We start from the raw sequence: 57,671 nt of genomic DNA on the forward strand, positions 1-57,671 counted from the left end.
ACGAAGTTTTACAGTGAGGACGGAAGCTTTGAAATTGTAAAAGACAACACGACAGGAAAAGAAAAACACATTTTATATATTGGTGGAAATCCTTATGAAAGTAATATTGTATATTTAAAGAACTTTACAGAGAGCAGCGGTTCTTATAAATTTTTGCATAAAGATTACATCGGGAGTATCTTAGCAATTAGTGATGAAGCCGGAAATAAATTAGAACAAAGGCATTTCGATACATGGGGTAATTTCACTCACTTACAGATAGGAAACGGAGCTATCATTACGGATAAGGATGTCATCCTGAATATGTCAAAAGATCTTGTTTTAGACAGAGGGTACACCAGCCATGAACATTTCTTGGAAATAGGTATCATCCACATGAACGGAAGATTGTATGATCCTTTACTAAGAAGATTTTTAAATGCAGATGAAAACATACAGGATCCTACCAATACTCAAAATTATAATAAGTATGGCTATGTGTTCAATAATCCTTTAATGTTTAATGATCCTAATGGCGAATATGTGATTGAAGCAATGATGTTAACAGCAGTAATTGTTGCGGTAGCAGTCTCTGTCGGTAATGACTACTATATGAATAGGCCTGTTAATGTAGGCAGTTTATTTCAGTCGGTTACCCTTTCTGCCATGACTTCTTTCCTGACATTTGGGGTGGGAGAAATCTTTAGAGCTGGTGGACAGGTCGCAGCCTCATTAGGAAAAACGGGTACTCTTTTTGCGAGAGCCGGTGCTCATGCCATTACTCAGGGAACACTTTCGTACATGCAGGGCGGAAATTTTTGGAGTGGTGCATTAAGTGGCGCATTTGCTAGTGCATCTAATGATCTGTTAGATTTAGCAACCTCCAATCTTGGCGAAAATAATATTTTAAGAAGCGATGGGTTTGCTTTGTTTAACGGAGCTGTTACCGGTGGTGTCGGTTCAGTATTAGGTGGTGGAAACTTCTGGATGGGCGCAGGACAGGGATTGATGGTTACGGCATTTAATTTCTTAGCACATCAAATTGAAAAATGGAATACTATAAGTGATGTTCTTAAAAACGAAGATTATGTACCTTACAAAAAAAACTGCTTTGAAGCTGCCTGTATGCAAGCTAGTGAAGGCGGGGCAGTAGCTTCTAGTCCACAAGAGGCGCATCAAATGCTAGTTGATAATCAATTGCAAAAGAAAATGGGAGGAGTCGCTTTAAAGACTGACGTTGATGGAGGTATTAATACACTTAAAACAAATTTAAAAAATGGTAAGCCAATAGTTATTGGTGTAACCTATGCAGCTATTCATGATGATAATAATTATAATCAATTAACAGATCATTTTATCACTGTAGTCGGTATGGGATATGATAATAAAGTTGGTGCCAATTATTTTTCTTTTTATGATAATGTTGGAAATGGCAGGAATACCGTAGTCAATCGTTTGTATTATTATAAAAACGCCTCAAACCGTTATTTTAAAGGGCAAGGATATAATAACAATACATATTTTATGACAGAAGTTAGACCTAATACAGGCACATGGAAAATGAATCTAAAGAGATGGTTGAATTATTAAAATTTATAGAATGAAATATTTATCAGTAATAGCTTTATTAATTATTTTTAATTGTATTAAAGTAGAAAGTAATTCAGATAAAATGAATCGGGAAAAACAGCTAAATAAACTTTCAGATAAAAGAATGTCAGAAGTAGATAGAAACAATTTTGAAAAAAATTTTGTAACTGTTGATATTCATAATTTATTACAGGGGACCAATAGTTTTGAAGATATAAAACATCCCAAGATTATTCCTTATCCTTTAGTGAAGCAATTTTTAGAGGCACCAGTGGATAAAAAACTAACTTCAATAATATATGAATTCAGGAATAAATCATATATAAATGATAGTATATGTTTAATGGTTTATAAAATGACTTATCAAAAGTTTGATGAAGTTGAAATATTGATAACTTATGATATTAAAAAACAAAAATCTATTGATACTTTAACTATTTCAAAGTACGATTATCATAATAATATTTTTGTAAGCTCAGTTCTTGATGCTAAAACTCTCAGAATAAAAAAAACAATAAAAGACGAGAGTAGAAAATTAAATACCTCAAACTCTAGTAAAGGTTCTTATGAAGAAGAAATTAAAATAAATAATACATTCAGATTTGAAAAATGATGTTATTATTATCAAAACCACTGCATTTTTTGCAGTGGTTTTTCAATTCCCATGAAAACAATTCTTCAAATTGAAATAAAAGATTAAATATTTTATATAATTCTGGAAATCAAATCGTTAATTTTCGTTTTCCGCAAAATAATAAAATAAAAATATATATTTGTACTGTAACGAAGAACATAAATATGAAAAACACGAAAAGCTCTGTAAGCGAAACAGGACACTCTAAAAACATCGCTAACCTTCAGGATCTCATCTCTTTTTGTACAGCCTATGGCGACAAATACAATCCCGTAAAAGAAGAACTGAAAATCTCCAGTCTTGAAGTATTATATGAAGATGCCCTCTTAAAATTGAACGACGCACAAACCAAAAAAACGCTGTTTGATAATGCCACCAATCAGCGGGTTGAAGTTTTTAAAGAATTGAATCCGCTGGCGACAAAAGTAATTAACGCATTGGCTGTTTCAGAAACAAATCCTCTAATGCTCAGCAATGCCAAATCCTACAACAAAAAGCTGCAGGGGAGAACAAAAGCAAAACCGGAAACAGAAAAGTCAGGTGAAGAAACCGAGAATCCAACAAGAACCATCTCGACTTCCCAACAGAGCTACGACAGCAAGATCAATCACTTCTCCAATTTAATTCAGGTACTCGAACAAAGCGCTGCTTACAATCCCAATGAAGAAGAATTAAAGACGAGTGCCTTACAGGATAAGCTGGCAGATATGAAAAACAAGAACACTGCCCTTATTCATGCTAATACCGAATATTCCAATGCAAGGTTATCCAGAGATCAGGTGTTGTATAATGACCTCACCGGATTGTGTCAGATTGCAAAAGAAGTGAAACAATATGTAAAATCAGTTTTCGGAGCTATAAGTCCTCAATATAAACAGATCTCCAGCATCTTATTCACTAAGGTAAAATCATAAATCTAAAATTTAAAAATCCTCGAACGAATTCCTGTCATGAAAGATAATTTTTAGACAGGAATTATTGTTTATGGCAACTTCAAAGTATATATGATCAACTTCGGATTATATTTTTTAAACTTTGTGATTAAAACGAGCAACTTTAAGTATAATATGAGCAACTGCGATGAATATTCTTGCAACTGTGAGTGTGATGTGAGCAACTTTGGTTATACTTTTCTTAACTTTAATTTAGATGTGAGCAACTTTGTTTATGATTTTACTAACTGCGGTTAGTATTTTAGCAACTTCAGGTAAAATGTTTTGAACTTTGTTTTAGGTATAGTCAACTTGAATAATACCTTTTAGAATATTGTTCAGTAATTTAATAACTTAGAAGCTGAAAACAAAAGCTTGATAAGCTTTATCCAAAACTATTAAACTGCACAACAGAAAAGGTATTATACAATTAAAATAACCAAATCCGGAACTCCCATGAAAAAACTCATCTTCATCATAGTTGGCATTATTATTCTCCTCATCATTATTGTTTTAATCAAAACATTTACCTATCCCTTTAAAAAAGTTAATGCCAATACTTCCGATGGATGGAAAATGATGAAAGATGATTCCGCTATTCAGAGACTATCAGGCGGACTGAAGATCCCGTCGGTTTCATCTGGTGAACTGGGCGAATTTAATTACTCCCCATTCGATACTATTAAACAATATTTAAAAGCTTCTTATCCCCTCGTTTATCAGAATACAGAATTTGTTGAAGTAAATACTTACGGTTTGGTATTCCGACTGAAAGGCAGCAATCCTTCCCTTAACCCCATCTTGTTCCTTTCCCACACCGATGTTGTTCCTCCCGGTGAGGCCGAGGTGAAAAATAAAAGTGAAAATATTTTCAGACCTGATGATAAGCCTTTGCCTGCCGTATCGGAAGTTTCTGAAGAATGGGATTTCGGACCGTTCTCCGGAGCAGTGGCCAACGGAAGAATCTACGGAAGAGGTTCCATAGATATGAAAGGAATGCTTTTCTCTCTTCTGGAATCCATGAATAATCTAATCAAAACAAAACATATATCTCAAAGAGATATTTACCTCGCTTTCGGATTTGATGAGGAAGTCGGCGGACAACAAGGCGCTGCGAAAATAGCTGAGCACTTTAAAAATAAAAATATTGAGTTTGATGCAGTATATGACGAAGGTGGTTTAATTCTTGAAAAGGGGAGTGTCAATGGAATCAACTCAGATGTCGCCGTGATCGGGTGTGCAGAAAAAGGTTTCCTTTCTGTTAAAATCAAAGTCAAAGGTCTCGGTGGACATTCCTCAATGCCTCCCACAGAAAGTGCTATCGGAAAAGCGGCGATCATCATGCAGCGTCTTGAAAAAGACCAGATGAAGCCGACCGTGACACCACTTATTAATCAGTTCTTCACTAATGTTGGCGGATCAATGTCTTTCGTCAACAGGATGGCCATCGCCAACCAATGGCTATTGAAGCCCATCCTTCTTTCCCAACTCACCAAAAATAATTCGACCAACGCGTTGGTACGTACCACGACCGCCCTCACCATGATGAAAGGGAGTGATGCTCCCAACGTCCTTTCCCCTGAAGTGGAATTTGTAGTTAATTTCAGGCTACTCCCCGGAAATACCGTAAAAGACGTTAAACAGCATATTGCCGAAGCCACCAAAGGATTTGATGTCGAAATAGAAGAAATTGATACCGTTAAAGAAGCTTCAGCCGTTTCCCCAACCAATACAAAAGCTTTTAAATTAATAGAATCTGCCATTAAAGAAATTCATCCTTCAGCAATTGCTACCCCTTACCTCACCGTTGGCGCAACAGATGCGTACAAATACCAGATTGTCGGCAAAAACATCTACAGATTCATGCCTATTAAAATAAACAATGCCGAAAAACAATCCATCCACAGCACTAACGAATATCTCAGCATAGAAAACTACATGAAAATGATCCACTACTTTGAATATATCATGAGAAATTATGATAAACAATAGATGATGGGTAATAAGCAATGAGCAATAAGCAAGTAATGAATGATAAAGGTAGATGATAAATAACACAGATAGTATTAGCAATGAACGCGAAGAAGTCGAAGGATCTCAAACAATAAACACCCTAAAAGCCGACATAGGAAGCCGAAGCGCTAAGAAAAATAGTTTGTGAACGTTAAAAAAATTCCACTGTCTGAGTGCGGCAAAAGTATTTTCACGGCCTTTGCTGAGTGGAGCGCCTTTGCAAACGAAAATATCCTCAATCATTTAAAAGAAAAACTTAGGGCTCCTTTGCGTTCAAAACAAACCACTTAAAAAAAGTTTTTCAATAAAAAATAATACGTCAAGTTTTGACGCATTACCCAATTAGCTTTGTCATATCAAAACAACGAAGCTATGGAACTGCCATTATATTTAAGTTTTAATGAATTTCACAACCACTATTACAACAACCTTGAAAAATGGTTTGAAAAATATCATAATACATCCGAGACCGATTACCTGAAAGCACTTTCAGAATTATACAGTCCTTATTTGTATTATAATTTTGCGAACGGCAGGCTTCAGGCAGACGCTTCCATTCAGATCAAGGATTGCTTCTTTCCTTCTTACGATAAGATTGGACTTTCTTTCTGTACAGGTTGTGATAATGGTAAAAAACCTAAAACCTCCAGAAATATGAATCATATGTTTGAGTGGAAAACCATTACCATGATGGAATATGCACAGCATATTTTAGACAAGATCAACAGACATATTTCCGAAAACAAGGACAAAGATGTAATGAGTTTGATTAACGATTATGATGTCATTACTTCCAGAGAGGGTGCCGGATATTGCGTGAATTACAGTCAACATCAGTCGACGCTGCCATTCCTGAAAGCTTATTTTCCTGTTTACGGACAAACGGTAAATATGGCTGTTTACAGAGATTTTATATTCTCAATCGTTCAGATCGCAGAATATATCGACCATAAATTAAAAGAATTAGAACTTTTTGAAAGTACGATTTACGTAAAGCTGAAATCCGAGGCTAAATTCAAAGTACAAATAAACCACCAGTTCCTTACCTTATGCAACTAAACTAATACACCAACATCATATAGCTAAATTATAGTTTGGAAAGGGGTTGAGACTTTTCAAATGAATATCCCGGTCATTGCAGGCTGGGATTTTTTATGTAAAAATTTTATGAAGAATTAAAAATGAGCTTTAATAGCTTAACCTTGGTAAAAACAAAAAAGCATTGAAAATAATCAACGCTTTTCTTTGCAGAGAGGAAGGGATTCGAACCCTCGATACAGTTACCCGTATACTACCTTTCCAGGGTAGCTCCTTCAACCACTCGGACACCTCTCTATTTGAGACTGCAAAAATAATGGAATTTATTGGATTTCCAAATTATTAATGCAATTAGTGTGAAATTTCTCCGCAAAGACTTTTGGAAAAGTTTTCTGCGAAACTTCCCTGATAATTCGGATTCTCGATAAGGTGCATGGCTTTAGTAATAGCACTTTCTGCCGTCATATCCTTTCCGCTGATGGCTCCGATTCTGGAAAATATATTGCTGTTTTCATACTTTCCGAACGATATCCCTCCTGAAATACACTGACTTACTACGACGATTTCCGTTCCGTTATTCCTGATCTGCTGAAGGGTTTCCACTGTTTTTTCACTGCTGAAAATCGTTCCCGAGCCAAATACCTGAAGAATCAGCACTTTCATTGTAGGGATTTCTCTAAAATGATTCAAGTTCATGCCCGGAAAAATTCTCCAGAAAATAATATCTTCAGAAATATGATCGTCAACATGGAAATCTACGGTAGAACCAGAACGATGAAGATTATCTTTTATAATATTTAAATGTACTCCGGATTGTCCCAAAATAGGGTAATTCGGACTGGCATATGCATCAAAATACTCCGCAGAATATTTCAGCGTACGGTTTCCTCTTAATAATTTATATTCAAAATAAATCGCAACTTCCTGAATTACCGCTTCATCATTTTCATACAAGCTGGCATAATAAAGACTTGTTAACAGATTTTCTTTGGCATCTGTACGAAGATCTCCGATCGGGAGCTGGGAACCGGTAAGAATCACTGGTTTTTTTAGTCCTTTCAACATAAAACTCAGTGCTGAAGCCGTATAAGACATAGTATCTGTTCCATGGAGTATCAGAAAACCATCATAATTATTGTAGTTTTTATGAATATAATGAGCGATAATTTTCCATTCTTCCGGACCCATATCGGATGAATCAAGAGGCTTTGCAAAAGGATGAACGAAAACCTCACATTCCATCAGCGTCATTTCAGGCATTTTTTCAAAGATGTTCCCAAAATCAAATGCGCGCAGGCTTCCGGTTTCATAATCTTTCTCCATCCCGATGGTTCCGCCGGTATAGATCAAAAGGACTTTTCGTTTCATACATGAATTTTATTAGATTTCCATACCTCTTTCAGGAGGATTCCTCAAAATTACGTTAATTTGCAAAGATTTGAAAATGGATGGAAGATTTAGCAAAAACTTTTGAATATTTAAAACAGTTTTTAACGCAAGAAAGATTGGCAAAAATTGAACATTTCTCTCAGGAAAGCTCAGATTTTGTACTTCCTGTCGTGGAAGATATTTACCAGTTCCGAAATGCAGCCGCAATCGTACGTTCTGTGGAAGCGTGTGGTTTTCATAAAGTGGTAGCTTTACAGGAGGAATATAGTTTTGAACCGAATCTTCGTGTTACAAAAGGTGCCGATACCTGGGTTGAGGTCGAAAAGCTTCCCAGAAATATGGAATCTTTCCAAAAAATCCGTGATAGAGGCTATAAAATATTGGCTGTTTCACTAGAGAATAATGCCACTATGCTTCCAGACTACAAAATCACTGAACCTGTCGCCTTGGTTTTCGGGACAGAAATGGAAGGGGTTTCCCAGGAAATTCTTGATTTTGCAGATGAAACTCTGGCTATTCCGATGTATGGTTTTACCAGAAGTTTTAATGTTTCGGTTGCTGCGTCCATCTGTATGTATGAGTTGAAACAAAAGCTTATAAGATCTGATTTAAATTATAAACTTAATGAAGAAAAACTTCTGAAAATGAAAATTCGATGGGCCGTTAATTCTATACGAAGCGGGCAGGAGATTTTTGATAAATATCTAAAGGATAATAATCTCGAAAAGGTTTTTTCTTAATTCATTGAGAAACCTTTACCATTCCATATTATTATAATTCCACGCTGCAACAAAAATTCCCGCTGTTTCCGTTCTCAATCTTTGATTTCCCAAAGAAACGGCTTTTACATGGTGTTCCGCCAACGTCATAATTTCCTTTTCGGAAAAATCGCCTTCAGGGCCAATCAAAAAAGTGATGTGATCGAGTGTTGGGATTTCCTTTAATGCGATCCTGTGAAGATTTTCATGACAGTGTGCTACAAATGTATTTTCAGGATGAATCTTTTTTAAGAAATCCTGAATTTTAATGCTGTCATTAATGACCGGAAAATGAAATCTTAAACTTTGCTTGGAAGCAGCTACTGCCTGTTTTCGCAGTTTATCGATATTCAGGTTTTTGCGTTCGGTTTTTTCAGTCTGTAATAATGTAATTTCTGAAATACCCATTTCCACTGCTTTTTCAATAAAAAACTCAATACGGTCGATATTCTTGGTAGGGGCAATCGCAATATGTAATGCTGGATTAAAGTTTGGCATATCAGTTTTGATCTCATCAACGATAATATTCGCTTTTTTACCTTCAATCATCAGCTTTCCGGAAGCAAGATTTCCTTTTCCGTCGGTTACATGAATTGCTTCACCTTCCTTCATCCGAAGAACTTTTACAATATGCTGTTGTTCTTCGTTATTGATCGTTACTTTATTTCCTTCAATTTCTCCGTAGAATAATTTCATTACAAATCGTATTTTGCCGTAGCACTCGTTCTTAAATCTGTAAATTCTCCCCGTTCAAATTTCAGTTGAGCTACCATGGCAATCATTGCGGCATTATCGGTGGTATATTCAAATTTTGGGATGTAAATATTCCAGCCGAGTCTTTCATGATTATCTTCCATCGCTTTCCTTAATGCTGAATTGGCAGAAACGCCACCTGCAATGGCAACTTCTTTAATATCTAAATCTTTTGCTGCCTTTTCCAGTTTGTTCATCAGGATTTCAATGATGGATTTCTGAACGGAAGCGCACAGATCATTCAGATTATTTTTGATAAAGTCAGGATCTTTTCTTACTTCTTTCTGGATAAAATACAATACGGAGGTTTTGATTCCGCTGAAAGAATAATCGTAATTTTCAAGCTTCGGTTTATTGAATTTAAATGTATCTGGATTGCCTTCTTTTGCCAGCCTGTCTATAATCGGACCTGCAGGATAATCAAGGTCAAATATTTTTCCGATTTTATCGAAAGCTTCTCCGGCTGCGTCGTCGGTCGTTTTTCCGATGATTTCCATCTCAAAATAATCTTTCACCAGCACAATCATCGTGTGTCCTCCGCTTACCGTAAGGCATAAAAATGGGAATTTGGGCGGCATAGGATTTGCATCCTCAATGAAATGCGCTAAAATATGCGCCTGGAGGTGGTTTACTTCAATTAACGGAACATCTAAACTCATTGCCAAAGACTTAGCAAAGGAAGTTCCTACCAGAAGAGATCCTAAAAGTCCGGGTCCGCGGGTAAAGCCTATCGCGGAAATTGCATTTTGTTGTATATTTGCTTTAGTTAGAGATTTTTCAACAACCGGAATAATATTTTGCTGATGAGCACGTGATGCAAGCTCAGGAACAACACCGCCATATTCTTTATGGATCGCCTGATTTGCAGCAATGTTCGACAGAATAGAATTTCCCTTGATAATAGCTGCTGATGTGTCGTCGCAAGACGATTCAATACCTAAAATTATAGAGTCGCTCATAATAATGGCAAAGTTAGAGAATAATAACGAGAATGAGAACAAAAAATCAGTAGCTGAAAACCTAGGTAATCAGGTACAAAAAGCGGTTGGAAATGCCGGAGACAAAGTAAAGGAGACCGTGAAAGAAGCTTCTGAGCTGGCTTCGGATGCCATTAAGCATCCTGTAGAAACTGCTGAAGAATTCGGAAAACAGGCGGTAAAAGACGTGACCAGCTATTCCTGGTGGGCTCGTCTTCTGTTGATCCTTTTCTGGCTCGGTCTTGGTCTTGTCGTTTCCATTTTCATTGCGATTAATCTTCCCGTTACCAAACAATGGGCGGCCGATCAGGCTTTACAGATTGTGAACAGAGATTTTAAGGCGCAGATGTCAACAGAAAGTGTTGAGGTGAATTTTTTCGGAAATGTAAAGATCAAAGGATTAAAAATAAAAGATTATAAAGGATACGATTTTATTCAGTCAAAGGAATTTATTGCCAATTCCAACTGGCTTTCTCTTGTTAAAAATATCACTAAAAATAATTCTTTAAGTTTTAACTCTTTAACCTTAAAAAATGCAGATGTAAAAGTCATTACATATAAAGGCGACAGCATTTCAAACTTTATCCGTTTTACACAGTTATTCGATAACGGTAAAAAAAGAGATCCCAGCAAGCCTGCTTTTCAGCTGGATTCAAGACTACAGATTTTAGATTCTAAAGTTTCTATTGTGAATTTGAACTCACCGGGAGAAAAAGGAAAGTGGCTCACCGCAACCAATTTTAATCTGAAAGCCCCAAATGTAAAAGTAAACGGAAGAAATATTTCAGCACTCATCAACAATATGTCTTTTACGACGACACGATGGGACAAATCTCATTTCGTGGACACTTTTTCAACGGAACTGTCGATGACACCTGATTATCTTTCTTTAAAGGATCTTACTCTAAACACGGATCATTCACTTTTACAGGGAGATATTAAATTTAACCTTCATGATGACGGCTCCTGGGCAGATTTTGCCGATAAAGTGAAATGGGAGATGAATCTCATACAAGGAAGTCAGCTGAGTGGCTATGATATCAGTTATTTCGTGACCAACTGGGACAATTTCAAGCCGTTTAACATTTCCGGAAAAATGGCGGGTCCGCTAAATAATTTTAAGCTTGATAATTTCCTGATCAGAAATCCTGACGTGAATATCGCGACAAGATCAATGAAAGTCAATAATCTGTTGAAAGGTAATTTTTTAATTGAAACGAATGATCTTTCTGCAGATTTTACCTATAAAGATCTGAAAGCGATGATGCCTTCGTTTATCTCAACGAAGATGAAGAATTTTGCTGATGATTTCGGTAAGCTGAAATATAACGGAACAGCAAGTGTAAATCCTAATCGGGTGTATGTGGCCAACGGAAATTTGATGACAGGAATAGGGCAGGCAAAAATCACTCAGTTTTCTTTAACCGATTATAGTTCTTCAATGCCTAAATACGTGGGAATTGCTGAGGTTAAAGATTTAAATACTTCTGTTATTACAAAAAATAAATCAGTCGGGTTGATTTCCGGAAGATTTGATGTCAATGGTCAGAGCTTCGATGTGAATACGATGAAAATCACTACCAAATCGAGAATTGCCAGTATTGATATCATGAATAAAGAGATCAATAATGTGTACCTGGAAGGTCTGCTGGATCATAAAAAATATAACGGATTAATCACAGTCAATGACGAACAGGCAAAAGCAAATATTAAAGGATTAATCGATTTCAGCACTTCAAGAATTTTAATGAATGTAAATGCTGATGTTAATTATCTCAATATAAATTATTTCACCAACAAACCCGGAACTCAGATTTTAAGCGGGAAAGTAATGGGTAAAATGGCTATGTCTTCGATCAATGATCTTACTTTAGATGTAGACGCAAATGGAATTAATTTTACGACAGCAACTCAGAAATATTCTATTCCTACTGCCAAGCTGAAAACTTTCATAGAAAACGGAGGAAGGGTTATAGATGTTGATGCTCCTGGTGCTGTAAACGGTAAAATTTCAGGGAGATACAACCTTGGCGATCTTTCAGGAATGGTGGAGAACGGATTAAATAAAATCCTTGTAGGTCCCGACCCTAGAAAAATATACAGAGGTCAGAGTTTTGCCATGAATTTTGATGTGCAGCAAGGGTTGGTAAGCTATTTCCTGCCTGATCTTAAATTGCCACAGGGCGCAAAAGTTGAGGGTCAGTATGATGGAAATTCTAATAATCTTATATTAAATCTCGATGCTGCGTCCTTAAAATATATCATGACAAAAAAACAGGAAATAACCGAGGCTGATAAAGCTTTGGCTGCGGCAAATCCTGAGTACACGATTAATGAAAGAGATAACATCACCAGAGATAGCGCAATGGTAGACAGTGTGATGGTAAGAATTAATACGGCCAATCTTGATGAGCAGATTTTTGCGAAGATCAATCGACTACAATACAATAAAAATATTATTAAAGATCTCACATTAAGCGGAAGAAATGAAAACAATACGGTTCTTCATCTTGCAACAAAATTCAAGTATGGAAGCCCTGAAGATGAACTTGATGATAACCTGAAAGAATATGCAATCAACATCAATCAGTCTACCAATGCCGGAGGTGATTTTGTATTCCGGTTTGAACCGACCGAGGTTAAATTTAATGATGTAACATGGGCTGTTGATACAAGCCCGGAGCTTAATCATTCCATTACATACCGTAAAAAAGAAAAAGATTTCGACATTAGAAATCTTAGAATTTATTCGGATAAAAGTGCATTATTTGTAAAAGAGGCTCAGTTTAAATCTGCGAAAGATTTTTATATTGACGCTGAAGTTGATGATTTTGCCATAGAAAAACTGATGGAAATGCAGCCGGGAGGAAATTCAATGAATATAAAAGGTCTTGCCAATGGAAGTGTGAAAATCAGAATGGATAAAAGTACGCTACAGCCCTTAGTAGATATGACGATCGACGATATCATGATGAATGGAAATGATATGGGAGATATTACGATTTCTGCCACCAACGGATTTTCTTTAAATGTATATGATGTAGATGTTAAAGTAAACTCTGCCGGAGTTATCGGCAACAACAGTCTTCATGTTACCGGAACTGTAAATAATAATGCTTCATCACCAATTATTGATCTTACTGCGGAAATGAGAGATTTTGATATATCTTTCGCTCAGCAGTTTGTTACCAGTGTTTTTGGTAATTTAAGAGGAAAAGCTACCGGAGATCTTAAGATCAGCGGAAAATTCAATGATCTGGATTATAGTGGTGATATTGCCTTAAAAGGCTTCGGTCTGAAACTTCTGTTTACCGGTGTCGATTACTCCTTTGATGATACGGTAATTCCACTTACAAAAGGTTTAGCGATTCTCAATAATGTTGAAGTGCATGATGGCCGTACAAATTCAAAAGGGAATATTTCCGGTGCGGTTCAGTTTGAAACCCTTTCTTCAATGGGAGTCAACCTCGTAATGAGAGCAGATAATTTATTGGTTTTAAATACCACGCAGAAAGATTACGATCTTTTCTGGGGAAGAGTTTACGGACAGGGAGATCTGTATGTTGACGGTCCTGTATCTGGTTTAAGCCTTTCTACTCCAAATATGAAAGCGCTTAGCGGAAGTACATTTACATTCAATTCAGGATCAACATCCAATGTTGAAGAATTTAAAATGCTGAGGTTCCTTAAGGAAGGAAAAGACGGTCTCGTAACTCTCGAAGAAAAGAAAAAATCCGGTGCCAATATGAATATTGATTTTGCTTTGGATGTAGATAAAGGAACTACAGTGAATGTTCTTATCGGTGATGATGTAGGAAATATCACAGTAAAAGGTGCTGCAGAAAAACTGCGTTTCCAGATGAGCAGACAGGGGAATATTGCCATGAACGGGATGTACAGGGTAGAAAATGGTACTTTTGTTTCCAAAGCTATTTTAAATAAAACTTTCCAGATAGAGAAAGGTAGCAGTATCAGATGGGATGGTGATGCGATGAAGCCTGCGCTTGATATTAAAGCAAATTATGTAAGGATGGTATCCAATGCAGGAGAATACCTTAATATGGGAAGTTTGCAGCCTATCAGTATTTTGCTTCAGGCAAATATTACGCAATCTCTCGTAGATCCAAAAGTTGATCTTAATGTCACGGCACTAGATGTTTCCAGTCAGGTAAAAGAAACCCTGGCTGCGAAAATGAGCCAGGAAGGAGAAAAAGTACTCCAATTCGGATCTGTATTGCTTCTAAACAGCTTTAATGTCTCCAAGACCGGAGGTGTAGACGTTGACGTGGCAGGTGTTGCAGAATCTTCAGGATACAATATGCTTTTAAAACAATTAGGTTCTGTTTTGAATACCATGAGTAATGAATTTCAGATTGATCTTAATTATGTAAAAGGAGACCAGTACTCAAACAGAGGAGACCGTGCAAATGCCGGGGTAAGTTTTGCTTTTTCACCTAGAGTTAAAGTAAAGACCGGATTAGGAATTCCTCTTACCAAAACTGAGAATACAGAGGCTAACTATCTCTCCGGAGAGGGAACTATTGAATATGATATCTCTAAGAAAAATGACGGAAGTCTTATTTTAAGAGGATATTCTAAACCATCAAATATTGGAGTTATTAATGGGGCAGGATCAAATGGAACTGCTAATCAGGCCTATGGAGGGGGTATTGTGTGGAGCAAGAGCTTTAATTCTTTGTTTAAAAAGAAGAAAAAAGATAAAAAAGCATCTAAAGATAAACCTGAGACAAAAACAGATTCTATAAAATCAAATACAAAATAGTCTCAAATTTATAATGATTTTTATCATATGTGTTAATTATTGTTAATGTTTGGTATAAATTTTTTAGTTAAATTATTTTTCATAAATTTGCAAAAAATACATTGTTTTTTTAAGAAAATTGTAATTAACTAATATGAACTATCAACTGGACGAAATAGACAAGAAGATTCTTGATTTCTTAGTAGAAAACACAAGAATGCCTTTTACAGAAATTGCTAAGCAGATGGATGTTTCCGCTGGTACAATTCACGTAAGAGTGAAAAAGATGGAGGATGCAGGTATTATTTTGGGATCATCTCTTAACATCGATTATGGAAAGCTGGACTATCACTTTACAGCTTTTATCGGAATTCTTTTAACAAAATCAAACAGAACTCAGGAAGTTCTGAAAGAATTGTCAACCATTCCAAACGTAATCGAAGCAAGCGTAATTTCAGGAAAGTACAATATCTTCTGTAAGGTAAGAGCTAAAAATACTGATGATGCTAAGAGAATTATCTATCAAATTGATGATATTCAGGATGTAATGAGAACCGAAAGTATGATTTCTATGGAAGAATACTTAAGCGACAAAAACAGACTAATTAATGCAATCTACGTATAATCGTATTTAAAAAGAATTATATTGAAGAACTTATGAAATTTCTCATAAGTTCTTTATTTTTGTACCTATGGAAGAATATAGCTATTTTGACGAAGATCCGAAAAAAGGATGGGGATTTATTCTGGCATTTGCAGCATTGCTGTTGTTTACAGTTATGGGATTTGGGATTGATCTTGATGAGTATTTGCAGCACGAAACTCTGAATATTCCGGCTTGGTATGCTTACACTGTTTTTGTGATTGATGCATTAATGGTTGTAAGTCTTGTACTTATGTTTTTCTATAGAAAAATAGGCATCTTCGCCTTTCCTGCGTTGTTGGTTTTGCATTTCTTTATGCACAATTATTATCTGTCGACGTTTTTGTACACAGATGTAACCAATCTCTTTCTTTTTACAGGTTTCGGAATGCTGGCCATTATTCCGAAGTGGAAATTTTTCAGATGATTTTGTAAAAAGATAAAAGATAGTTTTTAATATTAATAGGAGCGGGCTTTAGCTCGCTTTCTCATTTTCAATATAAGAGGCTTTGGCTGGAACTTACAACTAACAAAAAAAGTCCCCAAAATGGAGACTTAAATATATTTATTCTTAGTTGATTACGCTAAAATTCTCTTTACCGCTTCTTTCACCGCAGTTGAATCAATTTTATATTTCTTCATTAGTTCCGCAGGCGTTGCAGATTCTCCGAATGTATCGTTTACAGCAACAAATTCTTGTCTTGTCGGTCTTTTTCTTGCAAGCATTCCTGCAATGGATTCTCCAAGGCCGCCAAGATAATTGTGTTCTTCAGCCGTTACAATCTTTCCTGTTTTTTCAATCGATTTTAAGATGATTTCTTCATCTAAAGGTTTAATCGTATGTATATTGATTACCTCGCAAGAAATACCTTCTTTTTCAAGCTCATCAGCAGCAATTAAGGATTCCCAAACCAAGTGGCCTGTTGCAACGATTGTAACATCAGTTCCTTCTTGTAGCATAATTCCTTTTCCGATCTCAAATGGCATATCTTCAGGGATGAAAACTGGAACTACCGGTCTACCAAATCTTAAATAAACAGGGCCTTCAAAATCAGCGATTGCCAAAGTTGCAGCTTTTGTCTGGTTGTAGTCACAAGGGTTGATTACTGTCATTCCCGGAAGCATTTTCATCATTCCGATATCTTCCAAAACCTGGTGAGTCGCTCCGTCTTCTCCTAACGTAAGACCTGCGTGAGAAGCACATATTTTTACATTTTTATTGGAATAAGCAATAGACTGACGAATCTGATCATACACTCTCGATGTAGAAAAGTTGGCAAAAGTTCCTGTAAAAGGAATTTTCCCTGTGATGCTTAATCCTGCAGCAAGACCCATCATATTCGCTTCTGCGATACCTGTCTGAAAGAATCTTTCAGGAGCTTTTTCAATGAATTTCTCCATCTTTAGTGATCCGATAAGGTCTGCGCAAAGTGCAACTACATTTGGATGAGTATCTGCAAGTTCAGCAAGTCCGGCTCCGAATCCTGAACGTGTATCTTTTTTTTCTGTATATGTAAATTTCATGAGGATTTTAAATTTTTATAATTGATTAATGATGAGTGATAATTGATGAATAATTTTCTAAAATCAATTATCACTCATCATTTATTATTAATAGTCAGCAGGAGCTTCTAAATACAATTGTTTGAATGCTGTTTCCAGTTGCTCATCATTAGGAGCTTTACCATGCCAAGCGTGAGATCCCATCATGAAATCAACTCCATTACCCATCTGAGTGTGCAGAATAATAGCTACAGGTTTTTCTTTTCCGGTTTCAGTTTTTGCTTTCTCAAGGATTGCAATTACCGCTTCAAGATCGTTACCATTTTTCTCTTCAAGAACTGTCCATCCGAAAGCCTCAAGTTTTGCATGGAGATTCCCTAACGAAAGAACGTTGTCTGTGCTTCCATCAATTTGCTGTCCGTTGTAATCGATTGTTGAAATGATATTATCAACTTTTTTAGAAGCGGCATACATGAAAGCCTCCCAGTTTTGCCCTTCCTGCAATTCACCGTCTCCCTGTAAAGTATATACCAAAGAAGTATCTCCGTCTAATTTCTTGCCCTGAGCTGCACCTAAAGCAACCGAAAGACCTTGTCCCAAAGATCCTGAAGCCACTCTGATCCCCGGAAGTCCTTCGTGAGTAGTCGGGTGTCCCTGAAGTCTGGAATCCAGTTTTCTGAATGTTCCCAATTCATTCACCGGGAAAAATCCGAATCTGGCTAAAGTAGAATAGAATACCGGAGAAATATGCCCGTTTGAAAGATAGAAATGATCTTCATTTTTACCCTCCATCGTGAAAGGAAGTTTATAATTCATTACCTTTCCGTAAAGGGCTGTAAAGAATTCAGTACAACCTAAACTTCCACCTGGGTGACCGGAATTCACAGCGTGAACCATTCTTAAGATGTCTCTTCTGATTTGCGTAGTAAGAGATTTTAACTCTTCGATGCTTTTACTCATTGCTTAGAATTTATATGCACACAAATCTACAATTTTTTAGCGGCTTACGGAAATGTAAAAACCCGGATTTGTACCCGGATTTTTATCTTTTAACGTATTTTTAATGATAAGTATTTTTAATTGTAAGGTAATTTAATTTTACATTTAATAATCTAAAGGAGTATGACTTAAACATCATCATATTTTTATTATTACTAAATTTTTCATTTGAAAATGATAAGTGAAATGTAATAAATATGTATAAAACATAAATTATTTTCTCCTGATAAGCCAAAGTCCGAGAAATGTTAGCAAACCATTAATGATTAAGAGTTCCAATCCTATTTTAAATTCTCCAAAAAGTGTTTCCTGATACTTATCAATAAAGAAAGAAATAACAGGAGCTGCAATACATACAAAAGGAACCAGTTTGTCCTTGACTTTATATTTCGTGAAAATTCCGAAGGCGAATAAGCCTAAAAGTGGTCCGTACGTAAATCCTGCCAGCTTAAGGATTAGTCCGATCATCGAATTATCATTAATCACTTTAAAAATGATGACCATTATTAAAAAAGACAACGCAACCAGAAGGTGAATTTTTTTTCTGAACTTCTCTTTCTTTCCGTTATCCCAGTGCGTTTTCTCTTTCATTCCAAAAATATCGATACACAGAGATGAGGTAAGTGCTGTCATCGCTCCGTCTGCACTTGGAAATAAAGCTGAAATCAATGCAATGATAAAGATAATCGAAATGAATGGCGGCATATAATTTAACGCGATGTCCGGAAACAGCTGATCTCCTGCACTGGAAACATTTTCCTGAGCGCCATAAAGATGTAAAAGACCTCCCAGATAAAGGAATAATGAGATGACACCAAGTAAAATAAAACCTAAAGTCACCATATTTTTTTGAGAATCTTTCAGTCTTGTTACCGAAAGGCTTTTCTGCATCATTTCCTGGTCGATTCCTGTCATGGTAATCGTGATAAAAGCTCCTGCAAGGATTTGTTTAATGAAGAAACTTTTCTGATTAGGATCAAAATCAAAAATTTTCGTATAACCCTTTTCATTCATTGCGGTAAAGCTGTCACCAAGGCTCAATCCCAGATGGTTCAGCATATAAACCGTGCAGATAATCAAACCCAGAAGCATACAAGAGGTTTGTAAAGTATCTGTCCAGACAATCGTTTTTACGCCTCCTTCGTATGTGTAAAGAATAATCATCGCCAGAATAATCAAAGTCGTAACGATAAATGGTACGCCTAGACTATCCAGGATGGCTACCTGTAAAATATTGACAACAAGATACAGCCTTGCCGTAGCACCGACCAATCTGGAAACAATAAAAATCCAGGCACCCGATTTATACGAAAGCTGTCCCATTCTTTGCTGAAGATATCCGTAAATGGATGTCAGCTTGAGTCTGTAATATAAAGGAAGCAGGACATACGCAATTACGATATAGCCAATCAGATAACCTAATGTGATCTGTAAATACGAAAATTTATCATTTCCTACCGCTCCGGGAACGCTTACGAAGGTAACACCGGACAGAGATGTTCCGATCATTCCGAATGCAACAAGCATCCAATTACTTTTACGGTTTCCGATAAAGAAACTTTCATTATCACTTCCTTTTCCGGTTTTGTAAGCCACCCAGAGCAGCAAAGCGAAATAGACGACGATAATGGATAATAATATAATCGGAGACATGCTTTTATTTAATTTAAATTTTAGCAAATATAGTTTTTTTATATTCTGCTCAAAAAAGAAAAAACCTTCCGGATATTTTCCGAAAGGAGTTGTAATAGTAAGTAAGAATTTATTTTACCTTAATCTTTGATTTTAGCCTGAGCTTTAATTTCAAATCAAGCCTGCGTTTTGTTGACCAGAACATCCTGAAGTTCCTCATGTTTCTGGAAAGTAGCTTTAGCAAAAGGACACAGTGGAATAATAGTTTTACCGCTTTCCCTTGCAAAATCTACCGCCGAAAGCAGCATTTCTTTTCCGACTCCTTTTCCGTTATAAGCTTCTTCTACTTCAGTGTGATCGATGATAAATCTGTCGTCGCCAGCCCATGTATAGGTCATAAGCCCTGCATGGTTTCCGTCAATAAATGCTTCAAAATTTCCGTTTTTCTCGTTGTTGTTATGTTTTACTTCAATCATATTTATGAAAATTTGGTTAATATTTCTATATCGTTAGTGAGTATTTTGTGAATAGGGCAGGCATCTGCTATTGTGCGGAGCCTTTTTATACGTTCCTCGTCAATAACCTTGCCTTCAAAAGCAATATTTCTTTTAAAAATAGCCCTTTTTGTCAATGGGAAATTTTCCAGTTCAACTTCTACATTGATCGTTTCTATATTCCATTCTTTTCTGTCGATGTACATTCTGAGGGTCGCGGCAGTACAGCTTGCCAGCGATGTTGCCAGTATTTCAAAGGGGTTGAAGCCTTTATTTCCGCCACCTTTATCAAGTGGTTCATCCGTAATCAGGGTGTTTTCACCGGCAATCACTTCTGTGTAATATTTTTCTCTGCCTAAGCTTGCTTTTACGATGATGGGCATGATCTTCAGTTTAGTTTGTGACCTGAACTTTAAAACTTTCTATTTTTTTCTTCAGTTCTTTTAGCATTTCGGGATCGATAACACCGCTTTCCAGATCGAAATTTTCGTAAAATTTAGGCAATGAAAAAGTTTCTTTGATATCTGCACCAAATTGAGGGAAAAATGTTTTTGCCGTATTCATCACATTTCCGCCGCCATATCCTCCCGGAGAAGTAGACATTAATAACATCGGTTTATTCTGAAAAACTTTTACATTGATTCTTGAAGCCCAATCGAAAACATTTTTAAAAGCGGCAGTGTAAGATTTGTTGTGCTCGGCCAGAGAACAGATAATCACATGGCAATCTTCAATAACCTTTAAAAAATGATGGGCTGCATCCGGAAAACCTTTCTTCTCGCGGTCAACGGAAAACACAGGCATATCGAAATCATTTAGATCAATTAAATTAATTTCATCATTCTGAAAGTCTTTTAAAACAAACTTTACCAGTTCTCTGTTGATTGATGTGGAAGAAGTGCTTCCTGCAAATGCTAATATTTTCATAACTAAAATTTATTTCTTCCTAAGATTTTCTGTTTAAAATAGCTTTCGGAAGAGGTACATATTCTTCTTCATCTCCCGGAACAAGCGGAAAAGCCTCATGATTCTGATCGTTCCAGTTTACTTTTGCCTGCTCGATCAATTCTCTGTCTGAATTTACGAAATTCCAGAATATAAAGCGCTCTTCATCAAAAGGCTCGCCTCCGAAAAGATAAACGGTACCATTTTCACTCATATCAAACTCACACAATTTGGTATCTTTGGCGATCATAAGCTGCTTGGAACCGTAAGAATTACCGTCGGTAGTTACCGTTCCATCCAGAACATACATGGCGGCTTCTCCGTAAAGATCTTTTCCAATGCTGATCTTTTTGACTTCTTTTGTTTTTATTTCAATAAAAAACAATTTGCTGTGAACAGGAACCGGAGATTTTTTGCCGAAAACTTCGCCTGCAATCAGTTTGTATTGAATTCCGTTTTCTTCCCAAACAGGAATTTCCTCTGCTTCACTATGATGAAAAGTGGGTTCCGACTGTTCCAGATGTTTCGGAAGGCCTACCCAGATCTGGAATCCGTGCAGTCGTTTATCCGAATGTCTTAAATATTCCGGTGTTCTTTCGGAATGCACCACGCCTTTCCCGGCAGTCATCCAGTTTACCGCTCCCGGCTGAATTTCAACGGCGCTGCCTATACTGTCTCTGTGAAATATAGAACCTTCCAGAAGATAAGTTAGGGTAGAAAGCCCGATATGAGGGTGAGGAGGCACATCAAGATTCTGATAATCATTGAGATCAGCAGGTCCCATATGATCTATAAAAACGAAGGGTCCGACTGCTCTCTTTTCGCGGAAAGGTAAAAGTCTGCCCACCAGAAAATTTCCTATGTCTGCTGATTTTTCTTCTATAATAAGTCCGATATTCGACATGATATATTAATTTTTATTAAGCTGATAATAATAGAATCCGGTAAACATTTTCCATAAAAATAAGGAAAAATAATAAACAGATTTGAACTTTAAGTTAAATTAATCTGCCAGATAACCGAATCTTCCCAGATTATAATCCTCAAAAGCCTGCATGATTTCTTCTCTTGAATTCATTACAAAAGGACCGTGAGCATAAATCGGTTCGTTCAAAGGCATACCGCTGATGATAAGTATAATACTGTCTTCCTGTGCTTCAATTGTAAATGTCTCGCCTTCGTTTTTGAAAAGAACTAAATGATTAACCGGAATTTCTTTATCTCCGTTTACCGTAATATTTCCTTCGATGACTAAAGCAGCTGTGTTATAATCTGCAGGAAAGCTAAATTCTGCTTTTCCTGATTTCTTCAGTTTTGCATTCATAACATGAACAGGGCTGAATGTAGAAGCCGGACCTTTCTGGTCATTATATGTTCCGGCAATAATTTCAATATATCCGTTTTCGGCAAGGTCAGCTTTAGTCATTTTGGCATTGGGAATAGCCTGATATTTTGGGCAGCTCATTTTATATACGGACGGAAGATTTAACCACAGCTGAACCATCTGAAAAATTCCTCCGGATTTTGCCCATTCCTTTTCATGATATTCTTTATGAAGAATTCCTTTTGCGGCTGTCATCCATTGTACGTCTCCCTCACTGATAATTCCTCCACCGCCAGCACTGTCGTGATGTTGTACACGTCCTTTATAGGCAATGGTCACCGTTTCAAAACCTCTGTGTGGATGCACATCTACACCTCGCGGCTGCTCTGTCCCATTAAAATGAAATTTTGAATTATAATCAAGCATGATGAACGGATCCATTCTCTTCATATCCAGACCAGTCATTCCCGGAATAAAATTATGAACTCTGAAGCCATCACCCACAAAATGAGCGGGTTTTGGAGATACAACTTTTTCGATTTCTTTAGTTGCCATAATGTTTGGTATTATAGTACAAAGGTAAGTCAGGTAAAGAACAGATGCATTGATGTGTGATAATATTTAATTAAGCTAATACTATATAAATACTGAACTGTGACTGTGATATTTTAACAGCCCTTAACGCCTACTTTGCATCATTCTTGTTATCATAATGTATCACTAAAATATTAAATTATGTCAGAAAAAAAATTAGCGGGAATCTGGGTGGATAAAGAAAAAGCCATTGTCGTTAAAAATCATGATGCACAGAATGCTTTTAAATTTTTCCTTTGTGATCCTGTAGAAGCCGAAATTCAGCATGGAAACTCTAGTGAAAATGCCGGCAATAATGCGGAACAAACAAATAAGATGAAGTACTTCAAAGAAATTGAACATTTGCTCATCAATTCGCAGCAAGTTTACATCATAGGGCCGGGCACGATTCAGGAGGAATTTAAACATTATCTTGAGGATACTCCACAGTTTAAGAATCTGAAAATTCAGCTTGGTACGGCTCAGCAGATGAGTGATGAACAGGTGCTGGAAAAGGTAAAGGAGCATTTTAATGCTTAAATTTCATTATTATCATAATTAGACCTCCGCTATGTTGACATCATTCGGAGGTTTTTTTATAGTGTCTTTTTAAACTTTTTGGTAATGAAAAGATCCGGAAAGTAATTAAAAATAATAAATCTGTGTAATTTTAGTCTTCCTTCGATTTCATGTTTTTTCCATCCGAGATATGAAGTCTACGGAATACAAATCCGGAAATAATAGTAAGGGTTCCAATCGTAAGGAAAGTATATCGAAATGCGTTATGAGATTCACCCTGAATAAGGTCAGAATTTTCAAATATTTTTAAAACGATCAGTCCGAATGCAATTCCGAAACCAACCGCAAGCTGTTGATTAACGGACAAAAGGGAATTTCCGCTGCTGGTCTGAAAATTTCGTAAATCTGCAATGGAAATGGTATTCATCGATGTAAACTGAATTGAGTTGAAAAATCCTAACACAGCGATGATAGGCACAAACCAATACAACGAAGTGTTAATATCCGGGATTGCCAAAAGGCAGATTAATGTCCCGATAATAAAAGTATTGGTCATGAGTGTCTGACGATATCCGAACTTATCTAAAATTTTGATGACATAAGATTTTCCGAATATTGCGGTAAGAGCCATAGGCGCTATAATCCAACCGGATGTAACGGCAGATTGTTTGTATGCGATCTGTATCATTAAAGGCAATAGCAAAGGAACGGAACTGATTCCAAGTCTTGTTGCCAGATTTCCAACGATTCCTACCCTGAAAGTTCTTACCTGAAATAGGTTTAAAGGAAAAATAGGACTCTCGTCTTTTTTCGCATGACGGTAATAATAATACATAAAAAGAAAGCCAAGAATAAAAACAACCAATACAGGTGTTGTATTCTGAAGATCTCCGAAAAGTTCCAGAGAAATTGAAAGTAGGAGTGAAGCAGCAGCAAAAATCAGGAATCCTTTCAGATCAAAATCTACGTCTGCAGATTTGTAATTGGGCATGAATTTTAAGCCTAAAATTATTCCCATAATACCGATAGGAATATTAATGAGAAAGATCCAGTGCCAAGAAAGGTAATCAACCATATATCCGCCAACTAAGGGTCCTAAAACCGGACCGATGAGCGCAGGAATGATGGCGAAATTCATGGCTTTAAGCAATTCATTTTTATCAAATGTTTTTATCAGGGCTAATTTTCCCACAGGTGTCATCAGACTGCCGCCTACACCCTGAACGACCCGTGAAATTACAAGATGAGTAAGGTTCTGAGATAATGCACAGAGCAATGAGCCTGCACTGAATAATATTAATGAAAAAATAAAAATCTTTTTCGTTCCAAATCTGTCTGCGAGAAATCCGCTGGCCGGCATAAAGACTGCTAATGTTAAGACGTAACTAATAATCGCATTCTGCATATTAAGTGGCGACTCTTTCAGATCCCTTGCAATGGCAGGCAGAGAAGTATTTAGTATGGTAGAATCCAACATCTGCATGAAGATAGCAGTTGCCAGGATCAGGGGTAGAATTTTTTTTATCGAATTGGGCTGCGAAATTACATCTGACATTTTCTGATTACTGGAAAATCAATATCCAGATTTATTTTAGTTCAAAGAATAGTATAATTTCATTTTGAAGCAATATTTATTCCTTAATTGATTTACGTTAAAATTTTACCGAACTTTTCGGATATCGAAATATTATCAAATGAAAAGTCCCGCGAAATTCGCAGGACTTTCATATTATTTTCTTGGTTTTTCAACGCCTTTCCATTCGTCGCCGGCTTTTCTGTACTGGCTCAGCTCGAAAGTTTTGAAGTCTTTTGTTTTGTACTCGATATTGTCGGTATTTTGCTCAAACGGCATGATGTAATAATATTCTTTATCGGTTTTGTCCGTTTTTGTACCTTTTTTTACGGAAGGAACGTATTTCGAGAATTTATAGCTGGGAAGATATTGTTTTAATCTTGCATAGAAAGCTTTATTCTCTTTTTCGTCAGGAATAATGTCTACGATGTTGAAATCGTCTTTCTTTTTATCAATCCAAAGATAGTATGTTTTATCTTCTCCTGTATTTCTGTTGTTGGAGTTGAATGCAAAAAGTTCTTTCGGTACAAGTTCTTTGATTCTTTCAGCATCGACCTTTGTGTAATACTGTCCTTTTGAAGGATCTACGTAGGTTTCAAGATTATACATTAATACAGAATTATTATCAAGATTTTTATTTTTGAAATACTGATTCAAAGATAATTCTGCTGTTTCTCTTAATTCTTTTCCTCTTGCATCCAGTTTTTTAGTAGGGTTCTGAGGATTTACTTTTTTTACGAATTCGTATAAAATTTTAGGTTTTATATCTTTCAGGTGAGGATATGTCTTCAGTTGCTCTGCCTTTACCAGCCAATAGTACTGTTGATAAAAGTCTTCTTTATCAGCATCCTTTACCCTTTTATACACCATTGCAAGTTTTTTGGAGCTAAGATATCTGCCGTATTTTCCTTGTCCGAAAGCCAAAGTCATGGATAACAAAGCAAATAAGATAGTAATGTTTCTTCTCATTTTTTTATAATTGATATTTTCGTTTTCCAAATATAATTATTTATTAGATAATATATTTGATTAACGGTTAAATTCTAACAATATTATTAAGGTTCTTTCAAAAGAAAATCCTGTATTGCTACAGGATTGATAAATTTTTTCTCAGATTGAAGGTTTTAGATGTCTGAAAGCAGGAGAAAAATATAATTTATAAACTGGTCTTTATACTATTTTTCATATGACGTTTCATGTATTTTTACGGCTCTTCCGCTTGGGTCGTTCATATTTTTGAATGCTTCATCCCATTCTAATGCAATTGGAGTGGAGCACGCAACAGACGGAACAGACGGAACAGTAGCTGCAGCGGTCTCACTTGGAAAATGTTCTTCAAAAATAGATCTGTAGCGGTATTCTTCCTTATTTTGCGGCGTATTCAAAGGAAATCTGAATCTTGCATTGGTCATCATTTCGTCAGTCACTTCTTTTTCAGCAACTGCTTTTAAAGTATCGATCCATGAATAGCCGACACCATCAGAAAATTGCTCTTTCTGTCTCCAAACAATAGATTCAGGAAGGATGTCTTCGAATGCCTTTCGCAATACCCATTTTTCTATTTTTCCTTCAGCTGCATTTACCATTTTATCTTTAGGGTTGATGGTCATGGCGATGTCCATAAATTCTTTATCTAAAAAAGGAACGCGACCTTCAATTCCCCAGCTCATTAAAGCTTTGTTGGCTCTCAGACAGTCATAAAGGTGAAGTTTTCCTAATTTTCTTACGGTTTCATCATGGAATTCTCTGGCATTTGGTGCTTTATGGAAATACAAATAACCTCCGAACAATTCGTCAGAACCCTCGCCGGAAAGTACCATTTTAATTCCCATTGATTTAATGACTCTGGCCAAAAGATACATCGGCGTAGAAGCTCTTATCGTAGTTACATCATAAGTTTCCAGATGACAAATCACATCACGGATCGCGTCGAGACCTTCCTGAACCGTGAAATTAACTTCATGATGAACAGATCCTATGTATTCTGCCGCTTTTTGTGCCGCTGCAAGATCCGGAGATCCTACAAGACCGACAGCAAAACTGTGAAGTCTCGGATACCAGGCTTCCTGAGTGTCTCCGCTCTCCACTCTTTGTCGGGCAAATTTTGCTGTGATGGCTGAAATTACCGAAGAATCCAGGCCGCCGGAAAGCAAAACTCCGTAAGGAACATCGCTCATCAGTTGTCTGTGAACAGCATCTTCCAGGCCTTTTCTTAATTTATCAATATCAGTATAATTATCTTTTACCGAATCATAACTTTCCCAGTCTCTTTTATACCATTGCTGAAGCTCGCTTCCGTCTTTGCTGTACACCAGATGCCCGGGCAGAAAAGTTTCAATCTTTTTGCAGACACCTTCCAATGCTTTCAGCTCTGAGGCAACGTAGTAATTTCCATTTTTATCCCAGCCTTGATACAGCGGGCAGATTCCCATGTGGTCGCGGGCGATGAGGTAGATATCATTTTCTGTATCATAAAGGGAAAAAGCGAAAATGCCATTCAGTTTTTCGATAAAATCTTTTCCGTATTTTCTGTAAAGAGCTAAAATAACTTCACAATCAGATTGGGTCTGGAATTCATAATCAGGAAATTCTTCTTTTAATTCCCTGTGATTGTAAATCTCTCCGTTTACGGCAAGAGCTACTTTTCCGTCTTTTGTGAATAAAGGTTGTTTTCCTGAGGTAGGATCTACGATAGCGAGTCTCTCATGAGAAAAAACTACTTTTTCATCCTGAAAAACTCCACTCCAGTCCGGACCCCTGTGACGGATTTTTTTAGACATTTCTAAAACCTGAGGTCTTAATATTTCAGTTTTTTGTTTGGCATCAAACAAACATACAATTCCACACATATTTTATCATTTAATTTGAAACAAAAATATAGTTGTGGTTTATAATAAACAATAAAAAATGTTATCAAGTTAATTTTTTTAACCAAATAATATTTTATAAAGTAAAATTTTAATTATAAATAAAAATTAAGCTGATTTTAGTTAATTTTTTTCGTTATCATCTTCTCATAGCCTATATACAAAATAAAAATTAAAAAATTATTAATGTATGATAATTTATTATTAAGAATTTTATTCTTACTTTGTGCCTCGAAATAATTTTTTTTCATCATTTGTGTTTTTACCTTCTTGCAGATTTAATTTGCAAGAAGGTTTTTTTTATTCATTACCCAACAAAGCGCCTGAAACATTCCATGAACTGAAACTTGTTCCTTCCGTTGGACCTTGTGGAATTTTCACCTGAATTGTATGTTTTCCCGCTTTCAAATCTCCGAGGGAAATAAAGTTGGGATTGGTTACTGTTCCGGGACACCAATTGGAACGGCTTAAATCTGATGACGAAAGACCGTCTGCAAAATTTCCGGACGCAGGATTGTAAAGTCGGTATGAGCCGCAGTCTGATCTCCATGGTGTGAATGAGAAGGCCATTTTGCCGTCTAAAAGAATTGAATTTTCTTTTGGAATAAATTCGTCGCCGTTTTCCCAGCCGCCGTGTCCGGTGGTGATGTATCTCAGCTGTGCGTTCTTCAGATCTTTTTTTAATGTAAATTCTACAACCAGACCTTTATCCTTATCAAACATTGTAGAATAGTCCTGACCTGCCATTTCCATAATATTCAGTGTGTTGAATAAAGGAATTACAGTATTGTTTTTATGAATGTTCTGATCGCTTTTATGGATGGTAATTTCAAGACTCACTTTATGTCCGCCTTTGTCGTAGTTCCCAATAAAAGCTCCCACCCAAAGTTCTTTTTCATTTAAAGAAGGCTTAAGTTCGGTAATATCCTGTCGGTACGGGCTTATCGTCTGCCATGTTTTATCTTTAAGCTGAAGATTATTGAATTTATTAACTCCAAAAGCTGTAAAGAAGCGCATCATTTCAACAGCTGGATTATAATTTTCTGTTGAAACCACTCCGAAATACTGCTTTCCGTTTCCGTTGTCATACAGTGGAAGCTTGTTTACGCCATTTTCCAGACCATCCAGAAAAGATTCTTTTTTATCTTCAGGAATAAAAAATACGGTTCCGGTTCTGTCATAAGCATCGCCGTTGGACTGTTGCTTTAATTCAACGAAAATATTTTCACCTTCCGAAATTTTCGGGAACTTAATTTTTTTAAGGATAATCGTTCCTTTGGCGAATCTTTTAATCTCGCTATCTGATTTAGACTCATCTGAAAATCTGATGGTTTCGTTTTCAAAGACTTTTAAAGTTGTGAACCTGCTTTTCCAAACCATATCTTTATAACCAAGCTGATCGGTAGACTTAACGTTGCCGCTCAGGATTTTATCAATATCGGTTTTTTTTACTTTTTTAATTGAATTTGCAGTAATCATTGAGTTTTTATTTCTTTCAATCTCTAAAACAAACCCTAAGCTTTGTCCGAGAATCGAAGGTCCTCCTTGAATTTTGAGATCGTTGGTGTACCAAACCTCAATGGTGTTTGAATTGATTTTGGTCACTGCTTTTTTACAGGTATAGCCCAAAATCTTTTTCGTTTCATTGGTAAATTCAAAGGTTTGCTTTCCTACAGATTCTGAGTCGGAAGTTGAAATTATTTCGCCAGGTTTTAAAAAAGCATAAGAAATTACAGTATTTGACGGTTTTTCAATTTTCGTTATTTCATATGGGAATTCTGCTTTTTGTTCTCTTATGTTGGTATTCAGAATAAAATTTTCTTTTTCATTGACCCAAACTAAAGTAAGAGGCTGTTCTTTTATTATTTTTCCATTGTATGAGCTTACATATTGAATTTCATACGTTTGGGCGAACGTAAAGAATGATAAAAAGATAAAGACGCTGAATAAAAATTTATGTTGCATATAGGCTGTTGGTTTTCACAAAGATAAATTTTAATACCAACTTTGTGAACGATTAGTTTTCAATTATATGTCGGTAAAATTATGCAAAAAGTTACATGATATTTTGACAGAATCTGATTTATGTTTAAATAAAAAACTACCCTGAATACAGAGTAGTTGTCTTATTTATATGTTTATGAATTTTAAGAAATTCTTTCAATCAGAGCCATGTAGAAACCATCGTAGCCTTCGCTTGGCATTACTTTCTCATCTTTGAGCATCTTAAAATTAGGATTGTTTTTCAAAAATTCTTCAACCTGTCCATTGTTCTCTGAAGGTAAAATGGAACATGTTGCATACACCATTTTTCCACCCTTTTTAAGCATTTTAGAATAATCCTGAAGAATCTGCTGCTGCTCTTTTTTAATCCTGTCGATAAAATCCTGGTCGATTTTCCATTTGCTGTCGGGATTTCTTTTCAAAACACCGAGTCCTGAGCAAGGCGCGTCGATGAGTAATCTGTCGGCTTTGTCATGAAGTCTCTTAATTACTTTATTGTCAGAAATCATACGGGTCTCGATGTTGTGAGCACCTGCTCTTTTTGCGCGGCGTTTCAGCTCTGCCAGTTTCCATTCAAAAATATCTAAAGCAATGATCTGTCCTTTATTTCCCATTAAAGCTGCGAGGTGAAGTGTTTTTCCTCCGGCACCGGCGCACGCATCAACAACTCTTTGACCTTCTTTTACATCAAGAAAATACCCGATTTTCTGTGAAGAGGCATCCTGCACTTCAAATAATCCTTCTTTAAAGGCTGTGGTAAGAAAAACATTCTTTTTTTCTTCCAGCTGAACGGCATCTGGGTAATTTTTTATAGGATAAGATGTGATATTTTCATCAGCAAGGTCGGAGATAAGTTCTTTTGTGGTAGTTCTTAAAGAATTGGCCCTCAATACAGTCGGTGCCTGTTCGTTTAGAGCATACATTTCCTTTTCCCATTTTTCACCCAGCTCCTTTTCCAAGGTTTCAGCAAGCCAGTCGGGAATGGAATGTTCAATTGCTTTTGTAGGAACAGTTCCTTTTTTAAGCTTTGTAAGGATGTCGGCGATCTTTATTCCGTCAAATTCTTCAAACTTTTTATAATTGGTTTTACTCCAGAGGAGGTAGGCTAGTATCAATTTGTAGACATTGTTGGGTTTTACCCCTTCTCCCATATAATATTCAAGGCGCTTTTTCCAGCGGATGATGTTATAGAAAATCTCAGAAACAACAGCTCTGTCCTGGCTTCCCCATTTTTTGTTTGCTTTTAAAAGTCTTTCGATCACTTTATCGGCATATTTGTTTTTCTCAAAAAATGTTTCCTGTAAAGCATCGTGAATACCGATGGCTAAGTTTCTGTGAATAAGTTCCATAAAATTGGGTTCTGCTATTTTGAATCTGCAAAAATACGAAAATTTAAACTTTTATAGTTATAAATTGTAAGTTATGAATTATGAGTCGGTTTCAACTTTTTTAGTGCGTGTTAATTTATAATTCTTAATTTTTTTAACTCATCACTCAAAAAACCTACCTTTGCAAAAAATTGAAAATATGAGTGATACTGTACTTTGTCCGAAATGCGGCTCCGAATTTACTTACCCAAGTGATAATATGATGGTTTGTTCTCAATGTTTCTACGAATGGAACCCTGAAGAAGCAGCTGCCACAACATCAGATTCAGGAAAAATTTTAGATTCAAATGGTAATGAACTGCAAGACAGAGATTCTGTAGTCGTTATTAAAGATCTTCCTGTAAAAGGAGCGCCAAAGCCTGTAAAAGCCGGAACAAAAGTGAAAAATATACGCCTGAGACCTGACAGCGATCATAATATTGACTGTAAAATAGATGGTTTTGGAGCTATGGCTTTGAAATCAGAATTTGTGAAAAAGGCATAAAAAAAGGAAAGAATTGGACAGTGTAATCTTTCAAAAAACTAGATTGCAGAACTGCTAATTTTCGTTTTAGGAGGCAGAAAGAGAATTAACCAAAAATTTCCTTATGCTGTGGAAGTACAAATGTAAGAAAAAGTTTTAAACAAGATTCTTGCATTTGTATTTTTTTTATGCACAATTCCATAATAACTATTGGATAATCTGTATCTTATAATTGTAGAGTGTAACAGGGTTTGATATTTAATGATGATTTTTCAGGAGCTATTTCCCGCTATCGCTACTCGCTTTTTTTCTTTTTCGGAGGCTGCGGCGGCTTTGCCGCCGGCAGCCTCCGAAAAAGAAAAAGAGCTCAAACACGCCGCTCAATCGGGGCTAGTTTTTGGCCGTTCTCATGAACTTTTAGAGTAAGAATCAATCAAATGTAATATTTACAGAATTTTCAATTCTCTGGTCTGTATAGATAATCAGTTCTTTATTTTTTACCATTATTTTATTCCAATAATGATTTCCGGCAAACCGGCTTTCCTGTACTTCAGCTTCAATACCATTTTCTGAAATTTTTATTTCTTTGGGATAATATGAAAATTTACGGATACCAAAGTCAGTCACTTCATTATCGTTAAAGATATTCACCTCACCAAAAAGCTTAGCTACATAAGGATTGTAAGGATTTTTGAAAGCTTTTTCAGGATCTCCTTCCTGAACGATTGCTCCGTTTTGTAATACAACAATTTCATCCAGCCACGGAATGATATCCTGTAATTCATGTGTAGAAATAACCAGTGAAATATTCTGCTGTTTTACATAGCGGAATAATTTTTCGCGGAGTTCAATTTTTCTAGGAAAATCAAGGTTGCTGAAAGGTTCGTCAAGAATCAGAAGCTTTGGAAGCACAGAAAGCGCTCTGGCAATGGCAACGCGCTGCTGCTGCCCTCCGCTTAGGTATTTTGGAAGAATATTGGCAAAATCTTCAAGGCCGACAACTTCGAGAAGCTCACTCACGGTTTCTTTTTTCTTTGTGAGGTTGATATTAGAAATAAATTTACCTACATTTTCAGCTACCGTCGCATAAGGCATAAGATCAAAATTCTGGGCTACAAATTTCATTTTTGCCTCACCCGGAACCAGATTACCTTTAGGTCCCATCAGTTTTTCGCCGTCAAAAATAATTTCGCCGTTTTGCCAGTCGAGGAGACCGTAGATCAGACTCAATAAAGTCGATTTACCACAGCCGCTTTCACCGGCGAGCGCAATGATACTGCCTTCTTCAAACCTTAAATTAAGGTTCTGAAACAAAGGTTTTTCCTGGGAATATGAAAAATATAAATTGTTTATTTCTAATAGCATATTACAAATGTAATGAATTGAAATGTTTCTAGGAAAGAACGGTTTTTTTTATTATTTTAGCACAAGTAATAAAATATTAAAATTATGAAAAAAAGGCTATTTTCGGTAGTTTTTTCTATGCTTTTGGTTGCATCCTTCATGATCTCGTGTAAAAAGGAAAAACCTGTTTCGGAAAGTAATGAAGCTGTTACTGCTAAAAATGGGACAGAATTTACGGTAGATACTTTAAACAGTAGAGTAGAATGGAAAGGATATAAAATTTTTAAATCTGAAAATACCAGCCATTTTGGAACCATTAAATTTGAAAGCGGCGATGTTACTGTAAAAGATTCAATACTTGAGAGCGGAAAATTTGTAGCAGATATGACTTCTCTTACTTCCGAAGACCTAAAAAATAATGCAGGACAGTTGGAAAAACTGAACGGACATCTGAAAAGCGGAGATTTCTTTGAAGTGGAAAAATTCCCCACAGCTTCCTTTGAAATTACAAAAGTAACGCCCTCTGCTGAAGGAGATTATAATACTTTGCTAGATGGAAATTTAACTGTAAAAGGAATTACAAAACCTGTTCAGTTCAAAGCGAATGTTTCTTTGAAGGAAGGAATGGTAAGCATTGCAACAGAACCAAAAGATATCAGTAGAGAAGAGTTTGGCGTTAAATTTCAGAGCCCTGTAGAAAACGGTGTTATCAAAGATGAAATTACACTTCAGATCAATGTGAAGGCTTTAGAGAAAAAATAATTTTTTTATTTAAGTGAAATAAGTGATTGAAGTCTGTCTCTGAATGGGACAGATTTTTTTAACAATTTAAGGAAAAATATTTCGCTGAAAAACCGTATTTTTGCAAAACATTTTGAAAGGGTAAAACAATGATAGAAAAGATAGAAGAGTTACTGGTTGAGGTAAACAGCTTCAGTGCCACATCAAAAGAAGAGATCGAAAACTTCCGTATCAAATACAATGGAAAGAAAGGAATTCTGAATGATTTTTTCGAAAAATTTAAAGAAGTTCCTAATGACCAGAAGAAAGATTTCGGTCAGAAGATCAATACTTTGAAGCAGGCAGTTAATGTAAAACTGGAGGATTTGAAAAATTCTTCAGCATCTTCTGTTATAATTGAAAAGGAAGATCTTACGAGACCTGCTTTTCCTTTGGATCTTGGGTCGAGACACCCTATAAATCTTGTGAAAAACAGAATCATCGAGATTTTCAAATCTATTGGTTTTGCTGTGGCAGATGGTCCTGAAATTGAAGATGACTGGCACAATTTCACCGCACTGAATCTTCCGGAATATCATCCGGCAAGAGATATGCAGGATACTTTTTTCATCGAACAGAATCCTGATATTTTGTTGAGAACACACACATCTTCTGTGCAGATTCGCTATATGGAGGAAAATAAACCGCCTATCAGAATCCTGTCTCCGGGAAGGGTTTTCAGAAATGAGGCAGTATCTTCACGTTCTCACTGTATTTTCCATCAGATTGAGGGTTTATATATTGATGAGAATGTAAGTTTTGCTGATCTTAAACAAACGATACAGTTTTTCACAACGGAACTTTTCGGAAAGTCTAAAATCAGATTACGTCCTTCTTATTTCCCTTTTACAGAACCTAGTGCTGAAATTGATGTCTATTGGGGACTCAACTCAGAAACGGATTACAGAATCACAAAAGGAACAGGCTGGCTTGAAATCATGGGTTGCGGAATGGTAGATCCGGCGGTTTTGAAAAACGTTAATATTGATCCTGAAAAATATTCAGGTTATGCCTTCGGAATGGGAATTGAAAGAATCGTTATGCTTCTTTATCAGATGAGTGATATCAGAATGTTTTTCGAAAATGATATCAGAACGCTTGAGCAGTTTAAAAGTCTTTAAATTAGTTAAAAACTCATACATATTATATCCTGTAAATTATTTTTACAGGATTTTTTATTACTTTTATGCCCTTAAATAACCCTGATGTTTGAAAAATTAAATTTTAGATCAAGAAAAATTGTTCATTACTCGCTGATTATTTGTATTTTACTTATACAAATGCTTATTGCAGCTTTTTTTTATAATGAATTCATCACAAAGAAAAATTTAGCATTTATTGAAAATCAGCTGAAGGAACTCCATTCGTTGGAAATCCTTACTGATAGCTCTAGAAATGAGCTTTTAAATGCACAGGTTGACTTTCAGAAATACATCGTCACCGAAGACGAAAATTATCTGAAGTCGTATTTTGAATCTTTACATAAATTAGATAAAAACCTTGACAGTATCGGCGAATATGGAAATAAATATCCCAGATTAAAAAGTGCTCTGACCTCAGAAAAGAATAGTCCTACAGAAGTTAAAAAACTGAAATCTCTGATTGATTCTACATACGAATATTCATCAAAAACAAACTTTAGTACCAAAAAAGACTTTCCTAAAGTCACAAAGTACGATCTGGATTACAACTTTGATAAATTTAATATTGAGACAAAAACCTATTCGGATACTGTAAAGAAAAAAGGATTCTTCGGCCGTCTGGGTGATGCGATTTCCGGAAAAGAAAATGTACGGAAAGAAAGTACGGTAATTACAGTAAAACAAGGGAAAACTCCTAATGCCACTAACATAAAAGCTGAATTTGACAGTATTATTCATCTAATAAATAATCATTACACAGGACAAATCAGGAAAATACAGATGAATGTCACGAAAAAAGAAAATAATAATGCTACTTTTTATAAAATATTCGGTAATCTGCTAACGTATGGAAACGGCGTTATGAATGTTTATGAATATGCAATCAAAGATTCCAGGTTCGATTTGGAAAAGGAGTATAAAAAGCAGAATTCCAGAAATAACAGAATGAGGATGAATCTTATTTTTGGCGCTATGATTCTCATGTTTATTGTATCTATACTCATTATGATGCTTACCGGCATAGCATTTTCTTATGAAAGAAAAATTAAAGCTGCCAACAGTCAAATTAAAGCTAACCTTGAGTTTAAGAGCCGGCTTTTAGGTATGTTGAGCCATGAATTAAGATCTCCGTTGAAAATTATCAGTATCCTCATCGGCAGAATCAGTGAGAAAACAGAAGATGTCGAAATTAAAGAATATCTAAAGTCGATCAATTTTACAAGCAATAGTTTATTACTACAGTCTAATCAGATTTTGGAATACACCAAAAATCAACGCGTAGAAAACAAACTTGTTTCGGTGTCTTTTAACCTTAAGAGTGAGATAAACGCAATTTTAACTTTTATTGAACCTTATATTCAGACAAGGAACAATAAATTTATGATAAATATTGATATAAATCCAGATCTCATCGTCTATTCGGATAAAACGAAAATCAATCAGATTTTCATGAATATTCTCGGAAATGCCAATAAATTTACTGAAAACGGGCAAATAACGGTCAACACAAAAGCAGAAAAGACAGATGATGATACTGTATTATTGTCAACAGAAATTGTCGATACTGGTGCAGGAATTTCTAAATCGGATCTTAAAAAGATATTTGAACCTTACTATCAGGGGGCTTTGTCAGATGATGTTCAAAATGTTGGTGCGGGGCTGGGCTTAAGTTTATGTAAAGAACTGGTAGAATTATACAATGGCAGCATCTCTGTAACTGCCGAAGAAAAAGCAGGAACTTCTGTCTTTTTTTCTCTTACATTAAAAATAAGCCCATGAATCAAGAGGCTCAGGTTACAAGTTTTTTGGTGGCAGATGACCATGGTCTTATCAGGCAGGCAATTGTATTGCTTCTTGATGGTATTGGGATAGACTATAAAGTCTTTCAGGCCTCTAGCATTCATCAGATCAAAGATTGCATCAATGCTCATCAAATAGATATTGCTATCATGGATGCGCATTTTCCTGACGGAAACAGTCTTCATCTTATTCCGGAAATTAAAAGTTTACATCCAGAAATGAAGATTCTTATTTTCACAGGGATTGAGGAAGATATTCATTCTCTCAAATTCCTGAATGCAGGTGCTGATGGTTTTTTAAGTAAGCTCAGCGAAGAGAGCGAGGTGCAGAAAGCTATTCTTAAAATAGTGAATGATGGCGAATATATTTCACCGGTTACTAAGATTAAGTTGATGAGTTCTTTACGTACCGGAACTCTTATTAATCCTTTATCTTTATTAACTGATAGAGAAATGCAGGTTGCCGAGATGTATGCCAAAGGTCATGGGAATCTCGAAATTGCCAATACGCTCAATGTAAGACAAAACACCATCAGTACAGTAAAAAAAAGGATATTTCATAAACTCAAAATTGAAAATATCGTAGAACTGATTGACTTAATGAAAAATCATTCTGATTTTTTGTAGAAAAATATCTACAACCTTATCGATTTATATCTACTCGTTTTACCGGAATTTGTAGCATGGTAGTGGTATCTTTGTACCACAATAATAGCTATTATTTAAATCTTTGATTCTGAAAATGCAAATGATGAAATATTAAAAAAGAATCAAAGATTGAAGCACAAATGATGAATAATAAGTAAGGCTCTTTTGGGAAGCAGAGCCTTCTTAGGTAATTGCAGGTTGCAAAATTAACCTCCGAAAAACTTTCGGAGGTTTTTGTTTTTAATTACTGACTTAAGAAACAAAACGTAATTAAAAACTATTCTGTATAATGTAAGTTTTTCTTACAAAACTTCTTCTTTACTTAAATGACAATCTGAAATGAAGATTTATTACATATTCAATAAAAAAGTCTGTGAAAACACAGACCTAAATAATTTTATTTTGTAAACCTCAGCGGGTACTTTACATTCTTAAATCCATCAATACTTGCCTTTAAAGAGCCAACAGCCAGTTCAGCTTTCAATAAGATAGGAATGTGATTGGCATCATTAGACACCCACATGGTTACCCCTTCTTTTTCTTTAAAAACCCGCCCGCTTTTCACGGAAGGAATGATCTTAAGGCAATTGATCGTACCAAATTTTGTCTTGAGATTTTCTGTTCCGGTCACTTTCAGCTGAAAAGGAAACATTTCATCATCAATCCATACATTCATATTAATTACCGTCCCAACTCTAAGTTCAGTAGCACTTTTACTTCTCAAATAATAAAAGCATGAAAGCATATCCTGTACACCTTTTACCGATTTTATCACTTTGGAGCCATTCGCTGGAGTCTTTTTATCCGTTAGAACTAACGTATTATTTTCGTGATTGAAAACGGTTTCAAGATGTTGTCTGTAGCTTCCTTCTTTTACATTTCTTACGTAGAAACTCGGAAGTTCCGTATTCATATTGATATAGCTTTCATAAAGATCATCAACTTTAAAAAACGCCCTTACTGCTCCGGTCGTTTGTCCTGTTCCTTTTACATAAAGATGAGGAACTCCTTTATACACCGTCTTTTGTGTTGTAAGATTAGCTGTCCCTGCATTAAGAAATCCGTAATGGATTCTTAAAGTAATAGATTCACCGTCAGAGATATTGGTAATCTGGCTGAAACTAAAGGTGAATAAAAATATTAACACTATACTTAAACATTTCTTCATAATCAAAATTTTACAAAAACGTTGCCAAATGCAATAACTTAAAAATTTGGAAGATATTTGATAAATCTCAGTTTTTTATTTAGACTGAATTAAATATGCTTCGCATTAAAATTAGTAAATTTGCAGCCACAAGTATAATTAAATTATCTTATTATTATGATAACGACCGATATATTGATCATAGGAGCCGGACCAACCGGGCTTTTTGCTGTATTTGAAGCAGGTTTACTGAAAATGAAGTGCCATATTATTGATGCGCTTCCTCAACCGGGAGGACAGTTGGCTGAGCTTTATCCTAAAAAACCTATTTTCGATATTCCGGGTTATCCGTCTGTAAATGCAGGTGAGCTTATTGATAACCTGATGGAGCAGATCAAGCAATTTCAGCCCGGCTTTACGTTGGGAGAAACAGCTGTTTCTTATACCAAAGTTGATGATGAATGGTTTGAGGTAATTACTAATAAAGGAACCGTTCACAGAGCTAAAGCTATCGCTATCGCAGGTGGTTTGGGTACTTTTGAACCAAGGAAGCCTACCATTGAAAACGTTGCTGATTACGAAGAAAAAGGGCTTGAATATTTCGTTAAAGAGCCTGAACATTTCAGAAATAAGAAAGTAGTTATTGCCGGTGGAGGAGATTCTGCGCTGGACTGGAGTATTTTCCTTTCTAATGTTGCAAGTGAGGTAACATTGATCCACAGAAGAAACGAATTCCGTGGCGCGTTGGATTCAGTGGAAAAAGTTCAGGATCTTAAAAATCAGGGGAAAATCAAATTAATTACACCTGCCGAAGTTACCGCTATCAAAGGTGACGGAAAAGTTGAGTCCATTACCGTAGCCATCGACGGACAGGACCCTTACGATATGGAAACGGATTATTTTATTCCATTATTCGGATTGACCCCAAAATTGGGCGAAATCGGAAATTGGGGATTGAACATCGAGAAAAATGCAATCGTAGTAAATAACGCCCTGGATTATCAGACTAATATCGAAGGAATCTATGCGATCGGAGATATCAATACGTACCCGGGAAAACTGAAACTTATTCTTTGTGGTTTCCACGAGGCAACTTTAATGTGTCAGAGTGTTTACAACAGATTAAATCCCGGAAAAAAATTCGTTCTGAAATATACAACAGTAAGTGGAGTAGACGGATTCGACGGAAGCAGAAAAGAAGCTGAGAAAGCGGTTGTGAAAAAAATTGACTAATTTAGTTGCCGGTTATCGGTTTGTTGTTTAAAGAACTACTGACCGCTATCAACTATCAACAAAGAACGATCAACTAAAATGAGCGATATCAATATAAAAATCACCGACAGAGAAGGTGTAACCCACGATGTTGTAGCCCCTACAGATATGTCAATGAACTTAATGGAAATCATTCGTTCATACGAACTGGCAGAAGAAGGTACCATCGGGGTTTGTGGAGGAATGGCGATGTGCGCTTCCTGTCAGGTTTACGTGGTTAATGATCCCGGACTTGAAGAAATGGGCGCTGAAGAAGACGCCATGCTTGGAGAAGCTTTCCATGTGAAAGAAAATAGTAGACTGGGTTGCCAGCTGCATATCGTTCCTGAAATGGAAGGCCTTGAAGTGGAAATTGCTCCTTATCCTTAGAAATTTAAATTAATCCAAATTATAAAAAACTCCTGAAGATTTTCTTCGGGAGTTTTTTATTTATTCAATCGTTACATTTATTTTGTTTCATATAATTTTGAAGGATTCTGCCTCGAATCAAAAACATTTGCAACAATAATTTTATTGATTTCTTTATTGATATAATAGATGATTTTATAATTTCCGGAAACAAGATATCGAAATTCATATTTTCTATTAATTAATAATTCTTCAATTTGTCCTGCTTTATTATTTTGCTCTAAGATTAAAGTTTTATCAATAATTTCGGTAATAATTTTTTTTGCAATTTTTATTCCTGCTTTGTATTTGTAATATTGAAAAATATCATGCAGCTTTTCTTCTGCAAGCTGAGTCCAAAAGATTTCTAATACCATTTCTGGATTTTGTTTTTTAAATCTACAACATTAGTTATCCTGTTATTATCCACATCATTAATTGCCTTGTCAATTTCATCATTAAATTCTTCTATTGACATGGGTTTTAAATTCTCATCAAAATTTTCAGACTTAATCTTATGAAGCGCATTTTCCAAGGCATTGATAATTTTCTCGTTATCAATTCTTAAAAATTCCTGAACGAGCGATATTTTACGTGCTTCTAAATTCATAACTTTTAATATTTAAATCAAATTTAGTGATTTTATAATAAGGAATGCTTAAAATTTTATCTCTAAAAATTAATAGCATTCCTTAAAAATATTAAACTTCATCCTTCGAAATCCACTTCCCAACCTTCGGTGCTTCATAATTTTTCATCATTTCCAGCAGTTCTTCGATATTATCACTTATCAACAGCATATCGCGGTTGATTTGCTTTAGAAATCCTTTGCTAACCATTGTTTGAACCAGTTTAATTAAATCGTCATAGAATCCGTCGATGTTGAGAATACCAATCGGTTTCTGATGAAGTCCGAGCTGTGCCCAGGTAATCATTTCGAAGAATTCTTCCAGCGTTCCATAACCTCCCGGAAGTACGATGACACCGTCGCAGAGCTCATTCATTTTGGTTTTTCTTTCATGCATGGTTTCCACTAGAATCAGTTCCGTCAGTTGCTTATGGGCAATTTCCTTTGACTGTAAAAAATAGGGGAGAACACCAATTACTTTTCCACCTGCTTGTAAAGCTCCATCTGCTACAGCTCTCATTAAGCCAACGTCTGCGCCGCCATAAACCAGCTGTATATGATTTTTTGCCAGCGTTTGTCCAAGCAGTGTTGCCTGTTTTTTATAAATGTCTTCCGAACCGAAACTCGATCCACAGAATATGGTGATACTTTTCACGATTAAATTAGAATTAAATTTTTCTTTTTTGAGGAGATTGTCTGTTTGAAAAGAAAGATAAAATTTCCACATCGCTATCATGTACACGATAATACATAGTGTTAAATTGCAGAATAATTACTTGTGAACATCTTTGCTTTCGGATACAGGAAATATAAAAGGATTTTGAGATATAATTTCTATCGAGCTTTCAATTTTATGAATAAGTTTTTTGATCTCTTTATCCGTAAAATTATTTTGGAGATAGTCTATGGTTTGTTCCAGTTCATTTAAAGCATTTGGAGTCCAAAAAACTTTATAGCCACTTTCCATATAACTTTCTGGCTTCGGAATGAGATTTTAATTCTTCATTGTCAGCTTCTGATATTCCTTTTTCAATAGATTTTTTTTCTTCTTCCGAAATTGAATTCCACCTGTCTTTGGTTTCTTCTTTCCTGAATTGAATCAGTTTTTTAATAATAGAAGCATCCTCCAATGTAGATAGCCATTGAATTAATTCAAGTTTTTCATTGAGAGTCCGTGTATTCATAACTTGTATTATTTATTCAAATTTATAATTTTATATAACAATCTGCAAAGATTCAAAAACAAAAATATCCAAAGCCATCACAACTTTGGATATTCAATATAGTAATTTTATAATCTTATTTTAAAGGAATATTCGCTAAAATATCCTTTGTAAAGCTCCAAAATTTCTGTGCAGAAGGAATATTCGCTTTTTCATCAGGAGAGTGCGCTCCTCTGATCGTTGGTCCAAAGCTAACCATTTCCATTTCCGGATAGTTTGCTCCGATGATTCCGCATTCCAGACCTGCATGACAAGCGACTACATGAGGCTTATCACCAAATTTCTCCGTATAAAGATTTTCCATCAACTTTACAATCTCGGAACCTGGTTTAGGCTTCCAGCCAGGATAAGAACCACTGAAAACAGTCTTCATTCCCGCCAGCTCAGCCACAGATTTTAGTTGTTCGGCAACAGAATCTTTTGAAGATTCTACAGAAGAACGGGAAAGGTTTAAAATTTTAAGCTCTCCATCTTTTAATTCTACTCTTGCAATATTATTGGAAGACTCCACAAGATCTTGTACGTCAGGACTCATTCTGTAAACACCATTGTGAAGAGATTTCAGGGTAAGAATGATTCTTCTTGAATCTTCTTCGGAAAGAGCTTTCTCTGAAGTGGTTGAACTTTCAATATTGATGTGAAGATTAGGTTCTATTGTCGCAAATTCTTCCAGGATTTCCTTTTTAAGGCCATTAATTACTTCATCGATGAATTCCTGTGCATTTCGTACAGAAACTATGGCAACGCCTTCTCTTGGAATGGCATTTCTCAATCCGCCGCCATCAATAGAAATCAATTGAATATTTTCTTTTTCCAACCCTTTATAAAGGATTCTTCCTAAAATCACATTGGCATTTCCAAAACCTTTATGAATATCCATTCCTGAATGACCGCCCTGCAAACCTTTAACTTCGATTCTGATAATCTGGCCTTTCGCAACTTCCATAATGTAATCCTGCGAAATGGTTACGTCAATACCCCCAGCACAGCCGATATCGATTTCATCATCCTCTTCCGTATCCAGATTGAGAAGAATCTGACCGGTAAGCTGTCCGGGTTTTAAACCCAAAGCACCCGTCATTCCGGTTTCTTCATCAATCGTGAAAAGAGCTTCGATATCAGGATGCGGAATATCCGTACTTTCTAAAATCGACATGATCGTCGCCACTCCAAGGCCATTGTCAGCCCCCAGCGTTGTGCCTTTCGCCTTTACCCAGTCGCCATCTACCTCCATTTTAATACCTTCCGTATCAAAATCGAAATTAACATCGTTGTTCTTCTGACAAACCATATCAAGATGCGACTGAAGCACCACCGATTTACGGTTTTCCATTCCTGGTGTTGCCGGTTTTTTGATGATGACATTGCCGACTTCATCAACCGTTGTTTCCAATCCTAAATTTTCACCGAATTCTTTAATGAATGCAATGACTTTTCCTTCTTTTTTTGAGGGTCTCGGAACAGCATTTAATTTGGAAAAATTCTTCCAGATAATCTGCGGTTCTATAGTAGATAGTTCCATTGAAATTTATTTTTCTCAAAATTACAAAATTAAAAATGCTTCCGATAATCCGGAAGCAGCAATTTTGGCAGAAGCCAGAAGCAGTTTAGCAACCGCATTCTCCATAGATGGGCATCTTTACAATAGTTCCGTCTGGTTTTTCGATCGTTAAAGTACCTTCAAACAACAGAGCTTCTTCGCCTTTTATTTTTTTTCCTTTTACGGAAATTTTATAATCATCATTTTCTATTTCTTTGCTCAGCTCTTCATCGGCTTCCATATCATTTGAAGAAATCAGATTCATAGCGATTCTTTTTCCGTCAAGTTTCATGTAAGCGGTTTTTCCAGCATCATCTGCATAAATATATTTTTCGGCCAGGAAATCGGCTTTGCTTTTGGCAAAATAACATGAACATTCCTTGATTTCTGTCGGAAAAGGAAATGTATCAACAGCAATTTTTCCTGAAGAAATATCCGTTGCTACAGTATCCTGAACGATTTTAGCAGAATCTGCCGGAGCAGAAATCTGAGTGGTTTGTTGTTCCTTTTTACAGGCAACCAGCAGAAAAGCAGAAAAGAAAATGATTAAATATTTCATTGTTTTTAGTTGTTAAAGGTTATCCTCTTGCTCTTTCAAGAAGCGTCATCATCAATAACGAAAGGATTACAAGGCTTTCCTCTTCATCATCAATATCAATAAGGCGGTCAAGCTGGAATCTTCTTCCAAAGAATGACGGCATTTTTTTAAGTTTAAAATATTCTTTTCCATCTAATCCGGTCACGGTGTAGGAAGGATTCAGGAAATATCCGGTAAATGCTCCGACGAGTGGGATTTCGCCGACCATTCCGTCAAAAAAACGTACCCAGGCATTGTCTTCCTGAATTTTGAATTTGGGTTGATCGTTGGCATCCAGGATATCATAGCTGGCTTTCCAGATAGAACGCATCCCTTTTCTGGCCATTCTTCCGAAGTTTCTGCCCGTAGCAATTTCAGTTAAAGAATAAGAAGCGTTGAAATCGATCCACTGATTGGCTTTGATTCTGAAAAGTTCTTTGGATTTGCTCTCGTCATTAAATACAATAACGTCTTCCTTCAGCTTAAACATTTTTTGACGAACATACGCGACATAATTACCGTTCTTATCCGTGATATTGAAATCACTGGCTAATGTTGTAATCTTAAATTTAAAATCCAGAGGATAATTTAAATTGTTAAGTACCATTTTTTAGTTTATTTTCAAGTTAATATTTCGTAGCCCAAAGATAATGTTATTTGTTTTAAAAGCAGGGTACCTTAACGTCAATTTAAGCTTAAAACTGGGATTTTTAAGAAGATTTAAGAATTAAATTAACCTGAGTTCGGGATAATTTTATATAAAAGCTAAACAAAAGTTATTAATCACTTAGTTTTTAAAAATTTAAGATATACAAAGGCGTGAAACTTATCAAAGTAATACAAAATTCTTGTATTACTTTGATAAACGAAGTGGCATTGTTTAACTTAAAAGCGTTTCAAAAATTAAACATTTCTTTGTTTCTCTTTGCGATAGAATAATTTTATTTTGAAAAATCAATTATTTAAAATATCTCTTATCCCGAACTCAGGTTAAATTACATCAACATCGGGAAAGTTCCAAACACCCTTGCAACAGGTTTTCCCGACTCCCGGAAAATCTCCTGCACGCTTGCAACAACCTTTCCGGTGACCGGGAAAGCTTCATGCACCCTCGTAACAACTTTTCCGGAAGCCGGGAAAGTCTCTTGCACCCTTGCGACAAACTTTCCGGAAATTGATATCCTGGTCAGAATCTCAACTTCAGACAGCTCCTTAAAAATGTTCCGAATCCCCATCTTTTTGCTTATTTTTGTGTTATGGATTACCCAAGTAAAGTTTTGGCAAAAGCGGTGGATGAAATTTCCGGATTGCCGGGAATAGGCAGAAAAACGGCATTGCGTTTAGCATTACATTTATTAAAACAGCCGGCTTCCAGAGCAGTAAGCCTTGGAAATTCCCTGATCAGCCTTGTCAATGATATTAAATACTGCAAAGAATGTCATAATTTTTCAGACTTTGAGGTCTGTGAGATCTGCAGTAATCCGAAAAGACATGACGAACTGATCTGTATTGTAGAAGATGTTCGTGATGTGATCGCCATCGAAAATACCGGGAAATATACCGGGAAATATTTGATCTTAGGTGGTAAAATTTCCCCGATGGAAGGTATTGGTCCTGCCCAACTGAATGTTCCAAGCATTGAAAAGAAGATTAATGACGGTAAAGTGAGAGAGTTCATCTTTGCTCTGAGCGCTACGATGGAAGGGGATACAACGGCATATTATATTTACAAGAAATTTAAAAACTTTGATATAAGTTTTTCCAGCATAGCGAGAGGAATTTCTGTAGGAGATGAGCTGGAATATGCGGACGAGATATCTCTGGGAAGATCGATTGTAAACAGGTTGCCCTATAATGAAGAAAAATCCTGATATAATTCTTCCGATATGATCTCTGTAATAATACCAATGTTTAACGCCGAAAAGACGATAGTCAAAGCTTTGGATTCTGTGAGAAATCAGGATTACGACCTGAAGCAGTTTGAGATTATCATCATTAATGACGGCTCGACGGATCAGAGTAAACTATTAGCGGAAAACTACAGGAATTCACACTCCGAACTTGATATAAAAGTTATTACCCGGGAAAATGGAGGTGTTTCCAAAGCCAGAAATACAGGTTTGAAACTCGCTACTGGAGATTATATTGCTTTTCTGGACTCCGACGACGAATGGTTGCCGCAGAAAACTAAAAGACAGATGAAATTTCTGGAGGATGAATATTTAAATATAGATTTTATTACAAGCCTTCGAAATGGTGAAAAAATCTGGTTCCCTTATAAAAAAGATCATTTAAATCTTGCAGTAATGACCGTAAGAAAATTACTTGTAAGGATTGACGGACAAACTTCCACCGCTTTATTCAAAACGAAGGTTCTGGAGAATACAGGTTTTTTTGATGAAGCACAAAGATATTCCGAAGACGCTAATTACTGGATGAAGATTTCCAAAAACAATTCAATGTACATTCTTGGAGAAGAACTGGTATATACCGGCGGAGGGAAGAGATCTTTCGGCGTCTCCGGTCTTTCAGCCAATCTTCCGGAAATGGAGAAAGGGATACAAAAAAATCTTCGTGAGATGTACCAATTGAAAAGAATTAACTATTTTGAATATATTTTATTTTTTATATTTTCAAAATTAAAATATATTGTAAGGATTTTTAAAAGCAGGGTATGATTTATAAAATCTTTTGGGCATTAAGAGCTTTGCTGTATGCTCCCTTTTTCGGAAAGTTTGGTCTTCCTTCTTATTTAGGGAAACCCTTATTTCTGATGGGAACCCGAAATGTTTTTATAGGTAAAAAAGTACGGATATTTCCCCATCTCAGAATGGAAGTGCATCGCAAAGGAAATATTCATATACAGGATGATGTAGTGATTTCCCAGAACGTTCACATTACTTCCGCAGGAAATCTTGTGATTGGAAAAAGTTCTCTGATATTAGCGAACGTATTCATCACCAATATCGATCATGATTATGAAGAGCTTGATAAACATGTAGTCAATCAGGAATATATCATCAGTGATACCGTTATCGGAGAAAACTGCTACATAGGAATGGGATCAGCAATCATGGCAGGAACAAAGCTTGGAAAGCAATGTATCGTAGGCGCAAATTCCGTTGTGAGAGGCGAGTTTCCGGATTACTGTGTTATTGTCGGAGCACCGGCAAAGGTTGTTAAAAAATATAATTTCGAAACCCAGGAATGGGAAAAAGTAAAATAAAGTATGCAGAAAATACTTATCACAGGAGGAGCCGGATTTATCGGCAGTAAATTGTCTTTGGAACTGAAAAGAAAAGGGTATGACGTTACGGTCATGGACAATCTTTCCTGTCAGATTCACGGAGATAATCCTGAAGAAGATTCTCCCTTGTACAAAAGTATTTTAGGTAAGGTAAATTTTATCAAAGGAGACGTTGTCAATTTCCAGGACTGGGAAAAAGCGATTGAAGGGCAGGAGGTGATCGTTCATCTCGCTGCCGAAACCGGAACTGGACAATCGATGTACCAGATCGAAAAATATACGGAAGTGAATGTTTCCGGAACGGCAATGATGCTTGATCTTTTGGTGAACAAGCCACACAGCGTAAAGAAGGTAGTAATTGCTTCTTCACGGGCCGTTTATGGTGAAGGCAAATACCTTCATCCGGAATTGGGACTTATTTATCCCAAACCGAGAAATGTAGAAGAAATGCGAAACGGTATTTTTGAGATTATTTATCCCGACGGGCAGATGCTTCGTGCTTTGCCGACCGATGAAGAATCAAAGATACATCCGACATCCATCTACGGAATTACAAAATATGCACAGGAGCAAATGGTAATGACGGCCTGTTCTTCTATGGGCGTTGCGCCGGTTGCGGTGAGATTTCAGAATGTGTACGGTGAGGGACAATCGCTGTTGAATCCATACACAGGTATTTTATCAATTTTTTCTTCGCAAATTCTTAACGGAAATGATATCAATGTTTTCGAGGATGGAAATGAGTCACGGGATTTTATCCATGTCAATGATGCCGTGGAAGCTACAGTGAAGTGTATTGAAAATGATGCGGCAAACGGAGAAATTTTTAATGTAGGAACAGGAGTTTCAACGTCTGTAACCACAGTAGCAGAAAATCTGAAAAAGTTTTATCAGATAGATTTTGAAATAAATATATCCGGACAATTTCGTCTGGGAGATATCCGGCATAATTTTGCGGATATCAGTAAGATTAAATCAAAACTGAATTTTAAGCCACAAATATCTTTTGAAGAAGGAATGTCAAAATTTACCAATTGGGTTTTACAGCAAAATATTCAGGATGTGAAGTTCAAAGAATCTCTGGATGAAATGAAAGTAAAAGGACTTTTAAAATGATCGATTTAAATGGTAAAAAAATACTTTTCTTATCAGTAAGTTTTTTTAATTATGAAAAAGCCATAGCAAAAAGACTTTCTGATTTCGGTGCTGAGGTTGATTTTTATGACGAAAGGCCTTCCAATTCAAATATTTCAAAAGGGATCATTCGTCTCAATAAAAAATGGTATCATTTAAAAATAAATGCTTACTACAATCGGATTTTAAATGAGATAAAGAATAAAAAGTATGATTACTTTTTTCTCATTAAAGGTGAGGCAACCCCTTCTTTTTTTCTGGAAAAGATAAAGGATAGTAATCCTGGGATCAAAATGATCTATTATAATTTTGATCCTCTCACGGAGTATCCTGATCTAATTGATAATCTCAAGTTTTTTGATAAAAAATTTACATTCGAATATCGTGATTCTGTCAATTATAACATGAATTTCCGTCCACTTTTTTATGTGGATGAATACAAAAATCTGAATCACGATACTGGAGCTGCGATTTATGATATGGTTTTTATTGGTAGTGCACATACAGACAGATATATTGTAGGTGAGAAAATCCGTGCTGTTGCAGACAAGCTCAAGCTTAATTCTTATTTTTATTATTATGCGATGGGTAAAATAGCTTTCAGATTAAAAAAGATTATTGATAAAAATCTTAAGCAGTTTGATATCAAAAAAGTAAGTTTCGAAAAACTAAATCATCAACAAATCATCGATTTCTACAGAAAAACTAAATCAGTGGTCGATATCAATAAACCCTTTCAGAATGGTCTTACGATCAGGACTTTTGAGGTTTTAGCTTCGGGTAAGAAACTTATTACTACGAATTCGGATATTATTAATTATCCCTTTTATTCTCCGGATAATGTTTTGGTGATTGACCGTGAAAATATACAGATGAATCCTGAATTTTTTAAAATAGATTTTAAGAAATTAAATCAGGATGTGCTGTACAAAATGTCTCTGGATTCTTTTATCGAATGTCTGTTTGGCGATGCGCAGGATGATTACTGGAATTCATTCAGAAAATAATAAAAATTATTCCATTTACCATTTACGGGCAAAAAACAAAAAAGCAACTCATGTTGAGCTGCTTTTATTATGTAAAAATATTATTTGCTTATTTTGTCGGAGCAGGAGTCTGAACCGGTGTAGGAGCTGGCGCTGTGCTATTCGCAGGTACGGCAGATTGCTTAGCCGGTGCTTCTTTAGATGCAGGTACCGGAACCGGTGCTGCAGAAGGTTTACCTGTAATAACAACGCTTAAAAGAATAAGAACGATAATTGTTCCTCCTAAAGTCCATGTCGCTTTTTCCATGAAGTCGTTGGTTCTCTGTACTCCAAACTGAGCAGAAGATGCACCTCCAAATGTACTGGAAAGACCTCCACCTTTTGGGTTTTGAGCCATAACGATGATTACCAGAAGGATACTGGCGATCATAATAAGAACCATCAATAGTATAAATATAGAATCCATTAATTTGATATCTTTTTGAATGGGCAAATTTAATCTTTTTTTACTGAACGGCAAAGAAAGATTAAATCAAATATTTGATAAAAATAAAAAACGGCAACATTTGTTACCGTTTTCTTTATTAAATAGAAATCTCTTATTTAAAATCAGAATCTTTAGCCTGATTTACCTGGTAAGATTTTACTTTCATCGTCATATCCATTCCCATTTGGTTTATAGAGATGGTGTATGGCATTTTCACGCCGGCCACATCTTTATAATCTGAGAATGTAGTAGGAACAGTCATTTCCTGTCCCTGTGCTTTTACAGTTTTAGTTTCTCCTGTTTTTAATCCTGTTTTTACACTGTAATAATATGTTGTATCACCACCTTTTATAACGTAAGAATCTTCACCACCAACTTTTTCAATTCCTGCAAGTTTGTAATCGGGAGATTTTGCAAAACTTAACTCTTCAAAAAGTTCTTTATTTTTTTGTTTTTCAGCAATCTGCTCAGGCTTCATAGGAACTTTTTGTCCCATTTGTTCAGAGTATCCTGTTTTTCCGTCGAATACCTGCTTCTGAACTACCTGTCCCATAGCGGTAACGGTAGTAAGTTCTTTTCCACCCTGAGCTTTTACGATTTTAAAATCAATATTTTGCCCCTGCATAGACATAGAAGCATCCATCGAGTAAGAAGAAATTTTTGCAAGATTGGCTTTTCCTCCGATAGCATCAATATATTTGTCTGCTATTGAGGCTACCGTTACATTAGCATCTATCTTTTGAGTTGTTGGTTTTGCTACCGGATTTGCATCCTTATCATAGTATTTTACAGGGTAACCTAATTTTTCCAAACCTTCAGAGATGTCGGATGCTTTTCCGGCAATAAAAATTCTGCTTTTATTAGGATAAATCGTAGAATTTACCGCACTGGAAACATCAGCAGATGTCACCTTATCAATCGATTTAAGATAATTGGTATAGAAATCATCCGGAAGATCCTGAACTTTTTGGTTCAAGGCAAATCTTGCAATTGTTGCAGGCTGCTCAAGAGACATGATGAAAGAACCTTTCAGTTTTGCTTTAGCGTTTTCAAGTTCTTCAGGTTTAACAGTAGAGATTCCGTTAAGTTCATTCATGAATTCTTTTACAGCTTTGTCTGTCACTTCATTTCTTACACTTGCACTGGCAGAGAATTGCGGAGAATACTTGCTTGCGCTCATGCTGGAATAAGCTCCATAAGTAAATCCGTTTTTCTCACGAAGATTCATGAAAAGTCTCGCTTCACCACCACCTCCAAGAATGTAGTTGGCAATAGTAGCGGCGAAATAGTTCGGATCCTTCATTTTCAAAGTATTCAGGTTGTTTACGGAAACAACAGATTGTACTGCTGAAGGTACATCAACAACATCAATTTCTGTAGTAGCAACATTGGATGCCGGTTCTATAGGGGTAATTGGTGTGTTGGCTTTTTTCCATCCGCCGAATGCCTTTTCGATCATAGGTTTTACCTTGTCGAATTTTACGTCTCCTACAATTACCAGATAAGCATTGTCCGGAGCATAATATTTTTTATAGGTATTTTGAACATCAGCTAATTGGATTTTGCTGATTGATTCTACCGTTTCAAATTCTCCTCTCGAAGTATTTTTACCGTACATCAAAGCGTTAGAAACTCTTGATGCAATTGCGGATGCATTTTTTTCTTCAGACTTTAAACCTTCGATTGCTCTTTCCTTGGAATCTTCAATTTCCTTAGCAGAAAATTTAGGATTGATAATAGCATCAGCCATTAAGTTTAAAACCTGAGGAAAGTATTTAGAAAGTGAGTTTGCTGCAGCTCCGTTTGAAGAGAAATTAAGATTAGCACCAAGATAATCAACTTTTTTGTTGAAATCATCTTTGCTCATATTCATTGTTCCGTTTTCGAACTGCTCTGCCATGATTTCACTTACTCCCACCACGCTTCCTTCGTAGTAAGGAGGTCTGTCCATTGTAAGGCTGGCATTTACTCTTGGTAATTTGTTGTTTTCTACAACCATTACTGTAAGGCCATTCTTCAGTTGGAAAGTTTTTGGCTTTGCAATGTTGATGGCCGGAGTAGGTCCCGGTTTCGGCATTGCATTTAGATCAATTTTTTGTGCTGAAATCATTCCTGTGAAGAAAAATGCTACAGCTATATATGTTAATTGCTTTTTCATTTGTAAAAATTTAATTTTAATAATCACTGTTATTACCTTATTAAGGGCTTACTTTTTTTCAGGTACGTAATTGATGATTATTCTTTGGTTTGAATTAAGATACTTTTTAGCAGCATTCTGAAGATCCTGTCTTGTAATAGATCTGTAAATGTCGATTTCTTTATTGATTAAGTTTGTATTGCCCATCAGTACATGATTGGTTGCCAGCGATGCAGCAATCCCCTGAATACTTGAGTTAGCGTTTACAAACTGATTCTCAAACTGATTTTGAAGCTTCTGATAATCTTCTTCAGAGATTAATGTAGTCTGAAGCTTTTTGATTTCAGCATCGATGTCAGCCTGTAGCGTTGCTTTTGTAGTTTGCCCCATCGGGATAGCGAAGAATGCGAAAATTCCGTAATCTTCAAGACCTTGGTTGAAAGCCGCTACCTGCAATGCTTTTTTATCTTGATCTACCAATTTTTTATATAAAACAGAAGATTTTCCGCTGCTCAGGTAAGACGAAAGCATATCTAAAATATAAGCGTCTTTCTCTTTATTACCCGGAGTTCTGTAAGCGAAAACATAAGCAGGAAGCTGAATGTTAGGATCTGTCGCTGTTACCTCTTTCTCCTGAGTGATAGGAGCATCTTTCGGGAAGTTTTTAGGGTAAACAGTTCCTTTTGGAATTCCTCCATAATATTCCTGAATCCATTTCTTAGTCTCTTCAGGTTTGATATCTCCTGCAACCACTAAAGTAGCGTTATTCGGAACGTAATATTTTTTATAGAAAGCCTGGAATTCTTCCAGTTTTGCAGAGTTCAGATCTTCCATAGAACCGATTGTTGGCCAGTTGTACGGGTGATTGGTGAACAGATTTTTTTGAATGGTAGTGAAAAGGTTTCCATAAGGCTGGTTGTCCATTCTTAATCTTTTCTCTTCCTTCACAACTTCTCTCTGAGTATCTACACCGATCTGGTTGATTACGGCGTGACGCATTCTCTCAGCTTCCATCCAAAGACCCAGTTGTTCGTTATTAGAAGGGAACGTTTCGTAATAATACGTTCTGTCATTTGTAGTATTAGCGTTGTTTTGTCCTCCGTTTGAAGAAACTATCTTGAACCAGTCACCTCTTTTAATATTCGGTGTTCCTTCAAATAAAAGGTGTTCAAAGAAGTGGGCGAAGCCGGTTCTGCCTCTTACTTCATCCTTTGCTCCTACGTGATACATCACCCCGGTTGTTACTACCGGTGCAGAATTGTCCTGATGAAGAATTACGTGAAGACCGTTTGGTAAGTCATACTCTTCAAATTTAATTTGTTGTGCATTCAGAGCCATTCCGAAGAAAGCCGCTGCAGCAACCGAAAGAAGTCGCTTTTTCATAAATAGAAATTGTTTTGTCAATTAGTGTCAAATTTAATGTAATTGTTACAATCTGTCAACATAATTTTTTTGGAACTGAAAGTTGTATATTTATTAAAAATACCTTCTCTGTGGTATTGTTTAATTTTATTCTGTTCAGAATATGAAGTATTTTTACAAAAAATAACAAATTAATATGAAAAGCTTTTTAGAGCAAAATATATCTCATGATTCTCTTCTTACCCTGTTTAGCCAGGCTCCCGTGGCTATGGCTCTGCTTATTGGCGATGATTTTTGTATTCACAATGCCAATCCGCAGATGCTTGAGTTGTGGGGAAGAGATATTTCCATTATAGGAAAACCGCTGTTTGAAGTTCTTCCCGAAATAATTTCTCAAGGTTTTTTAGATATTTTTAAAAGCGTTTACCACGGCGGTGAAATTTTTAAAGGTAATAAAAGATCTGTATTTCTTGAAAAATATGGTAAATATGAAGAGCATTTCTTTAATTTTATTTATGCTCCTGTTTATAATGATGACAAAAAAATCATAGGAATCAGCATTGTTGCTACAGAAGTTACCGATCAGATCGTATCGGAAAGAAGATGGAAAGACAGTGAATACCGTTTCGAAGATCTCATTAAAAATTCCGATTATTCAATTGCAATATACCAGACAGAAGATCTTTATATAGAACTTGCCAATGAAAAGATGTTGAAAACCTGGGGTAAAAACGCTGCTGTTATTGGTATGAAGTTAGATGATGCGCTTCCGGAACTCGAAGGACAGCCTTTTATAGCAATTTTGAAAGACATTTTTAAAACCGGTAAAACCTATTCTGCAAAAGAAGATAAAGTAGATCTCGTAGTAGATGGAAAACTTCAGACATTTTATTATAACTTTTCTTATAAACCCCTGAAAAACCAAAACGGAGAAGTATATGCTATTCTGAACATGGCTGCAGATGTTACCGATCTCGTACTGGCTAAAAAAGAAATACAGGAACGGGAAGAAAAATTCCGGGATCTCGCAGATTCGATGCCTCAGTTTGTATGGACCTGTGATAATGAGGGAGAGATTACCTACATGAATGAAAGCTGGTACAAATACACGGGTTCAACTGCAAATGACAATCAGACAAAGTTGGTAAAACAGATGATGAAACCGGCAACAGCCGAAATAGCTGATGAAGTATGGAAAAATTGTGTAAAAACAAAGACTCCTTTTGTAATGGAATTCGAGTTTGAAGATCCGGAAAATAAAGGAACATATCGTTGGTTTCTCGGAAGAGCGGTTCCCAATTTTTCTGAAAACGGAGATATAAAACAATGGACAGGTACATTTACCGATATCGATGAATTCAAACAGCTCGAAACTCAGAAAGATAATTTTCTGGGTATTGCCAGCCACGAACTGAAAACACCGCTTACCAGCCTGAAATTATACACACAATACATAAAAACTAATCTTGAAAAGGCAGGAGATCCTAAAAATGCAAATGTAGCAGGGAGGATGGATTACCAGATCGATTTACTTACAGGTCTTATCAATGAGCTGCTGGATGTTACCAAAATACAGAAAGGTCAGATTCAGCTTAACGAGTCATATTTTGATTTTGATAAACTGGTAGACGAAGTGGTAGAAGAGCAACAGATGACCTCAAGACATAAACTTTTTGTAAGCCGGACCAATAAAATAGGTGAAGTTTTTGCAGACCGTCACAGAATCTCACAGGTGATGACCAACCTTATCAGCAATGCTATCAAATATTCACCGGAAGCAGATGAAGTTCATATTTCTACTGGTCTGAATGGTAATGATGCCCAGTTTAATGTAAGGGATTTCGGAATTGGAATTCCGGAAGACCAGCATGCAAAGGTTTTTGATCAGTATTACCGCATCAGTGCGTCCCGAGACTATACTTTTCCGGGGCTGGGTCTGGGGCTGTATATCTCATCCGAAATTATTAAAAGAACAGGAGGTGAAATTTTTGTTTCGTCCGTAGAAGGAGAAGGGTCTGATTTTTGCTTCAGAATCCCAAAGATTAAAAATTAATAAAATTATACCATGTCTAATGCTGCAAAAATTATAGTAGTGGATGACAGTCCCGCGATTGTTGACTCTATTGAAATGATGTTGGATTTTGAAGGATTTGAAGTTTCTAAATTCTATAAAGGTTCCGAAATGTATAACGCCCTTGATCCTGATAAGAAACCGGATGTTATTTTGATGGATATGTGGCTGTCCGGCGAAGACGGAAGAGATTTTTGCAAGCTCATCAAAGCACACGAGAACTTTCAGGATATTCCTGTACTCATTATGTCGGCAAGCCGCGGACTGGAACAATCAGCACTCGATGCAGGAGCCAATGAATTTATTGCCAAACCATTTGATTTGGGGGACATGGTCGACAGGATAAGACATTATTTGAAATAATATTACATACAAACCGGCAGTTTTCTGTCGGTTTTTTTTGTTTAAACAAGGAACATTGAAAATTTTTCCCGAAAGCTTCCTGCAGGTTGCAGCAACCTTTCATGCTTTCCCGAAAACTTGTTACGAGGTTGCAACAAACTTTCGGGAACTCCCGAAAACCTGTTGCAAGGGTGCGGCGACTTTTCTGGTTTACCAGAAAACTCATTGCAAGGTTGCGAGAAGCTTTCTGGAAAGCTAAAAAATGTTTTAAGCCAAACAACGCAAAACCAAAGTTTGAATTCTCCATATAATACACTAATTTTGTGTTCCCAAAAATTTTTTGCAGCATGGAGGATTATCTGAAAGGACTGAATGAATCACAATTTGAAGCCGTTACCACATTACAGGGACCACTAATGGTTCTCGCAGGTGCGGGTTCCGGGAAGACACGTGTGCTTACCATGCGTATCGCACATCTCATTACAAATGGGGTGGATCCTTTTAATATTTTAGCCTTAACCTTTACCAACAAGGCTGCGAAAGAAATGAAGGAACGTATCGCCAAAGTCGTGGGGCAGAGCAATGCAAGAAGTCTTTGGATGGGAACTTTCCACTCGGTTTTTGCAAGAATTCTGAGAAGTGAAGCACATTACCTGGGATATCCTTCCAATTTTACAATCTACGATCAGCAGGATGCTTTGAATGTTATTAAAAAAGTACTCAAAGACATGAATATCGATGCCGATCTTTATAAACCTAAAAAAGTTCAGGCAAGAATTTCCACCTATAAAAATAATCTGATTACGGTAAAGGCTTATTACGCCAATCCTGAACTCATGGAAGCTGATGAGAAGGCCAATATGAAGTTCATCGGGCAGATTTACCAACGATACGTCGAGCAGTGTTTCAAAAACGGATCTATGGATTTCGATGATTTGCTGCTGAAAACCAACGAATTATTGACAAGATTCCCTGAGGTGTTGGCTAAGTATCAGGACAGATTCAGATATATTCTTGTGGATGAGTATCAGGATACCAATCATTCACAGTATCTTATTGTTAAAGCCTTAGCCTCAAAATTTGAAAATATTTGCGTGGTAGGGGATGATGCACAGTCCATTTACTCTTTCCGTGGTGCCAATATCTATAATATTTTAAATTTTAAAAAAGATTATCCGGATGCCGTAACGGTTTCGCTGGAACAAAACTACCGTTCTACGCAGAATATCGTGAATGCGGCTAATGTGGTGATCGCAAAAAACCTTCAGCAGTTTAAGAAGAACGTTTTCAGTGAGAATGAAGAAGGGGAGAAGATTAAAGTCTACCGTTCGCTTTCCGATGCCGATGAAGCCAATTTCGTTGCCGGAAATATCTGGGAAACCCGAAACCGTGAGCAGAGAAAGTACAGTGATTTTGCAATTCTGTACCGTACCAACTCGCAGACTCGTGCCTTTGAAGATGCTTTGAGAAGAAAAAATATTCCGTATAAAGTGTACGGAGGTTTGTCTTTCTATCAAAGGAAAGAAGTAAAAGACCTGATTGCTTATTTAAGACTTTTAGTTAACGAAAACGATTCGGAAGCATTAATGCGGATTATCAATTATCCTACAAGGGGAATCGGGGAAACGACTCAGAATAAGCTGGTCGTATTTGCCGATGCTCAGAA

Annotated in this window: 57 protein-coding genes and 1 tRNA gene (2 of these 58 only partly in view); 27 read left to right on the forward strand and 31 right to left on the reverse strand. The window is 36.2% G+C overall.

Annotation, left to right across the window (positions count from 1 at the left end):
* From BLR30_RS08180 to BLR30_RS08200, 5 genes are all read left to right on the forward strand, one after another.
* A protein-coding gene (locus tag BLR30_RS08180; RefSeq protein ID WP_228400743.1) for an RHS repeat-associated core domain-containing protein crosses the window boundary here: on the forward strand, window positions 1–1,569 show its 3' portion. It extends 5,127 nt beyond the left edge of the window; 1,569 of the gene's 6,696 nt are visible here — the last part of the coding sequence; the start codon falls outside the window, past its left edge; it ends in the stop codon at window positions 1,567–1,569.
* Between the two features lie 10 nt (window positions 1,570–1,579).
* On the forward strand, window positions 1,580–2,182 hold the full coding sequence (locus BLR30_RS08185; protein WP_089856956.1) for a hypothetical protein: 603 nt from the start codon (window positions 1,580–1,582) through the stop codon (window positions 2,180–2,182).
* 185 nt (window positions 2,183–2,367) lie between these two features.
* Window positions 2,368–3,117 carry a hypothetical protein gene (locus BLR30_RS08190; RefSeq protein ID WP_089856962.1) on the forward strand — a complete coding sequence of 250 codons (750 nt, stop codon included), beginning with the start codon at window positions 2,368–2,370 and terminating at the stop codon, window positions 3,115–3,117.
* A gap of 474 nt (window positions 3,118–3,591) precedes the next feature.
* Entirely contained in the window at window positions 3,592–5,127 is a 1,536-nt protein-coding gene (locus tag BLR30_RS08195; protein ID WP_089856964.1) for a M20/M25/M40 family metallo-hydrolase, read from the forward strand.
* Window positions 5,128–5,520: 393 nt separating this feature from the next.
* Complete coding sequence (locus BLR30_RS08200) at window positions 5,521–6,207, forward strand: hypothetical protein (RefSeq protein ID WP_089856966.1); 687 nt, start codon at window positions 5,521–5,523, stop codon at window positions 6,205–6,207.
* A gap of 189 nt (window positions 6,208–6,396) precedes the next feature.
* Here BLR30_RS08200 and BLR30_RS08205 read toward each other — a convergent pair.
* Window positions 6,397–6,483 (reverse strand) — tRNA-Ser (locus tag BLR30_RS08205).
* Window positions 6,484–6,537: 54 nt separating this feature from the next.
* On the reverse strand, window positions 6,538–7,554 hold the full coding sequence (locus BLR30_RS08210; RefSeq protein WP_089856968.1) for an asparaginase: 1,017 nt from the start codon (window positions 7,552–7,554) through the stop codon (window positions 6,538–6,540).
* A gap of 80 nt (window positions 7,555–7,634) precedes the next feature.
* Between BLR30_RS08210 and BLR30_RS08215 the strand changes: the two genes are divergently transcribed.
* Window positions 7,635–8,315, forward strand: coding sequence for a TrmH family RNA methyltransferase (locus tag BLR30_RS08215; protein ID WP_089856970.1), 681 nt, complete (start codon window positions 7,635–7,637; stop codon window positions 8,313–8,315).
* A gap of 15 nt (window positions 8,316–8,330) precedes the next feature.
* On the opposite strand, the gene BLR30_RS08220 is transcribed toward BLR30_RS08215, so the two are convergent.
* Window positions 8,331–9,029 carry an RsmE family RNA methyltransferase gene (locus BLR30_RS08220; RefSeq protein WP_089856972.1) on the reverse strand — a complete coding sequence of 233 codons (699 nt, stop codon included), beginning with the start codon at window positions 9,027–9,029 and terminating at the stop codon, window positions 8,331–8,333.
* A complete protein-coding gene (gene tsaD / locus BLR30_RS08225) occupies window positions 9,029–10,045 on the reverse strand; it encodes a tRNA (adenosine(37)-N6)-threonylcarbamoyltransferase complex transferase subunit TsaD (protein ID WP_089856989.1) in 1,017 nt (338 codons plus the stop codon). The genes BLR30_RS08220 and tsaD overlap by 1 nt, the downstream gene beginning before the upstream one ends.
* A 4-nt stretch (window positions 10,046–10,049) precedes the next feature.
* On the opposite strand from tsaD, the gene BLR30_RS08230 reads away from it, so the two are divergent.
* The 3 genes from BLR30_RS08230 to BLR30_RS08240 all read left to right on the forward strand — a co-directional run bounded on the left by BLR30_RS08230 (window position 10,050) and on the right by BLR30_RS08240 (window position 15,895).
* A complete protein-coding gene (locus tag BLR30_RS08230; protein WP_089856991.1) occupies window positions 10,050–14,846 on the forward strand; it encodes a translocation/assembly module TamB domain-containing protein in 4,797 nt (1,598 codons plus the stop codon).
* Window positions 14,847–14,979: 133 nt separating this feature from the next.
* Complete coding sequence (locus BLR30_RS08235; protein ID WP_089856993.1) at window positions 14,980–15,450, forward strand: Lrp/AsnC family transcriptional regulator; 471 nt, start codon at window positions 14,980–14,982, stop codon at window positions 15,448–15,450.
* 67 nt (window positions 15,451–15,517) lie between these two features.
* On the forward strand, window positions 15,518–15,895 hold the full coding sequence (locus tag BLR30_RS08240; protein WP_089856995.1) for a hypothetical protein: 378 nt from the start codon (window positions 15,518–15,520) through the stop codon (window positions 15,893–15,895).
* A 152-nt stretch (window positions 15,896–16,047) separates the two neighbouring features.
* On the opposite strand, the gene BLR30_RS08245 is transcribed toward BLR30_RS08240, so the two are convergent.
* The 8 genes from BLR30_RS08245 to BLR30_RS08280 form a co-directional block, all read right to left on the reverse strand.
* On the reverse strand, window positions 16,048–16,992 hold the full coding sequence (locus BLR30_RS08245) for a transketolase family protein (protein WP_089857000.1): 945 nt from the start codon (window positions 16,990–16,992) through the stop codon (window positions 16,048–16,050).
* An 87-nt stretch (window positions 16,993–17,079) separates the two neighbouring features.
* Window positions 17,080–17,931 carry a transketolase gene (locus tag BLR30_RS08250; protein ID WP_089857009.1) on the reverse strand — a complete coding sequence of 284 codons (852 nt, stop codon included), beginning with the start codon at window positions 17,929–17,931 and terminating at the stop codon, window positions 17,080–17,082.
* Window positions 17,932–18,183: 252 nt separating this feature from the next.
* Window positions 18,184–19,623, reverse strand: coding sequence for a sodium:solute symporter (locus tag BLR30_RS08255; protein WP_089857012.1), 1,440 nt, complete (start codon window positions 19,621–19,623; stop codon window positions 18,184–18,186).
* Between the two features lie 155 nt (window positions 19,624–19,778).
* Window positions 19,779–20,078 carry a GNAT family N-acetyltransferase gene (locus tag BLR30_RS08260; protein WP_175443626.1) on the reverse strand — a complete coding sequence of 100 codons (300 nt, stop codon included), beginning with the start codon at window positions 20,076–20,078 and terminating at the stop codon, window positions 19,779–19,781.
* A 2-nt stretch (window positions 20,079–20,080) separates the two neighbouring features.
* Window positions 20,081–20,479, reverse strand: a complete 399-nt coding sequence (locus BLR30_RS08265; RefSeq protein ID WP_089857014.1) for an OsmC family protein — start codon at window positions 20,477–20,479, stop codon at window positions 20,081–20,083.
* Window positions 20,480–20,489: 10 nt separating this feature from the next.
* Window positions 20,490–21,023: an NADPH-dependent FMN reductase gene (locus tag BLR30_RS08270; protein WP_089857019.1), complete on the reverse strand. Its 534-nt coding sequence runs from the start codon at window positions 21,021–21,023 to the stop codon at window positions 20,490–20,492.
* A gap of 19 nt (window positions 21,024–21,042) precedes the next feature.
* Window positions 21,043–21,945 (reverse strand): pirin family protein, encoded by a 903-nt coding sequence (locus BLR30_RS08275; protein WP_089857021.1) that lies wholly within the window; start codon window positions 21,943–21,945, stop codon window positions 21,043–21,045.
* 99 nt (window positions 21,946–22,044) lie between these two features.
* Window positions 22,045–22,920, reverse strand: a complete 876-nt coding sequence (locus tag BLR30_RS08280; RefSeq protein ID WP_089857023.1) for a pirin family protein — start codon at window positions 22,918–22,920, stop codon at window positions 22,045–22,047.
* Window positions 22,921–23,100: 180 nt separating this feature from the next.
* Between BLR30_RS08280 and BLR30_RS08285 the strand changes: the two genes are divergently transcribed.
* Window positions 23,101–23,478, forward strand: coding sequence for a hypothetical protein (locus BLR30_RS08285; RefSeq protein ID WP_089857025.1), 378 nt, complete (start codon window positions 23,101–23,103; stop codon window positions 23,476–23,478).
* A gap of 130 nt (window positions 23,479–23,608) precedes the next feature.
* Here the strand turns inward: BLR30_RS08285 and BLR30_RS08290 are convergent, their stop codons facing one another.
* The 5 genes from BLR30_RS08290 to BLR30_RS08310 form a co-directional block, all read right to left on the reverse strand.
* The gene (locus tag BLR30_RS08290) at window positions 23,609–25,012 is read right to left on the reverse strand and encodes an MFS transporter (RefSeq protein ID WP_089857027.1); all 1,404 of its coding nucleotides are present in this window, start codon (window positions 25,010–25,012) and stop codon (window positions 23,609–23,611) included.
* 174 nt (window positions 25,013–25,186) lie between these two features.
* Window positions 25,187–25,999, reverse strand: a complete 813-nt coding sequence (locus BLR30_RS08295) for a hypothetical protein (RefSeq protein ID WP_089857030.1) — start codon at window positions 25,997–25,999, stop codon at window positions 25,187–25,189.
* A 206-nt stretch (window positions 26,000–26,205) separates the two neighbouring features.
* The gene (gene asnB / locus BLR30_RS08300; RefSeq protein WP_089857033.1) at window positions 26,206–27,879 is read right to left on the reverse strand and encodes an asparagine synthase B; all 1,674 of its coding nucleotides are present in this window, start codon (window positions 27,877–27,879) and stop codon (window positions 26,206–26,208) included.
* A gap of 318 nt (window positions 27,880–28,197) precedes the next feature.
* The gene (locus BLR30_RS08305) at window positions 28,198–29,862 is read right to left on the reverse strand and encodes a GLPGLI family protein (RefSeq protein ID WP_089857035.1); all 1,665 of its coding nucleotides are present in this window, start codon (window positions 29,860–29,862) and stop codon (window positions 28,198–28,200) included.
* Between the two features lie 182 nt (window positions 29,863–30,044).
* On the reverse strand, window positions 30,045–31,250 hold the full coding sequence (locus BLR30_RS08310; RefSeq protein WP_089857037.1) for an RsmB/NOP family class I SAM-dependent RNA methyltransferase: 1,206 nt from the start codon (window positions 31,248–31,250) through the stop codon (window positions 30,045–30,047).
* Window positions 31,251–31,428: 178 nt separating this feature from the next.
* Between BLR30_RS08310 and BLR30_RS08315 the strand changes: the two genes are divergently transcribed.
* Complete coding sequence (locus BLR30_RS08315; RefSeq protein WP_089857040.1) at window positions 31,429–31,773, forward strand: zinc ribbon domain-containing protein YjdM; 345 nt, start codon at window positions 31,429–31,431, stop codon at window positions 31,771–31,773.
* 240 nt (window positions 31,774–32,013) lie between these two features.
* Window positions 32,014–32,178: a hypothetical protein gene (locus BLR30_RS17710; protein ID WP_175443627.1), complete on the forward strand. Its 165-nt coding sequence runs from the start codon at window positions 32,014–32,016 to the stop codon at window positions 32,176–32,178.
* A gap of 3 nt (window positions 32,179–32,181) precedes the next feature.
* Here BLR30_RS17710 and BLR30_RS08320 read toward each other — a convergent pair whose 3' ends face one another.
* Window positions 32,182–33,117: a sulfate/molybdate ABC transporter ATP-binding protein gene (locus BLR30_RS08320; RefSeq protein ID WP_089857042.1), complete on the reverse strand. Its 936-nt coding sequence runs from the start codon at window positions 33,115–33,117 to the stop codon at window positions 32,182–32,184.
* Window positions 33,118–33,201: 84 nt separating this feature from the next.
* On the opposite strand from BLR30_RS08320, the gene BLR30_RS08325 reads away from it, so the two are divergent.
* From BLR30_RS08325 to BLR30_RS08340, 4 genes are all read left to right on the forward strand, one after another.
* A complete protein-coding gene (locus tag BLR30_RS08325) occupies window positions 33,202–33,858 on the forward strand; it encodes a YceI family protein (RefSeq protein ID WP_089857044.1) in 657 nt (218 codons plus the stop codon).
* Between the two features lie 128 nt (window positions 33,859–33,986).
* Window positions 33,987–34,997 (forward strand): phenylalanine--tRNA ligase subunit alpha, encoded by a 1,011-nt coding sequence (gene pheS / locus BLR30_RS08330; protein WP_089857046.1) that lies wholly within the window; start codon window positions 33,987–33,989, stop codon window positions 34,995–34,997.
* Between the two features lie 159 nt (window positions 34,998–35,156).
* The gene (locus BLR30_RS08335; RefSeq protein WP_175443628.1) at window positions 35,157–36,797 is read left to right on the forward strand and encodes a sensor histidine kinase; all 1,641 of its coding nucleotides are present in this window, start codon (window positions 35,157–35,159) and stop codon (window positions 36,795–36,797) included.
* Window positions 36,794–37,444 carry a response regulator transcription factor gene (locus tag BLR30_RS08340; RefSeq protein WP_089857050.1) on the forward strand — a complete coding sequence of 217 codons (651 nt, stop codon included), beginning with the start codon at window positions 36,794–36,796 and terminating at the stop codon, window positions 37,442–37,444. The genes BLR30_RS08335 and BLR30_RS08340 overlap by 4 nt, the downstream gene beginning before the upstream one ends.
* Window positions 37,445–37,862: 418 nt before the next feature.
* Here BLR30_RS08340 and BLR30_RS08345 read toward each other — a convergent pair whose 3' ends face one another.
* Window positions 37,863–38,633, reverse strand: a complete 771-nt coding sequence (locus BLR30_RS08345; RefSeq protein WP_089857052.1) for a DUF3108 domain-containing protein — start codon at window positions 38,631–38,633, stop codon at window positions 37,863–37,865.
* 156 nt (window positions 38,634–38,789) lie between these two features.
* Here BLR30_RS08345 and BLR30_RS08350 point away from each other — a divergent pair, with 156 nt between their 5' ends.
* Window positions 38,790–39,845 (forward strand): NAD(P)/FAD-dependent oxidoreductase, encoded by a 1,056-nt coding sequence (locus tag BLR30_RS08350; RefSeq protein WP_089857054.1) that lies wholly within the window; start codon window positions 38,790–38,792, stop codon window positions 39,843–39,845.
* Between the two features lie 78 nt (window positions 39,846–39,923).
* On the forward strand, window positions 39,924–40,253 hold the full coding sequence (locus BLR30_RS08355) for a 2Fe-2S iron-sulfur cluster-binding family protein (protein WP_089857056.1): 330 nt from the start codon (window positions 39,924–39,926) through the stop codon (window positions 40,251–40,253).
* 77 nt (window positions 40,254–40,330) lie between these two features.
* On the opposite strand, the gene BLR30_RS08360 is transcribed toward BLR30_RS08355, so the two are convergent.
* The 9 genes from BLR30_RS08360 to BLR30_RS17715 all read right to left on the reverse strand — a co-directional run bounded on the left by BLR30_RS08360 (window position 40,331) and on the right by BLR30_RS17715 (window position 45,474).
* A complete protein-coding gene (locus BLR30_RS08360; protein ID WP_089857058.1) occupies window positions 40,331–40,648 on the reverse strand; it encodes a type II toxin-antitoxin system RelE/ParE family toxin in 318 nt (105 codons plus the stop codon).
* Window positions 40,639–40,881 (reverse strand): hypothetical protein, encoded by a 243-nt coding sequence (locus BLR30_RS08365; protein ID WP_089857061.1) that lies wholly within the window; start codon window positions 40,879–40,881, stop codon window positions 40,639–40,641. The genes BLR30_RS08360 and BLR30_RS08365 overlap by 10 nt, the downstream gene beginning before the upstream one ends.
* A 91-nt stretch (window positions 40,882–40,972) precedes the next feature.
* On the reverse strand, window positions 40,973–41,554 hold the full coding sequence (locus BLR30_RS08370) for an LOG family protein (protein ID WP_228400744.1): 582 nt from the start codon (window positions 41,552–41,554) through the stop codon (window positions 40,973–40,975).
* A 117-nt stretch (window positions 41,555–41,671) separates the two neighbouring features.
* Window positions 41,672–41,866, reverse strand: coding sequence for a type II toxin-antitoxin system RelE/ParE family toxin (locus BLR30_RS08375; protein WP_228400745.1), 195 nt, complete (start codon window positions 41,864–41,866; stop codon window positions 41,672–41,674).
* Window positions 41,850–42,083, reverse strand: a complete 234-nt coding sequence (locus BLR30_RS08380) for a hypothetical protein (protein ID WP_089857066.1) — start codon at window positions 42,081–42,083, stop codon at window positions 41,850–41,852. Before BLR30_RS08380 ends, BLR30_RS08375 begins: the two co-directional genes overlap by 17 nt.
* Before the next feature lie 115 nt (window positions 42,084–42,198).
* Entirely contained in the window at window positions 42,199–43,644 is a 1,446-nt protein-coding gene (locus BLR30_RS08385; protein WP_089857068.1) for an aminoacyl-histidine dipeptidase, read from the reverse strand.
* A gap of 85 nt (window positions 43,645–43,729) precedes the next feature.
* The gene (locus BLR30_RS08390; RefSeq protein WP_089857070.1) at window positions 43,730–44,221 is read right to left on the reverse strand and encodes a hypothetical protein; all 492 of its coding nucleotides are present in this window, start codon (window positions 44,219–44,221) and stop codon (window positions 43,730–43,732) included.
* A gap of 19 nt (window positions 44,222–44,240) precedes the next feature.
* Window positions 44,241–44,846 (reverse strand): LURP-one-related/scramblase family protein, encoded by a 606-nt coding sequence (locus BLR30_RS08395; protein ID WP_089857072.1) that lies wholly within the window; start codon window positions 44,844–44,846, stop codon window positions 44,241–44,243.
* Between the two features lie 388 nt (window positions 44,847–45,234).
* Window positions 45,235–45,474 (reverse strand): hypothetical protein, encoded by a 240-nt coding sequence (locus BLR30_RS17715; RefSeq protein WP_175443629.1) that lies wholly within the window; start codon window positions 45,472–45,474, stop codon window positions 45,235–45,237.
* Window positions 45,475–45,495: 21 nt separating this feature from the next.
* Here BLR30_RS17715 and recR point away from each other — a divergent pair, with 21 nt between their 5' ends.
* The 5 genes from recR to BLR30_RS08420 are packed head-to-tail and all read left to right on the forward strand — an operon-like array spanning window position 45,496 to window position 49,627.
* Complete coding sequence (recR, locus tag BLR30_RS08400; protein ID WP_042722954.1) at window positions 45,496–46,110, forward strand: recombination mediator RecR; 615 nt, start codon at window positions 45,496–45,498, stop codon at window positions 46,108–46,110.
* A gap of 15 nt (window positions 46,111–46,125) precedes the next feature.
* Complete coding sequence (locus BLR30_RS08405) at window positions 46,126–46,917, forward strand: glycosyltransferase family 2 protein (protein WP_089857075.1); 792 nt, start codon at window positions 46,126–46,128, stop codon at window positions 46,915–46,917.
* Window positions 46,914–47,465 carry an acyltransferase gene (locus BLR30_RS08410; protein ID WP_089857077.1) on the forward strand — a complete coding sequence of 184 codons (552 nt, stop codon included), beginning with the start codon at window positions 46,914–46,916 and terminating at the stop codon, window positions 47,463–47,465. The genes BLR30_RS08405 and BLR30_RS08410 overlap by 4 nt, the downstream gene beginning before the upstream one ends.
* Before the next feature lie 3 nt (window positions 47,466–47,468).
* Window positions 47,469–48,602: an NAD-dependent epimerase/dehydratase family protein gene (locus BLR30_RS08415; RefSeq protein WP_089857078.1), complete on the forward strand. Its 1,134-nt coding sequence runs from the start codon at window positions 47,469–47,471 to the stop codon at window positions 48,600–48,602.
* Window positions 48,599–49,627: a WaaS/CpsH family glycosyltransferase gene (locus BLR30_RS08420; protein ID WP_089857080.1), complete on the forward strand. Its 1,029-nt coding sequence runs from the start codon at window positions 48,599–48,601 to the stop codon at window positions 49,625–49,627. The genes BLR30_RS08415 and BLR30_RS08420 overlap by 4 nt, the downstream gene beginning before the upstream one ends.
* 88 nt (window positions 49,628–49,715) lie before the next feature.
* Here BLR30_RS08420 and secG read toward each other — a convergent pair whose 3' ends face one another.
* From secG to BLR30_RS08435, 3 genes are all read right to left on the reverse strand, one after another.
* Window positions 49,716–50,072, reverse strand: a complete 357-nt coding sequence (gene secG, locus BLR30_RS08425) for a preprotein translocase subunit SecG (protein ID WP_089857184.1) — start codon at window positions 50,070–50,072, stop codon at window positions 49,716–49,718.
* A gap of 133 nt (window positions 50,073–50,205) precedes the next feature.
* A complete protein-coding gene (locus tag BLR30_RS08430; protein WP_089857082.1) occupies window positions 50,206–52,251 on the reverse strand; it encodes a M16 family metallopeptidase in 2,046 nt (681 codons plus the stop codon).
* A 48-nt stretch (window positions 52,252–52,299) separates the two neighbouring features.
* A complete protein-coding gene (locus tag BLR30_RS08435) occupies window positions 52,300–53,613 on the reverse strand; it encodes a M16 family metallopeptidase (protein WP_089857084.1) in 1,314 nt (437 codons plus the stop codon).
* 175 nt (window positions 53,614–53,788) lie between these two features.
* Between BLR30_RS08435 and BLR30_RS08440 the strand changes: the two genes are divergently transcribed.
* From BLR30_RS08440 to BLR30_RS08455, 4 genes are all read left to right on the forward strand, one after another.
* A complete protein-coding gene (locus BLR30_RS08440) occupies window positions 53,789–55,645 on the forward strand; it encodes a PAS domain-containing sensor histidine kinase (RefSeq protein ID WP_089857086.1) in 1,857 nt (618 codons plus the stop codon).
* A 12-nt stretch (window positions 55,646–55,657) separates the two neighbouring features.
* The gene (locus BLR30_RS08445; RefSeq protein WP_089857088.1) at window positions 55,658–56,026 is read left to right on the forward strand and encodes a response regulator transcription factor; all 369 of its coding nucleotides are present in this window, start codon (window positions 55,658–55,660) and stop codon (window positions 56,024–56,026) included.
* 55 nt (window positions 56,027–56,081) lie between these two features.
* The gene (locus tag BLR30_RS08450; protein WP_175443630.1) at window positions 56,082–56,264 is read left to right on the forward strand and encodes a hypothetical protein; all 183 of its coding nucleotides are present in this window, start codon (window positions 56,082–56,084) and stop codon (window positions 56,262–56,264) included.
* 88 nt (window positions 56,265–56,352) lie between these two features.
* Window positions 56,353–57,671, forward strand: the 5' portion of a protein-coding gene (locus BLR30_RS08455; protein WP_089857090.1) for an ATP-dependent helicase. The gene runs 1,015 nt beyond the window's last position; only the first 1,319 of its 2,334 coding nucleotides appear in the window; the start codon lies at window positions 56,353–56,355; its stop codon lies off the right edge, out of view.

The sequence above is a fragment of the Chryseobacterium taeanense genome (genome assembly GCF_900099685.1).
Lineage (GTDB): Bacteria > Bacteroidota > Bacteroidia > Flavobacteriales > Weeksellaceae > Chryseobacterium > Chryseobacterium taeanense.

What these genes read in the sequence shown, in the direction of transcription:
- BLR30_RS08315 (WP_089857040.1), top strand. Translation starts at nt 31,429, where the DNA reads ATGAGTGATACTGTACTTTGTCCGAAATGCGGCTCCGAATTTACTTAC.
- BLR30_RS08310 (WP_089857037.1), bottom strand. Translation starts at nt 31,250, where the DNA reads ATGGAACTTATTCACAGAAACTTAGCCATCGGTATTCACGATGCTTTA.
- BLR30_RS08385 (WP_089857068.1), bottom strand. Translation starts at nt 43,644, where the DNA reads ATGGAACTATCTACTATAGAACCGCAGATTATCTGGAAGAATTTTTCC.
- BLR30_RS08295 (WP_089857030.1), bottom strand. Translation starts at nt 25,999, where the DNA reads ATGAGAAGAAACATTACTATCTTATTTGCTTTGTTATCCATGACTTTG.
- BLR30_RS08305 (WP_089857035.1), bottom strand. Translation starts at nt 29,862, where the DNA reads ATGCAACATAAATTTTTATTCAGCGTCTTTATCTTTTTATCATTCTTT.
- BLR30_RS08210 (WP_089856968.1), bottom strand. Translation starts at nt 7,554, where the DNA reads ATGAAACGAAAAGTCCTTTTGATCTATACCGGCGGAACCATCGGGATG.
- secG (WP_089857184.1), bottom strand. Translation starts at nt 50,072, where the DNA reads ATGGATTCTATATTTATACTATTGATGGTTCTTATTATGATCGCCAGT.
- BLR30_RS08410 (WP_089857077.1), top strand. Translation starts at nt 46,914, where the DNA reads ATGATTTATAAAATCTTTTGGGCATTAAGAGCTTTGCTGTATGCTCCC.
- BLR30_RS08275 (WP_089857021.1), bottom strand. Translation starts at nt 21,945, where the DNA reads ATGTCGAATATCGGACTTATTATAGAAGAAAAATCAGCAGACATAGGA.
- BLR30_RS08215 (WP_089856970.1), top strand. Translation starts at nt 7,635, where the DNA reads ATGGAAGATTTAGCAAAAACTTTTGAATATTTAAAACAGTTTTTAACG.
- BLR30_RS08285 (WP_089857025.1), top strand. Translation starts at nt 23,101, where the DNA reads ATGTCAGAAAAAAAATTAGCGGGAATCTGGGTGGATAAAGAAAAAGCC.
- BLR30_RS08235 (WP_089856993.1), top strand. Translation starts at nt 14,980, where the DNA reads ATGAACTATCAACTGGACGAAATAGACAAGAAGATTCTTGATTTCTTA.
- BLR30_RS08405 (WP_089857075.1), top strand. Translation starts at nt 46,126, where the DNA reads ATGATCTCTGTAATAATACCAATGTTTAACGCCGAAAAGACGATAGTC.
- BLR30_RS17715 (WP_175443629.1), bottom strand. Translation starts at nt 45,474, where the DNA reads ATGGGGATTCGGAACATTTTTAAGGAGCTGTCTGAAGTTGAGATTCTG.
- BLR30_RS08375 (WP_228400745.1), bottom strand. Translation starts at nt 41,866, where the DNA reads ATGGAAAGTGGCTATAAAGTTTTTTGGACTCCAAATGCTTTAAATGAA.
- BLR30_RS08320 (WP_089857042.1), bottom strand. Translation starts at nt 33,117, where the DNA reads ATGCTATTAGAAATAAACAATTTATATTTTTCATATTCCCAGGAAAAA.
- BLR30_RS08270 (WP_089857019.1), bottom strand. Translation starts at nt 21,023, where the DNA reads ATGAAAATATTAGCATTTGCAGGAAGCACTTCTTCCACATCAATCAAC.
- BLR30_RS08380 (WP_089857066.1), bottom strand. Translation starts at nt 42,083, where the DNA reads ATGAATACACGGACTCTCAATGAAAAACTTGAATTAATTCAATGGCTA.
- BLR30_RS08335 (WP_175443628.1), top strand. Translation starts at nt 35,157, where the DNA reads ATGCTTATTGCAGCTTTTTTTTATAATGAATTCATCACAAAGAAAAAT.
- BLR30_RS08360 (WP_089857058.1), bottom strand. Translation starts at nt 40,648, where the DNA reads ATGGTATTAGAAATCTTTTGGACTCAGCTTGCAGAAGAAAAGCTGCAT.
- BLR30_RS08355 (WP_089857056.1), top strand. Translation starts at nt 39,924, where the DNA reads ATGAGCGATATCAATATAAAAATCACCGACAGAGAAGGTGTAACCCAC.
- asnB (WP_089857033.1), bottom strand. Translation starts at nt 27,879, where the DNA reads ATGTGTGGAATTGTATGTTTGTTTGATGCCAAACAAAAAACTGAAATA.
- BLR30_RS08415 (WP_089857078.1), top strand. Translation starts at nt 47,469, where the DNA reads ATGCAGAAAATACTTATCACAGGAGGAGCCGGATTTATCGGCAGTAAA.
- BLR30_RS08390 (WP_089857070.1), bottom strand. Translation starts at nt 44,221, where the DNA reads ATGAAATATTTAATCATTTTCTTTTCTGCTTTTCTGCTGGTTGCCTGT.
- BLR30_RS08260 (WP_175443626.1), bottom strand. Translation starts at nt 20,078, where the DNA reads ATGATTGAAGTAAAACATAACAACAACGAGAAAAACGGAAATTTTGAA.
- BLR30_RS08350 (WP_089857054.1), top strand. Translation starts at nt 38,790, where the DNA reads ATGATAACGACCGATATATTGATCATAGGAGCCGGACCAACCGGGCTT.
- BLR30_RS17710 (WP_175443627.1), top strand. Translation starts at nt 32,014, where the DNA reads ATGATGATTTTTCAGGAGCTATTTCCCGCTATCGCTACTCGCTTTTTT.
- BLR30_RS08420 (WP_089857080.1), top strand. Translation starts at nt 48,599, where the DNA reads ATGATCGATTTAAATGGTAAAAAAATACTTTTCTTATCAGTAAGTTTT.
- BLR30_RS08430 (WP_089857082.1), bottom strand. Translation starts at nt 52,251, where the DNA reads ATGAAAAAGCAATTAACATATATAGCTGTAGCATTTTTCTTCACAGGA.
- pheS (WP_089857046.1), top strand. Translation starts at nt 33,987, where the DNA reads ATGATAGAAAAGATAGAAGAGTTACTGGTTGAGGTAAACAGCTTCAGT.
- BLR30_RS08325 (WP_089857044.1), top strand. Translation starts at nt 33,202, where the DNA reads ATGAAAAAAAGGCTATTTTCGGTAGTTTTTTCTATGCTTTTGGTTGCA.
- BLR30_RS08435 (WP_089857084.1), bottom strand. Translation starts at nt 53,613, where the DNA reads ATGAAAAAGCGACTTCTTTCGGTTGCTGCAGCGGCTTTCTTCGGAATG.
- BLR30_RS08195 (WP_089856964.1), top strand. Translation starts at nt 3,592, where the DNA reads ATGAAAAAACTCATCTTCATCATAGTTGGCATTATTATTCTCCTCATC.
- BLR30_RS08445 (WP_089857088.1), top strand. Translation starts at nt 55,658, where the DNA reads ATGTCTAATGCTGCAAAAATTATAGTAGTGGATGACAGTCCCGCGATT.
- BLR30_RS08395 (WP_089857072.1), bottom strand. Translation starts at nt 44,846, where the DNA reads ATGGTACTTAACAATTTAAATTATCCTCTGGATTTTAAATTTAAGATT.
- BLR30_RS08200 (WP_089856966.1), top strand. Translation starts at nt 5,521, where the DNA reads ATGGAACTGCCATTATATTTAAGTTTTAATGAATTTCACAACCACTAT.
- BLR30_RS08345 (WP_089857052.1), bottom strand. Translation starts at nt 38,633, where the DNA reads ATGAAGAAATGTTTAAGTATAGTGTTAATATTTTTATTCACCTTTAGT.
- BLR30_RS08365 (WP_089857061.1), bottom strand. Translation starts at nt 40,881, where the DNA reads ATGAATTTAGAAGCACGTAAAATATCGCTCGTTCAGGAATTTTTAAGA.
- BLR30_RS08290 (WP_089857027.1), bottom strand. Translation starts at nt 25,012, where the DNA reads ATGTCAGATGTAATTTCGCAGCCCAATTCGATAAAAAAAATTCTACCC.
- BLR30_RS08340 (WP_089857050.1), top strand. Translation starts at nt 36,794, where the DNA reads ATGAATCAAGAGGCTCAGGTTACAAGTTTTTTGGTGGCAGATGACCAT.
- BLR30_RS08250 (WP_089857009.1), bottom strand. Translation starts at nt 17,931, where the DNA reads ATGAGTAAAAGCATCGAAGAGTTAAAATCTCTTACTACGCAAATCAGA.
- BLR30_RS08220 (WP_089856972.1), bottom strand. Translation starts at nt 9,029, where the DNA reads ATGAAATTATTCTACGGAGAAATTGAAGGAAATAAAGTAACGATCAAT.
- BLR30_RS08245 (WP_089857000.1), bottom strand. Translation starts at nt 16,992, where the DNA reads ATGAAATTTACATATACAGAAAAAAAAGATACACGTTCAGGATTCGGA.
- BLR30_RS08190 (WP_089856962.1), top strand. Translation starts at nt 2,368, where the DNA reads ATGAAAAACACGAAAAGCTCTGTAAGCGAAACAGGACACTCTAAAAAC.
- BLR30_RS08255 (WP_089857012.1), bottom strand. Translation starts at nt 19,623, where the DNA reads ATGTCTCCGATTATATTATTATCCATTATCGTCGTCTATTTCGCTTTG.
- BLR30_RS08230 (WP_089856991.1), top strand. Translation starts at nt 10,050, where the DNA reads ATGGCAAAGTTAGAGAATAATAACGAGAATGAGAACAAAAAATCAGTA.
- BLR30_RS08185 (WP_089856956.1), top strand. Translation starts at nt 1,580, where the DNA reads ATGAAATATTTATCAGTAATAGCTTTATTAATTATTTTTAATTGTATT.
- tsaD (WP_089856989.1), bottom strand. Translation starts at nt 10,045, where the DNA reads ATGAGCGACTCTATAATTTTAGGTATTGAATCGTCTTGCGACGACACA.
- BLR30_RS08440 (WP_089857086.1), top strand. Translation starts at nt 53,789, where the DNA reads ATGAAAAGCTTTTTAGAGCAAAATATATCTCATGATTCTCTTCTTACC.
- BLR30_RS08280 (WP_089857023.1), bottom strand. Translation starts at nt 22,920, where the DNA reads ATGGCAACTAAAGAAATCGAAAAAGTTGTATCTCCAAAACCCGCTCAT.
- BLR30_RS08265 (WP_089857014.1), bottom strand. Translation starts at nt 20,479, where the DNA reads ATGCCCATCATCGTAAAAGCAAGCTTAGGCAGAGAAAAATATTACACA.
- BLR30_RS08240 (WP_089856995.1), top strand. Translation starts at nt 15,518, where the DNA reads ATGGAAGAATATAGCTATTTTGACGAAGATCCGAAAAAAGGATGGGGA.
- recR (WP_042722954.1), top strand. Translation starts at nt 45,496, where the DNA reads ATGGATTACCCAAGTAAAGTTTTGGCAAAAGCGGTGGATGAAATTTCC.